This is a genomic window from Streptomyces sp. GSL17-111, assembly GCF_037911585.1.
Lineage (GTDB): Bacteria > Actinomycetota > Actinomycetes > Streptomycetales > Streptomycetaceae > Streptomyces.
This window is the reverse complement of sequence record NZ_JBAJNS010000001.1, coordinates 3,965,902-4,022,170: the sequence shown is the minus strand read 5'-3', so window position 1 is coordinate 4,022,170 and position 56,269 is coordinate 3,965,902. Positions and strand designations below refer to the sequence as shown.

The window sequence follows — 56,269 nt, the reverse complement described above, 5'->3', positions numbered from 1 at the left end:
CGCCGTGTGATGCCGACCAGCCACCCGCCCAGCGGGCCCTGCTCCGGCCGGTAGCCGTGCCGGCCGCGCCAGGCCGCGAGGAACACCTGCTGCGTGACGTCCTCCGCCTCCGAGGCGTCACCGAGGGCCCGCACGGCGAGGGTGTGGACGAGCGCCGCCCAGCGCCCGTAGACGGCGGCGAGCTCGGGTTCACCCCCCTGGGTGAACCGAGCGGCCAGCTCCTCGTCGCCGAGCAGCTCCTCCACCGGGGCGCGCAGCGCCCGCTCGTGCCCGGGAGGGGCGGTGCGTGTGGGACTGACCTGCATGGAGGGCTCCTCCCGCCGACGGCCGGACCCGGTGTGCGGGCTCCGGGGCCGACCCGACGCACTGCCGGTCCGGCCGGTCTCGTTGTCTGTGAGCATCGTGAATCGATGCAGCGGGAGCAACTTGCATTGATTGTGCGTCGTATCCTGACCGTATGGACCGCATGGACACTCCACACGCCACCGCGGGGCTCACCACCGGAGCCGTCTCCCGGCGGCTCGGCGTCTCCCCGACGACGCTGCGCTCCTGGGACCGGCGGTACGGCGTCGGGCCCACCGCACGCGCCGAGGGCCGGCACCGGCGCTGGACGCCGGACGACGTCCGGGTGCTGGAGGAGATGTGCCGGCTGACGGCCACGGGCCTGGCCCCCGCCGAGGCGGCCGCGACCGCGCTGCGCGGCGCCCGGGGGCGGGCGGGCCCGGAGCCGTCGTCCGAGCCGTCCGGGCAGGCCGGGGAGTCCGGGCGGGCCGAGCCGTCCGGGCTGGCCGGGGGGACGGAGGGCACCGAGGGCGCGCGGACCCCGGCAGGTCCGGCGGGCGGCGCTCCCGACGTGGCCGCCGACGACGGGCCGTGGCGCGGTGCGGCCCGCCCGGGAGCCGGGAGCGGGCTGCCGCTGGGCGGCGGGGTCCGGCCGGAGTGCCGTGGCCTGGCACGGGCCGCGATGCGGCTCGACGCCGGGGCGGTCGAACAGGCGCTGAGCGCCGCCGTCGCCACCTACGGCCTGGTGGAGGCGTGGGACGAGGTGATGATGCCCGCGCTGCGGGCCGTGGGGCGGAAGTGGGCGTCCGAGGGCGACCGGTACGTGGAGGTCGAGCACCTGCTGTCCTGGCACGTCTCCGCGAGACTGCGGGCCGCCTCCGTCGCCGGCGGCCCGGCCGGGCGTCCGGTGAGCCGCGCCGACGCGCCCCCCGTCGTGCTGGCCTGCATGCCCGGCGAGCTGCACGCGCTGCCGCTGGAGGCGCTCGCCGCCGCCTGCGGTCCGCTCGGCGTCCCGCTGCTCATGCTCGGGGCGGCCGTCCCGGCGCCCGCCGTGGAGGAGGCCGTCCGGCGGACCGGGCCCGCGGCGGTCGTGCTCTGGTCCCAGTCACGCTCGACGTCGAGCCGGGGGTTCGCGGAGCATCTGGCCCGGACGGCCTGGGGCGTGCGGGGGGCGCGCGTCCGGCCGGCCGTCCTCACCGTCGGCCCCGGCTGGGCCGGGGCTCCGGCGGCTCACACACACCGGCCGAGCGGCCTCGCGGAGGCCCTCGCCCTCCTGCGGAGCCTGACCTCGGCGTCGTGACGCGGGCAGGCCAGCCCGCCGGGGACCGGCCCAGGCGGGGAGGCTCAGGGCTGGGCCAGCTCGGCCCAGACGGTCTTCCCGTGGCCGTCGGGAGCGTGCGCGACGCCCCAGTCGGCGCACAGGCGCTGCACGATGAACATGCCGTGCCCGCCCGGACGGCCCGCCCGGTGCGGGGTGCGCGGCGCCGGCTGCCCGTCGCCGCCGTCCAGGACCTCCACGCGCACCGACTTCTGGCCTCGGGTGATGCGGACCTCCTGCGGGCCGCCGGCGTGCAGGCAGGCGTTCGTGACCAGTTCGGAGACGACCAGCAGCACGTCCTCGGCCGCGGCCCGGTCGTCCTGGCCCGTGGCCGGCAGCCACTCCCAGTCGTGCAGGGCCTCGCGGCAGAAGTCACGGGCACGCTGAACGGCGCCGCTCACGCCGAGGAGGCGGAGCCTGCGGACCTGGCGCAGCTCGCGCACCTGCCCGGCCGACGTGGGGTGGGGTCCCGCAGCACTTTCGGGCTCCGGGCCGACTTCGCCCGCCGGAGAGGGCCGGGTGGTGCTCATGAGTCCTTCACCTCACCGGTTCCCGTGTTGGACTTTGCCGCCAGCAGATACAGAGGGTCTCCTGCCCGGCCACTCCGAGGGAACACCCACGGATTCGGCCAGGCTCGTGTGACGCGGATTACGCCGCACACGACGCACCGCGCGTGATCATGTGTCGGGCAGCCCCCGCAGGGCGTCCCCGAGCGTCTCGTGCACGGTGAAGACGGCGCCCGCACCGGTGATCTCGAAGACTCGGGCGACGACGGGGCGCATCGCCGCGAGGTGGACGGACCCGCCGACGGCCTCGGCCTCCAGCCGGGCGGCCAGCAGCACGTTGAGTCCGGTGGAGTCCAGGAACTCCAGCCGGGAACAGTCGACGAGGAGACGGGTGCAGCCGTCCTCGACCGAGGAATGGAGTGGCGCACGCAACACATCGGCCGTGTGGTGGTCAAGCTCACCTTCGGGCGCGATGACCGCGGTCTCGCCCTCCCGGCGCACCTCGACCGTCAGCCGTCCGCGATTGCTCGTACTCCCGGGCGTTCCCCGGTCCATGCACACCTCACCTGCTCTTCACGGCCGGTCACACCCGACGCCGCTCTCCACTCGACCCCCGCGTTCGCACGTTCGAACCTTACGCCTTGACGCCCGCGACCGGTACCCGAGCAAAAGGGACATAAACCCCTCACTCGGCATACCGCACTTGCCATGCCTCCGCACCACCCGATACCCCTAAGAGGGAACGAGCCAACACGTCAGCCATGGAGGCGCCGCACCTCGCAGTGCACGTCACGGCCCCGGCAGCCGGATGCCGGTCAATGAGGAGGACAAGTCATGTCACCCCAGCTCGACGAGGTCAACGCCGAGCGCACCCTTCGCGAGGGCTCCGACGGCGCCGACCCCGACGCCGCCTTCACCGGCCTTCCCGAGATGCCCCCGTTCGACGAGGTCGCCCCGCACGACGCGCGGGCCCTGTCCAGGACGCTCTTCGAGCGTCTGGCGGCGGCGGAGGAGGGAACGCACGAGCACGCCTACGTCCGCAACACCCTGGTCGAGCTGAACCTGGCCCTGGTCAAGTTCGCCGCCTCCCGCTTCCGCTCCCGCAGCGAGCCGATGGAGGACATCGTCCAGGTGGGGACGATCGGCCTCATCAAGGCCATCGACCGGTTCGAGAGCGACCGGGGCGTGGAGTTCCCCACCTTCGCGATGCCGACGATCATCGGCGAGATCAAGCGCTTCTTCCGTGACACCTCCTGGTCCGTCCGGGTGCCGCGCCGGCTCCAGGAGCTGCGCCTGGACCTGGCCAAGGCGAGCGACGAGCTGGCCCAGTCCCTCGACCGCGCCCCGACCGTCACCGAGCTGGCCCAGCGGCTGAACATCTCCCGCGAGGAGGTCGTGGAGGGCATGGCGGCGAGCAACGCCTACACCGCCAGCTCCCTCGACGCCCAGCCGGAGGAGGACGACTCCGAGGGCGCCCTCGCCGACCGCATCGGCTACGAGGACCACGGGCTGGAGGGCATCGAGTACGTCGAGTCCCTCAAGCCGCTCATCGCCGAGCTGCCGGCCCGTGACCGGCACATCCTCTCCCTGCGCTTCGTGGCGAACATGACGCAGTCCGAGATCGGCGAGGAGCTGGGTATCTCCCAGATGCACGTCTCGCGCCTGCTCTCCCGCACGCTGGGCAAGCTGCGCAAGGGGCTCCTCGTCGAGGAGTGAGCCGCCCCGCCCGACGACGAGGGCCCGTCCGGACGACAGCACCGTCCGGACGGGCCCTCGCTTCGTGCCCGTGTGCGCGCCGACTTGCGGAGCGTGACCGCGCCTGCCGCACAATAAGCAGGATTCGCTCTTATCGGACAGGCATCGGCATCCATGCCCCACTCCTCGGGAGGTCTCCGGTGGCACGCAGGCATTCGGCCGGCAGGACGGGCGGCGCCCCGGGCAGCTCTCCGGTCCGCTCTCCGGGGGCCGGACCGACGGCGCGCACCGTCGTGGCGGCGCTGGCCCTCGCCCTGACGGCCGGCGTGTCCGGCAGCGCCACAGCCCGGCCGGACGTCCCGGCCGAGCCGTCGCACCCGCCCGGCGGAGCGGCCGCACGGGACGCGCTCCCGGCGCCCGGGCCGCAGGCGGCCCCCGCACCGCCCGCACCGCCGCAGGACCTCTCGGTACGCGCGGTGGGCTCCGACACCGTACGGCTGCGCTGGGAGCCGCCCCCCGGCGCGGGCGGCGGATCGGCCGTCGCGACGTACCAGGTCTTCCAGCAGGGGACGGCCACCCCGGTCGCCGAGGTCGGGGCGGACACCCTGGAGGCGGAGATCACCGGGCTGGAGCCGGGGATCAGCTACACGTTCACGGTGCGGGCCGTCAACGCGGCGGGCCACGCGTCACCGGACTCCCCCCGGGCGGACGTCATCCTCCCCGATCCCGGCGGCCGGTCGGGCACGCGCCGCCCCGCAGCCGGTCCGACGCCCACCGACGCCCCGGGCCCGCACGCCTAACCACCCGGGGGTGGGGCGTGCGGGTCGCGGCCGAGGTAGGCGACCAGGCGCTCGCCCGGGGAGGCCGAGGACGGCACCGCGCGGGCGGCGGCGAACAGGGGCGCGCGACCGGACGCGGGCGGCACCAGCAGCGGCGCGACCCGCAGCAGCTCGGCGGCCAGCGCCTCGGGCACCGGCCGGTCGAGGCGGCCCCGGGCCCGGTGGACGTCCCAGCCGTGCACGGCGATCTCCAGCGCTCCGGCGCTCGTCACCGCCCCGAGGGCGAGCGGACGGGCGCCCGCGGTTCCGGCGGGCGGCGGGCCGCCCGCCGACCGGTCCGCCGTCGTCGCGGCCGCCAGCAGCCGCGCCGCGCGTTCCCGCACGGCCGGCACCGGGTCGGCGGCGTCCCCGGACGCTTCGCACGTCGGCTCCGGCGCGACGCGGCCGCACTCCACTCCTTCCCGGAGGGCGTCGAGCGAGGCGTCCAGGTGACGCAGGAGCGTGCGCAGGTCCCAGCCCCGGCACGGGGTGGGACGGGTGAGCGCGGGGGCCGCCACGTCCCCGAGGGCGCCCAGGGCGTAGCCGATCGCGCGCTCCAGCAGTTCCGTGCCGTCCGGCCAGGGCGTCACCGGGCACCCTCCTCGTGGTCCGTGTCGGTCTCTCGGCCTTCGGCCTCGTCGGCCCGCCGCCGGGAGCCGATGCTCCGTCAGCGATACCGACGACCCGGGGGCCGGGAAGTCATCGGTGCACGACGCGTGCGCCCCGCTGCCAGACGTCGGTCACCAGCGGCACGCCGGGACGGTAGGCGAGGTGGACGTGGCTGGGGGCGTCCAGCAGCATCAGGTCCGCGCGGGCGCCGGGGCGCAGCCGGCCGACGTCCTCGCGGCGCAGGGCGGCGGCCCCGCCGACGGTGGCGGACCACAGCGCCTCGTCCGGCGTCATGCCCATCTCACGGACGGCGACGGCGATGCAGAAGGGCATGGAGCTGGTGAAGGAGGAGCCGGGGTTGCAGTCCGTGGACAGGGCGACCGTCACCCCCGCGTCCAGCAGCCGCCGGGCGTCGGGGTACTCCGCGCGGGTGGAGAACTCGCAGCCGGGCAGCAGCGTGGCGACGGTGTCGCCGTCCGCCAGGGCCTCGACGTCGGCGTCGGTGAGGTGGGTGCAGTGGTCGGCGGAGGCGGCGCCGAGCTCCACGGCGAGCTGGACGCCGGGGCCGTGGGAGAGCTGGTTGGCGTGGACGCGGGGCAGCAGGCCGCGCGCCATACCGGCGGTGAGGACGGCGCGGGCCTGGTCGCCGTCGAAGGCGCCGCGTTCGCAGAAGACGTCCACCCAGCGGGCGTGCGGCGCGCAGGCGTCGAGCATGGGCCCGGTGACGAGGTCGACGTAGCGGGCCACGTCCGCGTCGGTGCCCGCGTACTCGGGGGCGACGACGTGAGCGCCGAGGTAGGTGACCTCCTCCAGGCGCTCGGCGGCGATGCGCAGGGCCCGGGCCTCCTCCTGCGGGGTGAGCCCGTAGCCGGACTTGGTCTCCAGCGTGGTGGTGCCCTGACGCAGCGCCTCGCGCACGTAGCGGTCGAGCGTGGCGGCCAGTTCCGCGTCGCTCGCGGCGCGGGTGGCGGCGACGGTGGTGCGGATGCCGCCCGCCGTGTACGCGCGGCCCGACATCCGGGCGTTGAACTCCTCGGTGCGGTCCCCGGCGAAGACGAGGTGGGAGTGGGAGTCGACGAAGCCGGGGAGGCAGGCGCGGCCCCCGGCGTCGTGGGCGGTGTCGGCGGCGGGGGCCCGCGCGGCGGGCCCGGCCCAGGCGACGTGGTCGTCCTCGATGAGGAGGGCCGCCTGCCGGATGACGCCGAGGGGGCCCTCCCCCAGCTCCGGGTCGCCGGTGACCAGCGTCCCGATGTCGCGGATGAGGGTGGTCGCGGCGGCCATGGGGCTCCTTGCGTCGGGGGCTCGGGTTCTCGGGCTTCGCGGGCGGGGCTCGGACGGGCCGGGCGTCAGGCGGGGTCGGTGACGGCCGTGATCGCCGAGGCCAGGGCGGCGGCGGGGTCGGGCACGGTGGTGTGGACGCCGTCCCGCACGACGTACCGCCCGGCCACGACCGTGTGCCGGACGTCCGCCGCCGTCGCCGCGTGGACGGCCGTCTCGGCGGCGAGCGACGGCGGGGGCCCGGCGGTGCGGACGGTGTCCAGCGCGACGGTGGTGAGGTCGGCGGGTGCTCCGACGACGATCCGGCCCGCCTCCGGCCAGCCGAGGGCGGCGTGCCCGGCCGCCGTCGCCGCGTGCAGCAGCCCGGCGGCGCTCCAGTGGCCGCGCCGCCGGGTGCGCAGCCGCTCGTCGAGCTCCATTGCGCGGGCCTCCTCGAACAGGTCGATCACGGCGTGGCTGTCGCTGCCGAGGGACAGCGGGCTGCCGGCGCGCTGGAGGGCGACGGCCGGGCCGATGCCGTCGGCGAGGTCACGTTCGGTGGTGGGGCACATGCACACGCCGGTGGCCGCGGTGCCGAGGGCGGCGACGTCGGCGTCCGTCAGGTGCGTGGCGTGGACGGCGACGGTGCGCGGGCCGAGCACCCCGTGGTCGGCGAGGAGCCGGGTGGGGGTGCGGCCGTGGGCGTCCTGGCAGGCCGCGTTCTCGGCGGGCTGCTCGGAGAGGTGGACGTGCAGGGGCGCGCGGCGTTCCTCCGCCCACCGGGCGACGGTCTCCAGCTGGTCGGCGGGCACGGCGCGCACGGAGTGGACGGCGGCGCCGATCCGCGTGTTGGCGTCCTCCGGGAGGGCGCCCGCCCGTTCGGCCCACGCCTCGGCGGTGCCGTCGGAGAACCGCAGCTGCGGCCGGGTGGGCGGCTGCCCGAAGCCGGCGGACAGGTAGCAGGTGTCGAGCAGGGTGATGCGGACGCCCGCCTCGGCGGCGGCGGCGACGAGTGCCCGGCCCATGGCGTTCGGATCGGCATAGGGCCGCCCGCCGGGGGTGTGGTGCAGGTAGTGGAACTCACCGACGCAGGTGATCCCGGCGAGCGCCATCTCGGCGTACACGGCCCGCGCCAGCGCGTGGTACGTGTCGGGGGTGAGGCGGTCGGCGACGCGGTACATCTGGTCGCGCCAGGTCCAGAAGTCGCCGCTGCCCGCCTGGACGTGGCCGCGCAGGGCCCGGTGGAAGGCGTGGCTGTGCGCGTTGGCCGTGCCCGGGAGGGTGAAGCCGCGCAGCACCTCGGCGCCGGGCGGCGGGGCGGGCACGTCCCGGCGGACGGCGGCGACGCGGCCGTCCGCGACGTCCAGGGCCACGCCGGGGACCACGCGGTCCTCCAGCCAGAGGTGTTCGGCCCAGTAGGTCACCGGCACGCGAGGTCCTCCAGTACGTCGGCGAGCGCCCCGACCCCGGCGAGGCAGTCGTCCTCGGTGGCCCGTTCGGCGGGCGAGTGGGAGACGCCGGTCGGGTTGCGCACGAACAGCATGGCGGTCGGAACGGCGTCGGCCAGGATGCCGGCGTCGTGTCCCGCGCCGGTGGGCAGCACGGGGGCGCCGTCGAGCCGGTCGGCGATGCGGTCGCGCAGGTCGTGCGCGAAGTCCACCACCGGGGTGAACGACTCGCGGGTGACCTCGACGCGCACCCCCTCGCCGCTCGCGTGCTCCGCCGCCGCGTCCCGGACGGCGGTGACCAGGGCGTCGAGCGTCTTCTCGTCGGGGGCGCGGGAGTCCAGCCAGGCGCGGACGCGGGAGGCGATGGCGTTGACGCCGCCCGGGTCCACGGCGATCTTGCCGAAGGTCGCCAGGGCCCCGGCCGCCGCCGCCTCGGTGCGGGCGGCGAGGACCGTGCGGGCGTAGGTGAGCATCGGGTCGTGCCGGTCGGCGAGCCGGGTGGTGCCCGCGTGGTTGGCCTCGCCGTGGAAGTCGAACCGCCAGCGGCCGTGCGGCCAGATCGCGGAGGCGACGCCGACGGGGTGCGGGGTCTCGGCCAGCGCGCGGCCCTGTTCGACGTGCAGCTCGACGAAGGCGCCGATGCGGGCCAGCCTCCCGGGGTCGGGCCCGAGGGCCTCCGGGTCGTACCCGGCGTGCTCCATGGCGTGCGCCAGGCTGACGCCGTCGGCGTCCCGCAGCCGCCGGGCGGCCTCGGGCGTGAGCTTGCCCGCGCTCAGCCGGGAGCCGGTGCAGGCCACCCCGAAGCGGGCACCCTCCTCGTCTCCGAAGTTGACGACGGCGAGCGGGCGCGTCGGTTCGGCGCCCCGGGCGCGCAGCTCGTCGAGCGCGGCGAAGGCGGAGACGACGCCGAGCGGGCCGTCGAAGGCGCCGCCGTCGGGGACGGAGTCCAGGTGGGAGCCGGTGACGACGGCGTCACCGGCGGACGGGTCGCCCTGCCAGGCCCACTGGTTGCCGTTGCGGTCGGTCTCGCAGACCAGGCCACGGGCCGTCGCCTGGTCCCGGAACCAGGCGCGGCAGTCGGTGTCGGCGGGCGTCCAGGCGTAGCGGCGGTAGCCGCCGGTGCCGGCGTCGCGGCCGATGGCCGCCAGGTCCCGCCACATCTCCAGGAAGCTCACGCCGCGCCCTCGCCCCGCTCGTCCGCGCCGTCGCCCTCGCCGTCCGGCGCGGGCCCTTCGCGCATCGGCACCCGCACCCCGCGCTCGGCGGCGACGGCTTCGGCCTGTTCGTAGCCCGCGTCGACGTGCCGGATGACGCCCATGCCCGGGTCGTTGGTGAGGACGCGGCGGATCTTCTCCCCGGCCAGCGGGGTGCCGTCGGCCACCGTGACCTGGCCGGCGTGCAGCGAGCGGCCCATGCCGACGCCGCCGCCGTGGTGGACGGAGACCCAGGAGGCGCCGGAGGCGACGTTGACCATGGCGTTCAGCAGCGGCCAGTCGGCGATGGCGTCCGAGCCGTCGAGCATGGCCTCCGTCTCCCGGTAGGGGGAGGCGACCGAGCCGCAGTCCAGGTGGTCGCGGCCGATGACGACGGGCGCGGACAGCTCGCCGCTCGCCACCATGTCGTTGAACCGCTCCCCGGCGCGGTCGCGTTCGCCCTGACCGAGCCAGCAGATGCGGGCGGGCAGCCCCTGGAAGTGGACGCGCTCCCCGGCCAGCCTGATCCAGCGGGCCAGCGACTCGTTCTCGGGGAAGAGGTCGAGGATCGCGCGGTCGGTGGCGTGGATGTCCTTCGGGTCGCCGCTGAGGGCCGCCCAGCGGAACGGGCCCTTCCCCTCGCAGAACAGCGGCCGGATGTAGGCGGGGACGAAGCCGGGGAAGGCGAACGCCCGGCCGTACCCGGCGAGCTGCGCCTCGCCCCGAATGGAGTTGCCGTAGTCGAAGACCTCGGCGCCCGCGTCCTGGAAGCCGACCATCGCCTCCACGTGCCGCGCCATCGACTCGCGGGCGCGGGCGGTGAAGTCGGCGGGCTTTTCGGCGGCGTAGGCGGCCATGTCGGCGAAGTCGACGCCGAGGGGCAGGTAGGCCAGCGGGTCGTGGGCGCTGGTCTGGTCGGTGACGATGTCGATCGGGGCGCCCATGGCCAGCAGCCGGGGCAGCAGCTCGGCCGCGTTGCCGAGCACGCCGATCGACAGCGGCCGGCGCTGGTCCCGGGCGGCGGTGGCCAGCTCCAGGGCGTGTTCCAGGGAGTCGGCGCGCTCGTCGAGGTAGCGGTGCTCGATGCGGCGGTCGATGGCGCGCGGGTCGCAGTCGACGCACAGCGCGACGCCGTCGTTCATGGTGATCGCGAGCGGCTGGGCGCCGCCCATGCCGCCGAGGCCCGCGGTGAGGGTGATCGTCCCGGCCAGCGAGCCGCCGAAGCGCTTGGCGGCGACGGCGGCGAACGTCTCGTAGGTGCCCTGGAGGATGCCCTGGGTGCCGATGTAGATCCAGGAACCCGCCGTCATCTGGCCGTACATCGTCAGGCCCAGCTGCTCCAGGCGGCGGAACTCCTCCCAGTTGGCCCAGTCGCCGACGAGGTTGGAGTTGGCCAGCAGGACGCGCGGCGCCCACTCGTGCGTCGTCATGACGCCGACCGGCCGGCCGGACTGGACGAGCATCGTCTCGTCGTCCTTGAGGGTGCGCAGGGTGCGGACCATGGCGTCGAAGGAGCGCCAGTCGCGGGCGGCCTTGCCGGTGCCGCCGTAGACGACGAGCCGGTCGGGGTGTTCGGCGACCTCGGGGTCGAGGTTGTTCTGCAGCATCCGGAGGGCGGCCTCCTGCTGCCACCCCTGAGCGCTGAGGTCGCTGCCGCGCGGGGACCGCACGGTACGCGGTCCGCTGTGCCCTGCCTGTGCCATGAGCCCTGCCTCCCGTACGGATCGGATCGATCTATTCACACACTCTACGAGCTGAATAGAACTAGTCAACAGGGCCCGCTGCCGTCCGGCCCGCGCCCTCCTCGTCCCCTTCAGCCGTCCCGCCTCCTCCCCGGCGGCGCCCCGCGTGTTTGGCTGGGGCGCATGAACGCCGAGACGCCCGACCCCACCCCGCCCGCACCGGCCGGTGATCCGGCCGCCCGCCGCGACGCCGCCGTCCGGGCGGCGGTCGAACAGCGGCTCCTCACCGAGGAGGAGCCGGTCGCCGCCCTGCTCGACGTGGACACCGTCCGCGAGGCCGTCACCTCCCTGGACGACGCCTTCCGCGCGGTGACGGCCCCCGGCACCCCGGTACTGCACACCTTCGCCGTGAAGGCGGCCTCCCTCGTCCCCGTCCTCGCCCTGCTGGCCGCCGAGGGGCTCGGCTGCGAGGTGGCCAGCCCCGGCGAGCTGGCCCTGGCCCGCGCGGCCGGGGTCGATCCGGAGCGCATCGTGCTCGACTCCCCGGCCAAGACGCCCGCCGAGCTGCGCCGCGCCCTCGCCCTCGGCGTCGCCCTCAACGCCGACAACCCCGAGGAGCTGGCCCGCATCGACGCCCTGACCGGCCCGGACGGCCCCCGCTCCCCCGTCGGCCTGCGCCTCAACCCGCAGACCGGCGCGGGCTCCATCGACGCCATGAGCACCGCCACCGCCACGTCCAAGTTCGGCGTGGCGCTGCGGGACGACGGCGCGCGCGCCTGGGTGCTGCGGGCCTACGCGGAGCGGCCGTGGCTCACCTCCGTGCACGTCCACACCGGCTCGCAGGGCATGCCGCTCGACCAGCTCGCCGACGGCGTGGCGGTGGCCTGGGAACTGGCCGAGGAGGTCAACGCCGCAGCGGGGCGGCAGCAGGTGCGGACCGTCAACCTCGGCGGCGGGCTGCCCGTCAACTTCGGCTCCGACCAGACCGACCCGACGTTCACCGACTACGCCCGGCTGCTGCGGGCCCACGTGCCCGGGCTGTTCGACGGCCGCTACCGGCTCGTCACAGAGTTCGGCCGCTCGTTGCTGGCCAAGGCCGGCACGACGGTGGCCCGCGTGGAGTACGCGAAATCGGCCGGCGGGCGGCGCATCGCGGTGACGCACGCGGGCGCCCAGGTGGCGGTGCGCACGGTCTTCGCGCCGACGTCCTGGCCGCTGCGGGTCGCCGCCTACGACGCCTCCGGCCGCCCACGGCGGGGGCCGCACGTCACGCAGGACGTCGCCGGGCCGTGCTGCTTCGCCGGGGACCTCGTGGCCACCGGCCGGGAACTGCCGGAGCTGCGCTCGGGGGACGTCGTCGGGCTGCTCGACACCGGCGCCTACTACGCCTCCACCCCGTTCGGCTACAACGCGCTGCCCCGACCCGGCGTCTACGGCTACCGGGTGGGGCGGGACGGCGTGCGGTTCGCGACCGTGCGGGCGCCGCAGACGCCCGCCGAACTGCTCGCGGAGTACGGCGGGGCGACGCCCGAGGCCCTGCTGAACGTGGCCGTCCGGCCGGCGGGCCGCTGAGGGCGGACGCCGGGCGTCAGAGGGAGGCGATGACGCGGTCGGCCAGGACGTAGACCGTCTCGTCCCCGTAGGCGAACGTCAGCGCGTAGCCGCCGGAGACCCCGGAGCCGCCGAGCAGCACCGGCGCCGACCCGGCGCGCAGGGCGCCGGAGAGCCGGTGGGCGGTGTCCTGGTGCCCGGGCGAGAGGCAGAGCGTGGTGCCGTCGGCGAAGACGTACACGTCCAGCGTGCCGAGCGGGCCGGGCCGGACGTCGGTCAGCTCGGTGCCCGCCGAGGCCACGGCGGCCAGCCGCTCGACGGTGAGCTGCGCCTCGTCCTCCACGCCCCCGCTCTGCGCCGGCACCACCGGTTCACCGGAAAGAGTGTGGTGCGGGTTGGATGGGTGACGGCGCCGGGCCGCGGCCCGTCCGGCGGCCTCCGCGTCGGCACGAGCGGCCTCCGCCGCGTCGGCGTGCGCCGCCTCGACGTGGGCGGGCTCGGCGTGGGCGGAGTCGACGTCCGTGGGACCGGCGTCCGTGGGGCCGACCTCCACCGACCCGGCGTCCGCAGACCCGGTACGGGTGGGCTCCCCGCGCGTCGGCTCGACGGACCCGGCCTCCGGCAGGGCGGCCCCCGGCAGGCTCTCCGGATACGGGAAGACCTCCGGAAGCGGCTCCGGGAAGGGCGGCAGCGGCGAGAAGCCACCGTCCGGGCGCGGACCGCCGGAACGGTCACCCGCCTCCCGGTCGGGCTGACGCGGCAGCAGCGGGCCCGCCTCCGGCCCGTCGGCCACCTCGTCGAGCAGGGCGTCCAGCAGGGCGGCGTCCACGGCGCTCACGCCGTAGTCCTGATGGCTCCCGTAGGGGCCGTCGCCGAAACCGACGCCGTCCTCGGTGGCGCGGGCCTCCTGCGCGGCCCAGAAGGCCCGCGCCTCCGCCAGCTCGCGCTCCCGCTCGGCGGCGAGTGCCTCCGCCACGGCCGCCCTCACCTCGTCGCCGACGGGCGCGGTGTGGGCGGTGGACAGCGCGGTCGCCGGGGCGTCGGTCCGGGTCCGCACCACCAGGTCACGGCGGAGCCCGGCCACCTCGCGACGCAGCCCGCGCACGGCGTGCAGGGCGGCTCCGCTCAGCACCGCGACGACCACGGCGGCCAGCAGCAGGATGAGGGATATGGCGATCACTGGACGTACTCCCGACTCGGCTTCAGCCCCGAATTCCTACCTCACCTTTACCGCGCTCCGGGCTCAAGCACAGCGGAAAACATCACAAACAGTGCATGCACCCCCGAGCAGACCTCTGGCCAAAGCCTCACTGAGCTGCGAAAAGGCTACGCCCGTGGGACGGACATCACATCCCGGTACCGGTTTTCCCAGGTTGCGGGGGTGCCGGAGGCGGGTCAGCCGCGCGGCCCCGGCGGGTCAGCCTCCGCCGGGGCGCCTCCGGACACGCCCGGAGCCCCGGCGGAGGCCGGGGCTCCGGGGCGGGGGCCGGGCGGCCCCGGCGGGTCAGCTGAGCCGTTCGAGGACCATGGCCATGCCCTGTCCGCCGCCGACGCACATCGTCTCCAGGGCGAACTGCTTGTCGTGCCACTGGAGCGAGTTGATCAGCGTCGTGGTGATGCGCGCACCGGTCATGCCGAAGGGGTGACCGACGGCGATCGCACCGCCGTTGACGTTCAGCCGGTCCAGGTCGATGCCCAGGTCCCGGTAGGAGGGGATCACCTGTGCTGCGAACGCCTCGTTGATCTCGACGAGGTCGATGTCACCGATCGTCAGACCGGCCCGCGCGAGGGCCTGCTTGCTGGCCTCGACGGGGCCGTAGCCCATGATCTCGGGCGACAGCCCCGACACACCGGTGGAGACCACGCGGGCCAACGGCGTGATGCCCAGCTCGTGGGCCTTCGTGTCGGACATGACGACCAGCGCGGCAGCGCCGTCGTTGAGCGGGCAGCAGTTGCCCGCCGTCACCAGTCCGTCGGGGCGGAAGACGGGCTTGAGGCCCTCGACGCCCTCCAGGGTGACGCCGGCGCGCGGGCCGTCGTCCTTGCTGACGACCGTGCCGTCCGGCGTGGTCACCGGGGTGATCTCGCGCTCCCAGAAGCCGTCCGCGATGGCCTTCTCGGCGAGGTTCTGCGAGCGGACGCCGAACTCGTCCATGTCCCGACGGGTCACGCCCTTCAGCCGGGCCAGGTTCTCCGCCGTCTGCCCCATCGCGAGGTACACGTCGGGCAGCTCGCCGTTCTCGCGCGGGTCGGTCCAGCCCTCGCCGCCCTGCTCGGCGCGGGCGGCGGTGCGGGCCTCGGCGTCGGCGAAGATCGGGTTGTGCGTGCCGGGCATCCCGTCCGAGGTGCCGTTCACACTGCGGGAGACGGTCTCGACACCGGCCGAGATGAAGACGTCGCCCTCCCCGGCCTTGATGGCGTGCAGGGCCATCCGCGTCGTCTGGAGCGAGGAGGAGCAGTACCGGGTGATGGTGCAGCCGGGCAGGTGGTCCATGCCGAGCTGCACGGCGACCACCCGGCCGAGGTTGTGGCCCTGCTCGCCACCGGGCAGGCCGCAGCCGAGCATGAGGTCGTCGATGTCGCGCGGGTCGAGCTGCGGGACCTTGGCCAGGGCGGTGCGCACGATCTCCGTGGTGAGGTCGTCAGGACGGACGTCCTTGAGCGACCCCTTGAAGGCACGTCCGATGGGTGAGCGGGCGGCAGAAACGATCACTGCTTCGGGCATGACGGCTCCAGGAAGACGGACGGGCCAGGACTGTCTGGGAAGCTACCCGTGCGTAGCGCCGAGGTCACGGCTCCCGCCGTGTGACACGGCTCGCAGCGACGCCCGGACGGCCGAGGGTACCGGTTCGGACCGAACAGACGTCACCGAAACGGTGAGATCCAGACAGAATCGGATGAATCACCCCGGGAAGGGACAGGGCTGGTCAAGGCGGCCCGACGACCGGTCCAGACCCGCTGGAACCACGTCACGCGCACGGAACAATTTCCCTTCTTTCCCTCGTTCCCCTGGTGGACTACCGTGCGGTCTTTGCTTAAGCATTACCCTGGTCCAAGAAGCCGTGCCGTGCGGCCATGGAGGAGTGAGATGAGGAGCAGCAACCCGGTCTTCTCGCGTCGGGGGTTCAGTCGGGACGGGCACGCCGGCTTCCAGGCCGGTCAGCCGCAGGCCGGGAACCCCTACGCGGCGGCCCCCACGGGCAACCCGTACGCGCAGCCCCAGGCAGGCAACCCCTACGCCCAGCCGCAGCAGGGAACGGGCTTCCCGCCCGCCGCCCCGCCGCAGACCGACCGCATGACGATGGACGACGTCGTCTCGCGCACCGCGATGACGCTCGGCACCGTCGTGCTGGCCGCCACCGGCGCCTGGGTGCTGAACGTCGGCCTGGGCATCGCCCTGGTCGCGGCGTTCGTCGCATTCGGCCTCGGGATGTGGCAGGCGTTCAAGCGCCAGGCGTCGCCGGCCCTGATCATGGCCTACGCCGTGTTCGAGGGCGTCTTCCTCGGCGCGATGAGCAACTTCATCAACCAGTACGCACCGGGTGCCGCCATGCAGGCGGTGATCGGCACCATGGCCGTCTTCGGCGCGGTGCTGTTCCTGTACAAGTCCCGGATCATCCGGGTCAACGCCCGCTTCGCCCGCTTCGCCATCGCGGCGGGCATCGGCTACGGGCTGCTGTGCCTGGTGAACCTCGGCTTCGCGCTGTTCGGCGCGGGTGACGGCTGGGGCTTCCGCACCGGGGGCATCGGCATCCTGATGGGCATCGCCGGCGTCGTCATCGCCTCGCTGTTCCTCGCTCTGGACTTCAAGCAGGTCGAGGACGGCATCGCCTACGGCGCGCCGCGCGAGGAGGCATGGCTGGCCGCCTTCGGTCTGACCATGACCCTGGCCTGGATCTACTTCGAGTTCCTGCGCCTGGCGTTCATCCTCAACAGCGGTGACTGACGCCCCGCCCCCGAGGGGGCGGTGAGCGGTTCGTCATGACGACGGCCCCCCGAGGCGCTTCGCCTCGGGGGGCCGTTCGTCTGTGCCGTGCCCCGCCCGGCCGGGGTCGGCTCGGCGGGTGTGTCACGGGTACCGGCCCGGTGCGGGTCCCGGGCGCGGTGCGGGTCAGCGGGGGTGTGCGGGTTCGGACGCCGGCGCTCGCGGACCTCAGTGCTCGCGGAACGTCAGTGCTTGCGGGCGGCACGGCCGCGGCGGAGGTCGTGCTCGTGGATGATGGCCTTGGCGTGGCCGTAGGCGAGCTGATGCTCCCCGCGCAGCCAGTTCACCTTGTCCTCGAAGCGGAAGAAGGACGGGCCGTCGTCGACGGTCCGCATCCAGTCGCAGACCTCCCGGCCCGTGCACGCGGGGATGCGGGACAGCAGGTTCTGATGGGTCTCGTCGGAGAAGAGTTGGGACATCGGCGCCTCCGGACGCTCTCGCTGAGTCCTTCCCGACACCGTGCCCGAGAGCGCACCCGTTGGCAACAGGCCCTCACCGGCCGGGCACACCCCCGAGCGCCCCGCATAGGCTGGCGGACGTGCTCGATGTGACGCCCCTGATGACCGCCGTCGACGCGCTGGCCGACCGGCTGCGCTCCATGCCCCAGAGCGCGCTGCGGCGCGGCGCCTCGGCGCGCGCCCTGGAGTTGGCCCGCGACCTCGCCGTCCGTGCGCAGCGGCTGGAGGAGCCGGGGCGGCCGCCGCGCGAGCTGCCGGACGCCGGACTGTTCGCCGTCGGCGACCAGGTCGCCGTCGCCGGGCACGACCTGGCCGAGGCGCTGCGCGCCGACGGGACGCCGCAGGCCCTGGCCGACGCCGTCGAGCGGGTGAGCGCCACCACCCGCGCCCTGCCCTGACGCGGCGGCCCCGCGACGGGCTCAGGGCAGGAACAGCCCCCGCTCGGCGGCCCGCGCGTCGAACTCCTCCAGCCGGGCCTGCGCCTCCGGGAGTTCGTCGCACATCGCCTCCAGCAGTACCCTGCCCAGCAGCATCGGCGCGCAGGCGGTGTCGAAGACGAGCCCGGTGCCGACGGCTGCGGGCAGCAGGATGTCCTCCGGCCGCGCCACCGGCGCGAACGCGCTGTCGGCGACCAGGACGACGCGCAGGCCCACCGCGCGGGCCTGCTCAAGGGCGTCCAGCACCTCGCGCGGGTGCCGGGGCAGCGCGAAGCACAGCAGCGCGCTGGCCCCGGCCCGGGCTGCGGTGTCGATGCGGTCGGCCAGCATCGTGCCGCCCTCGTCGAGCAGCCGGACGTCGGGGTGGACCTTGGCGGCGAAGTACGCGAACCCGCGCGCCTGCGCCGACGCCGCGCGCAGTCCGAGGACGGGCAGCGGCCGGGAGGCCGCCAGGACGCGCGCGGCCTCGGCGACGGGGGCGGGGTCGGCGAGCTGGGCCGCCAGCAGGCGCAGGTTCTCGATCTCCGCCCGGACGGCCTGCTGGTAGGCGTTCGCCGTCGCGTCGACGTCCGCCTCCGCCCCGCCGTCGCCGGGCGCCTCCCGCAGGTGGCGGCGGAGCGCCGGATAGCCGTCGAAGCCCAGCGCGACCGCGAAACGGGTGACCGAGGGCTGGCTCACACCGGCCAGCTCGGCCAGCTCCACGCTGGAGAGGAACGGCGCGTCGTCGGCCCGCCGCACCATGCAGTGCGCGATCCGCCGCTGCGTCGGGGTCAGCCGGTGTCCCTCGAACAGCTTGTGCAGCCGCGCCGCCGCGCCGGCCATGGCCTCCACCGCCCTCCGTGTGCATTCATCCGTCAACGTCGTTGCATGACTCTATGCAACGACGGGCGGTCCCGTGGTCCGAGAGGGGGGTTAGCCCCCGTGCCACAGGCCCCCGGCGAGGGCTAGCGTCACCGGTATGAGTGGAGCAGACCCCGAGCTGAGGCGGGAACTGGACGCGACGTTGCGGACCCGCGAGGACCTGGGCCCCGACTACGACGACGCCCTCCTCGACGCGTTCCTGGAGAAGGTCGACCAGCGGCTGGACGAGGTCGTCGACACCCGGGTCCGCCGACGGCTGGCCGAGCAGCGTATGACCGCCGTGCGCGAGGAGTCCGGGCGGCGGCCGTTCGACGGGCCCACGGGCCCGGGCGCCGCCTTCGCGCTGGCCCTGACCTCCCTGGTGCTGGCGATCCCGTTGACGGCGATCGCCGGTGACCAGGCGGGCCTGCCCGGCCTGCTCATCGTGTGGGCCGGCGTGGTCGGCGTCAACGCGGTGAACGCCGCAGGACGGCTGACCCGCACGCAGCGGGAGGACCGCCGCGCGGACGACTGACCGCACGCGAAGGGGGGGGACCGTCGCACCCCGGTCGAGCCGACCGGGGACGGGACCGCGACGGTCCCCCTGGGCGCGTGGAACGGGCCCTGACGGCACTGCTCCGGGAGCCGCTCCGGAGTGCCGCCGCGCATCGGCGCCGTTGCCGACGTCGATCATCCTGCCCGGCGCCCGTTAACCGGCCGTTGCACGCCTGTGACACCTGGGGCACGTCCCGCCCGGCGGCGCTTCTCGGCATGGGAGGGCCGGCGCGCTCCCGCAGGCCGGAGGGTGCGTCACGCCATCGCCAGCCATGCGCTCAGGCACACGAAGCAGGCGGCGAACACCCCGCGAATGCCGGTCATCACCCTCGGACGACCCAGCACGCGGTGGCGCACGGCGGCGGCGCACAGCCCGTAGGCGGTGAAGACGAGGAAGGTCACCGCCATGAAGACGGCGCTGAGCCGCAGCATCACGCCGAGGGAACCGGACTCGTCCGCAGGCACGAACTGCGGCAGGAACGCGACGAAGAACATCGTGAGCTTCGGGTTGAGAAGGTTGATCAACGCCCCGGAAGCGATCACACGAGCCGTCGACCGCGACTCGACCTCCCCCTCGACGGCCAGCGCCTCCTTGTCGCGAAACGTCGCCCACGCCATGTAGAGGAGGTAGCCGACACCGAGGTACTTCACCGCCTCGTAGACGAGGACGCTGGTGTGCAGCAGCGCGGCGAGCCCGGTGATCGTCGCCATCAGATGCGGCACGATGCCAAGGGTGCAGCCGAGCGCGGCGACCACACTCGCCCGGCGGCCGTGGGACAACCCGGCGGCCAGGGTGTACACCACGCCGGTGCCGGGGGTGACCACCACGACCAAGGTGGTCAGCAGGAACGCGATGCTCAAGGGGACCTCCGCCCTGTGTCAGGTCCCCCCACCCTGGTCCCGGCGACGGTCCGGCGGACAGAGCCAAAGCACGCCCGGATTGGTGGTCCATATCGCGTCGCCGCACCGGACCCGAGTGCGGAGGCCGAGCCCCACCCGCCATGGGTGGGGCCCGGCCTCCGCAGGGGTGGTGTGGCGCGTCACTTCGCCACCCGTGACCTGGTCACCGTCAGGGAATGGCCCGCACGTTGCCGTGGTCGGCGAGAAAGGCCAGGACGTCCTGACGGGTGACGATGCCCGTGGGCTTGCCGTCCACCAGGACCACCGCGGCGTCCCGTCCCTCCAGCGCGGCCGCCACCTTGGCCACCGGCTCGCCCGAGCCGACGACCGGGAGCGGCGGACTCATGTGCGTGTCCAGCGGATCGTTCGGCCCGGCGTGGTCGGCGTACAGGGCGTGGAGCAGTACGCGCTCCTCCACGGCCCCGATCACCTCACCGGCCATCACGTCCGGGTGCCCGGCTCCCGGTGCGACCACCGGCATCTGCGAAACCCCGTACTCCCGCAGCACCTTGATCGCCTCGCCCACGGTCTCGGTCGGGTGCATGTGCACGAAGTTCGGGATGCCCTCCGCCTTCAGCCCGAGCACGTCACCGGCCGTCGGCTCCGAGACCGGCTGGTCGCTGAACCCGTGCTGGCTGATCCAGTCGTCGTTGAAGATCTTGGAGAGGTAGCCGCGTCCGCTGTCGGGGAGGATCACCACGACGACGTCCTCCGGCGTCAGCCGCTCCGCGACGCGCAGTGCGGCCACGACCGCCATCCCGCAGGAGCCGCCGACCAGCAGGCCCTCCTCCTTGGCGAGGCGGCGCGTCATCTGGAAGGAGTCCTTGTCGGACACGGCGATGATCTCGTCGGTGACCTCGCGGTCGTAGGCGGAGGGCCAGAAGTCCTCGCCGACGCCCTCCACGAGGTAGGGGCGCCCGGAGCCGCCGGAGTAGACCGAGCCCTCCGGGTCGGCGCCGACGATCCGGACGCGGCCGTCCGACACCTCCTTGAGGTAGCGGCCGGTCCCCGAGATCGTCCCACCGGTGCCGATGCCCGCGACGAAGTGCGTGATGCGGCCCTCGGTCTGCTCCCACAGCTCGGGGCCGGTCGTCTCGTAGTGCGAGCGCGGGTTGTTGACGTTGCTGTACTGGTCCGGCTTCCAGGCGTTCGGAGTCTCCCGGACCAGCCGGTCGGACACGTTGTAATAGGAGTCGGGGTGCTCCGGGGCGACCGCCGTGGGGCAGACGACGACCTCGGCGCCGTACGCGCGCAGCACGTTGATCTTGTCCGTGGACACCTTGTCCGGGCAGACGAAGATGCAGCGGTAGCCCTTCTGCTGGGCGACGATCGCCAGCCCGACACCGGTGTTCCCCGACGTGGGCTCCACGATCACTCCGCCCGGCCGCAGCTCGCCCGACCGCTCGGCCGCCTCGATCATGCGGACGGCGATGCGGTCCTTCACCGAGCCGCCCGGGTTGAAGTACTCCACCTTGGCCAGGACGGTGGCCCCGGAGGTGGACGTCACGTTGTTCAGCTTGACCAGCGGGGTGTTGCCGACCAGCTCGATCATCGACTCGTGATACTGCAATGTGGTCTCCGCATTGGAAGGGGCGACCGCGGTCGCGGTCCCGTGACAGCAGCCTATTCCGCACACCGGGGTCACGGGGCGTTGCAGCAGGTACGCATCGGGGCAACAACCGAGTAGGCACACGACGGCGACGGGGGGCGCAGCGGCCGTCCACGGCGGACGGCGGTGGGCACGGGCCGGGCACGGAGCGGCCACGGAGCGGGCCACGCGGACACGGGAAGGCGGGGAAGCGGATGTCGAGAGCGAGGGTGGCACGGCGCATCGCGGCGGCCGCGGCGTACGGCGGGGGCGGGATCGGCCTGCTGAGCGGCGCGGCGGTGGGGCTGCTGGTGGCGGAGGTCCAGCTGACCCGGCGGAAGGTCGGCGTCCCGCTGGACGACCCGCCCGGGGCCGACGGGCTGTACGGCGGCGGCTTCGGGGAGCGCGGGGTGCCGCCGCTGCGGCTGGCGTTCCTCGGCGATTCGACGGCCGCCGGGCAGGGCGTCCACCGGGCCCGGCAGACCCCGGCCGCGCTCGTGGCCTCGGGACTGTCGGCCGTCGCCGAGCGACCGGTGCGGCTGCGCAACGTCGCCGTCACCGGCGCCTGCTCCGACGATCTCGACCACCAGGTCTCCCGCGTCCTGGCCGACCTCGACCGGGTGCCCGACGTCTGCGTCATCATGGTCGGGGCCAACGACGTCACCGAGCGGGTGCCGCTGAGCCAGTCCGTGCGGTACCTGTCGGACGCGGTGACGCGGCTGTGTTCGGCCGGCTGCGAGGTCGTCGTCGGCACCTGTCCCGACCTGGGGTCGGTGGAGCCGATGGGGCAGCCTCTGCGGTGGCTCGCCCGGCGGCTGAGCCGGCAGCTGGCCGCCGCGCAGACGATCGCGGTCGTCGCCCGGGGCGCGCGGACGGTCTCGCTGGGCGACCTGCTGGGCCCCGAGTTCGCCGCCAACCCCCGCGAGCTGTTCGGGCCCGACCACTACCACCCCTCCGCCGAGGGTTACGCGACGGCCGCCATGGCCGTCCTGCCGTCGGTGTGCGGCGCCCTCGGACTGTGGCCGGAGGCGGAGGAGCGGCCGGACGCGGCCAGGCGCGAGGGCCTGCTGCCCGTCGCCCACGCGGCGGTGCGGGCAGCCGCCGAGGGCGGCACGGAGGTCAGCGACGCGCGGGGCCCCTGGGCCCTCCTGCGCCACCGCCGACGCCGTCGCCCCGCCGCGCAGGACCCGTCCCCGACGGACCGGGCTCCGGACGGCCAGGGTTCCGACGTGGCGGCGCGCGCCGACCGCCCCACCACCTGACCGTCGGCCCCGGCTCGCTCAGATCGCGTCAACTCCTGCCTGCCGGACGCATATTCGCGGCGCGGTGTCAGACCGGGGCCGTACGGTGGTCCCCATGACTTCCTCCCCGCTCGCCGACGCCCCGCGCCCCGCGGCGGCCGCCGACGTGAACGACGCCATCCGGCGCCTGATGGAGCAGCCGGCCGACACCCGGCGGGCCGAGGAGTACGTCCGCCTGCTGTCCCTGTGGGCCGACACCACCACCGACTGGACCACCGCCGCCTGACCCCGTCCGTCGGCCCGGACGGCGGGCTGGCCGGTGTGCGGGATGGTGTGCGGGCTCCGTTCCGGGAGGCGGTTCGAGCCCCTCGTGTCTCCTGGCGCGCCGGCTGCGGGCGCCGGCGTGCCCGGAGCCGGACTCGAACCGGCACGGCCCACGAGGCCAACGAGGTTTAAGCTCGTCGTGTCTGCATTCCACCATCCGGGCACCGGCCTCCGGGGCGCGCCGTGGAACGGCGACCCGTTCCGGGGTGCGGAACGAGAGTAACCGGATCTGTGCATCGAACGTCGCGTTCGGTGAGCGATGTTGTCTTATTTTATTGGCGCCTGACGGAGCGTCAGGCGCAGAAGCAGGGGGCGGGGGTCCGCCGCTGGCATATGCCGACGAGCGAGGATTGTCGCAAAGTCGCCCTGTTGACGGACTGGGCGGCTCAGGGTCCGGGTCGGGGTCGGTCGGGGGGTCCGTCATCCCCAGGGAGGACCGCCGCCGCCCCGGACGTCCGCCGGAAGGCGGCCCCAAGACGGGCAGTGCGGGGGATCCGCGGGGCGGATCGGGGGCCGAGGATGGAGGTGTTCCCTTGACCTCCGTCCGACAGGAGCCCGTTCCCGTGACCACCAGCATCCAGCCCGTCCCGGCCACCCTCAGCGGCGGCCTGGCCGCCGCGAGCGCCACCGACCTGTCGAAGGTCTACGGCGCGGGTGAGACCAAGGTGACCGCTCTGGACCGGGTCTCCGTCGACTTCCGGCAGGGCGAGTTCACCGCGATCATGGGGCCCTCCGGTTCCGGCAAGTCCACCCTCATGCACTGCATGGCCGGTCTGGACTCCGTCTCCAGCGGCTCGGCCCGCATCGGCGACACGGAGTTGACCACGCTGAAGGAGAAGAAGCTCACCCAGCTGCGGCGGGACAAGATCGGCTTCATCTTCCAGGCGTTCAACCTCCTGCCCACGCTGAACGCGCTGGAGAACATCACCCTGCCGCTGGACATCGCGGGGCGGAAGGTGGACCGGGCCTGGCTGAACCAGGTGGTCGACACCGTCGGGCTGAGCGGGCGGCTGGGACACCGGCCGAGCCAGCTCTCGGGCGGTCAGCAGCAGCGGGTGGCCGTCGCCCGCGCCCTGGCGTCCCGACCCGAGATCATCTTCGGCGACGAGCCCACCGGCAACCTGGACTCCCGGGCGGGCAGCGAGGTGCTGGGCTTCCTGCGCAACTCCGTGCGCGAACTGGGCCAGACGGTCGTGATCGTCACCCACGACCCGGTGGCGGCCTCCTACGCGGACCGGGTCGTCTTCCTGGCCGACGGCCGCATCGTGGACGACATGGCGGCGCCCACGGCCGAGAAGGTCCTGGAGCGCATGAAGGGCTTCGACGCCAAGGGCAGGACGAGCTGAGGCCGCCGGCCCGGCCCTCCGTCCCCCCATCCACCCCCGCTGTGTGACACAGCCCGTGACCTGTCTGTAGGACTTCCCATGCTCCGTACCGCTGTGCGCAACGTGCTCGCGCACAAGGCCCGGCTGCTGATGACCATGCTCGCCGTACTGCTCGGCGTGGCCTTCGTGTCCGGCACCCTGGTGTTCACCTCCACGCTCTCGACGGCGTTCCAGAAAAGCTCCGAGAAGGGCTTCGACCACGTCGACGTCGCCGTCCGTCCCGACTCCTCGCAGTCCTCGACCCCCGGTGACGCACCGGCGCTGAGCCAGGACCTGCTGGCGGAGACCGCCGCGCTGCCGGGCGTGGCGGAGGCGACGGGCTCGGTGTCCGGGTTCGCCGCCCTGGCCGACAAGGACGGCAAGCTCGTCGGCCAGGGCTGGTCGACGAGGGGCGCCAACCACTACGCCGGTGAGGACGGCCGCGACGACCGCTACACGATGCGGGAGGGCCGTGCGCCGGAGCGGGCCGGCGAGGTCGCGCTGGACGCGAAGACCGCCGAGCGCACGGGCTACGAGGTCGGTGACACCGTGCGGATGTCCGTGGACGGTCCCGTCCGCAGCGAGAAGGTCACCGGTGTCTTCACCACGGACGACGGCAACGTCGCCGCCGGCGGCACCCTCGTCCTCTTCGACACCGCCACCGCCCAGCGGCTCTACGCCGCCCCGGGCGAGTTCTCCGAGATCACGCTGACCGCCGCCCCGGGCACCTCGCAGGCCGAACTGCGCGGCGCCGTCGAGGAGATCCTGCCGAAGACGGCCGAGGCCGTCACCGGCGAGAAGCTCGCCGCCGACCAGTCGAAGGGGATCGAGGCGGAGTTGAGCGGGATGCGGACGGGCATGCTCGTCTTCGCGGGCATCGCCCTGTTCGTGGGCGTGTTCATCATCGCCAACACCTTCACGATGCTGGTCGCGCAGCGGACGAAGGAGCTGGCACTGATGCGGGCGGTGGGCGCGAGCCGCCGTCAGGTGACGCGCTCGGTGCTGATCGAGGCGTTCGTCGTCGGCGCGGTCGCGGGGGTCACCGGTCTGGCCGCCGGCGTGGGCATCGCGGCCGGTCTGCGCGCTCTGATGGGATCCCTCGGCGTCACCGTGCCGGACGGTCCGCTGAGCGTGACCGGTAGCACCGTTCTCGTCTCCCTGGCCGTGGGCACGGTGATCACCGTGCTGGCCGCGTGGCTGCCGGCGCGCCGGGCCGCGAAGATCCCTCCGGTGGCCGCGATGAGCAGCCTCCACGCCGCTCCCACGACGCGCGGCCTCGTGGTGCGCAACACCATCGGCTCGGTCCTGGTGGCCGCCGGTGCGGGGCTGGTGCTGCTGGGCACGGGCATGGACGCGGACTCCGCGAAGGGTCCGATGGGCCTGGGCGCCGCCGTCATGGTGATCGGCGTGTTCGTGCTGACGCCGCTGCTGTCCCGTCCGCTCATCGCCACCGCCGGGCCGCTGCTGCGGGTGTTCGGCGTCTCGGGGAAGCTGGCGCGGCAGAACGCCGTCCGCAACCCCCGCCGCACGGCGGCCACCGCTTCGGCGCTGATGATCGGTCTGACGCTGATCACCGGACTGACCGTCCTGGCCGGGGGTGCGCAGAAGGGCATCGAGAAGATGGCCGCGGACGCGCTGAAGGCCGACTACGTGGTCAGCATGGCGAACTTCAAACCACTCTCCCCCGAGGTCGAGGAGACGCTCGCGGCCGACGAGCGGCTGACCGCCGTCAGCCCGCTGCGCAGCTCGCCCGCCGAGATCGACGGCGACACCGAGTGGCTGACGGGCGTCAACGGGGAGCACATCGACGACCTGCTCTCGCTGGACTTCACCGACGGCTCCCTGGCCGCCCTCGGCGGCACGAAGGCCGTCGTCGACCGGGAGACGGCCGAGCGGTACGACTGGGAGGTCGGCTCGACGTTCCCGGCGACCTTCGAGGACGGCGAGCGCGGGGAGCTCACGGTCGCGGGCGTGTACGAGGGCAACGAGATGGTGCAGGGCATCATGCTCGACACCGCCGTCCTGGACCCGCACCTGCAGCGGGTGGACAGCATGCAGGTCCTCGTGAAGGCGGAGGACGGCACGAGCGGGGCGACGCAGTCGGCGTTGGAGGCCGCCCTGGGCGACAACCCGGCCGTGCTGGTGCAGGACAAGGAGGCCATGTCCGAGGAGATCGCCTCCATGTTCACGTTCATGCTGAACATGCTCTACGGGCTGCTGGCCATGGCCGTCATCGTGGCGGTGCTGGGGGTGATCAACACTCTGGCGATGTCGGTGTTCGAGCGGTCCTCGGAGATCGGGATGCTGCGGGCGATCGGTCTGGACCGCCGGGCGGTGAAGCGGATGGTGCGGCTGGAGTCCGTGGTGATCTCGCTCTTCGGCGGCGTCATGGGCATCGGGCTGGGCGTCTTCTTCGGCTGGGCCGCCGGGGAGATCGTCGGCAGCGAGCTGTCGACGTACGAACTCGTGCTGCCGTGGGGCCGGATGGCGGTGTTCCTGGCCCTGGCCGCCGTGGTGGGCGTGCTGGCGGCCCTGTGGCCGGCGCGCCGGGCCTCCCGCCTGAACATGCTGGCGGCGATCAAGGCCGAGTAGGCCACCGGTGGAGGGCGAGCGGTCGGACGGTCGCCCTCCACCGGAGCGGACGTCCCACGGTCCCGGTGCGCACCCGCGCGCCGGGACCGCGCGCGTTCCGGGCAGGGTGGTGTCTCCCGTCGGCGGTGAGCCTCTGACCGGCCGCGACGGGCGCGGCGCCGGGCGACGGCCGGCCGGAGACCCGGCGGGAACGGCCTGCGGGAACGGCCGACGGGAACCGGGTGGGAGCGAAAGAGGACGCCGCCGGGGCACCGTTTGACCTCAGCAACGGCAAGCGCGGTCCGAGGAGGAATTCGGTGGCTACTCTGCTCGACTCCCACGACGCCCGGAAGTCCGCCGCCACGGCGGCGGGGCAGGCCCCGGAGAACTCCACCGGCTGGTCGCGCCTGCTGGGTCTGGCGGCCTGCCGAGGGGCACGCTTCCGCTTCGGCCCGACGGCCGGCGAGGCCGCCGCCCGCTGCGTCCTGCTGCGCGTCAAGCGCGGCCGGCGCACGCTGCGGCACGTGATCGCCGTCGTTCCGGAGCAGCGCACCCTGGATCTGATCGCCGTCGCCCGGCTCTACGGCGGGGCCTCGGCCGGGTTCGTCACGCCGGAGACGGCCGACGCCCTCACCGGGTGCACGGACCGTCAGGTGCCGCCCTACTCGCCGGATCCGGGCCTTGAGGTGGTGCTGGACCAGAGCCTGCGGGACGCGCCGGAGATCGGCTTCAACGACGTCCGTCCCGAGGTGGCGGTCACGTTCGCCACCGAGGACTACACGACCCTCGCCACGCCGCGCGTCGCGGCGATCACCGCGACGGCCTGAACCGCCCGGCCCACCGGGCACCGCCGGGTCCGTCCCGGCACCACGGCTCCGGGCTGTGGTACGGCGTCTCCCCCGTTGACCCGTGCCACAGTCCGGTTCAGGGCTGCCCGCGCACGGGACGCGTGCGGTATCGGACCGGGAACAGGGCGGCGCATCATCGAGAGCACACGTTGCCTCCGAGGAGCCACAGCATGCCCAAGATCGCACTCCTGTCCGGCAGTCTGCGCCGGGAATCGTCCAACACGGCCGTCATCGCCACGATGCGTCGCATCCTCGAGCAGCAGGAGGGCTGCGAGGCGGTCGACATCGCGCTCCGGTCCTTCCCGCCGTTCGACGAGGACGTCGAACGTTCGGGCGGCACCCAGGAGTTGCGGGCCGTCTCGGCGCTGGTGGCCGGGTCGGACGCGCTCGTCATCAGCTCGCCCGCCTACAACGGCTACCCCCCGGGGATGCTCAAGAACGCCCTCGACTGGTTGTCCCGGCCGCCGGGCGGCGGCGTCATCAAGGGCATGCCCGTCGGGATCGCCAGCGCCTCGCCCGGTCGCGCGGGCGGGGCGAACGTACAGCCCCGGCTGGCCGAGATCCTGACCAACTCCGGTGCGTCGGTGGTCGAGTGCGCCACGCCCGTCGCCGTGGGCAACGCGGTCGCGCTGCGCACCCCGGAGGGGATCATCACGGACGCCGCCGTACTCGCCGACCTGGAACGGCTCGTCGCGGACGTGCTGGCCGCCGTCGGCGCGCCGGCCACCGCGCCCGTGACCGGGTAGGTCCGGGGCGCCCGCCGCGCTCCCCGCCGCCGTCTCCCCGCCGTCTCCGCCGCCGTCCGGCCCCTGCCGGACGGCGGCTTTCGCGTGCTCCCGGGCGACCACATGCGATACGCATATGCCCACTCTAAGCACTCCTTCAACCCCTGGTGAATTAAGTGTTCCGCTTCGCTTGATTTCACACTTCCGCTTGACAGGAATGCGGTAGTAACCTGCCAGTGGCCAAGGAGGAACGGCCCGGGAAGAGATGCTGCGACTCTCGACACATCGAAAGGCGAACACCAGTCGAGAGGGCAAGAGAATGCGCGTGAAGCTGAGCGGCATGGTCGGAATCCTCGCAGCAGCAGCGTTCTCGTGGGGGGTTGTCATGGGGACACCTGGGGACGACGACAACGGGCTCGTGGTCAGAGCCGACGGCACGGGCGAGATGGTGATCCTGGAGGACAAGGGCAACCCGTGACCGGGCGGCACGACCGGACGCGCGTCGGATCTTCTGAGGGACGGTATCCCGACTCAGAAGATCCGTCGCGCGTTTTCGGGTACGCCCATGCGCTGGAACAACTCGTCCGCCTGCCGCAGGAAATCCTCGGCGGCGGCATGATCGCCCAGACTCCTACTCGCTTCGGCGAGACTGTCAAGGGCCTGCGCCATCTCGAATCGGAAATTGATGGTCGCGGCCAGGTCATATGCACGGCGACTGCGGATCATCGATTCCTCGGCCTCGCCGAGTGCGAGGAACACCCGGCCCGCCATGCTCTCCACCGCGGCCTGCCGCACGGCGACGTCCTTCTTCGCCGGAATGTCCAGGGCCTGCTCGATGTACCGCCGGGCCTCCTGGGGCCGGGCCAGCATGATGTGCGCCCCCGCGTGCTGCGCGAGGATGAGCGCCGTGGCCGACGGGCCGTGCCAGTCCTCGCACAGGCGCAGTGCCTCACCCAGCTCCTCCAGCGCCCGGTCGGGGCGGCGCAGGCCGATCAGCGCGAAGCCGAGGCTGGAGCGGGCGACGATGGTGTGGCCGAGGTCCCCGATGTTCTGCCAGATGGCGATGGCCCGCTCGGCCGCGTCGGCCGCCTCCTCGAACTTGCCCAGCCGCACGGTGACGGAGCTGAGCACGTTGAGCGTGCCGGCCAGTTCGCGCGGCGCGCCGAGCTCCTGCTCCAGCAGGCTCGCGCCCTCCAGGAAGCCGAGCGCCTGGTGGAAGTCGCCGAGGCTGTTGTAGATCTGGCCCAGTCGGCCCATGCAGCCGGCCTCGCTCTCCCGGTCGCCCAGTGAGCGGGCGAGTCCCAGGGCCTCCTCCAGACAGGTGATTCCCTCCTCGAACGCCCCCACCCGCCAGTGCTCCATGGCGAGCGTGGCCAGCATGAGGAGCAGCAGTTCACCGTCCTTCAGCCGGCGGGCGGCGTCCACCGCCAGCACGCAGGCCCGGCGCGAGTCCCGGGTGTGGTTGCGGATGGAGGAGTGGAAGGACAGCGTGCGCGGGAGGTAGGCGGCGTGGCGTAAGTGGTTCTGCCGGTAGGCCAGTTCGACGGCGGCGATCAGGTTGTCCCGGTGCCCGTCGAGCCAGTCGAGCGCGCGGGAGCGGCAGGTGAACTGCGCGGGCGAGGGCCCGGCCGCCGGGATCAGGTCCGTGTGCCGGGAACGCTCCGGGAACAGCATGTCGCACGCGCCTTCCGAGGTCAGCACGTAGTGGTCGAGCAGCCGCCGCACCGCCTCCTCCTCCTGCGTCGCCGTGGCCGCGCCGCGCAGCCCGAGCGCGAAGCTGCGCACGAGGTCGTGGAAGGTGTAGGCGCCCGGCTCCGGCTCCTCCAGCAGATGGGCGTCGAGCAGCGCCTCCAGGGCGTTCTCGGCCTCGACGCCGTCCCGGCCGAGCAGCGCGCCCGCCTCCTCGACGCCGATGCTCTTGCCCGGGTGCAGCCCGAGCAGCAGGAAGTCGCCCCGCTGGCCGTCGTTCATGGCCTGGTAGGACATCCGCAGGGCGGCGGCGACGCTGCGGCCCGCCGAGTTGAGTTCGCTCAGCCGTCGGGTCTCGTCGCTGAGCCGGTCGGCGAGCCGCTGGATCGTCCAGTGGGAGCGGTTGCGCAGCCGGGCGGCGGCGATCCGCAGGGCCAGGGGCAGTCGGCCGCAGAGCCGGATCAGCTCGGCGCCCGCCTCCGGTTCGCGGGCGACGCGTTCGTCGCCGAGGGTGCGGCGCAGCAGGTCGAGGCCGTCCTCCTCGGACAGCGTGCCGAGCGAGAGCCAGTCGGCGCCGTCCAGGTCCACCAGACGGGGCCGGCTGGTGACGAGGGTCAGGCACTCGGGGGAGGCGGGGACCAGCGGACTGACGTGCTCGGCTTCGGCGGCGTTGTCCAGCACGACGAGCAGCCGCCGCTGCTTGGTGATGGAGCGCCACAGCGCCGTGCGGCCGGCCACGGTCGTGGGCATCTCCTCGCTGGGCACCCCGGACGCCGCGAGCAGGGCCTCCTGGGCCACGGCCGCGCTGAGCGGCTCCTGGCCCGGCGTGTAGCCGCGCAGGTCGACGAAGAGCTGGCCGTCCGGGTAGTCCTCCACGAGGCGGTGCGCGGCGCGGATGGCGAGAGCCGTCTTGCCGCTGCCGCCCATGCCGTCGATGGCGATGATGCGGGCGCACTCGCCGGAGGCGCGGCCCACGGAGTCGGTGATCCAGCGCAGCTCGGACTCGCGCCCGGAGAAGTCCCGCAGGTCGTACGGGAGGGCGCTGGGGACGGAGGTCGCCGGGGCCGGGCTGCGCGGTACCGGTACAGCCGCCGGTTCCGGGGAGGAACTCGGCGGCTGCTGGGACGCGGTGGGGGCCTCGCCGTCCGGATCCGGCTCCGGACCGGCGGGCTGCGGAGCCACGGCGTCCGGGGCGGGCTCGCGCGGCGGTGCGAGCTCGGGGCTGTGCCGCAGGATGCGCTCGTAGAGCCGCGCCAGCTCCACGCTCGGGTCGATGCCCAGCTCGTCGGCGAGCAGGGCGCGGACGCGGTTGTACTCCTCCAGTGCCTCGGCCTGCCGCCCGGTGCGGTACAGGGCCAGCATGAGGTGGCCGCGCAGGGTCTCCCGCAACGGGTGCTGGTTGACGAGCGTGCGCAGTTCCCCGATGACGGCGCCGGCCTGCCCGGCCTCCAGTTGCAGGTCGATGAGTTGCTCCGCCGCGCTGAGGCGCTGCTCCTCCAGGGCGGCGGACGCGGCGTCGATGACGGGGCCGCCGAAGCCCGCCATCACCGGGCCGCGCCACAGCTCCAGGGCGGACTGCAGCGCCTCGACGGCGGCGGGGCGGTCACCGGCGGCCACGGCCTGCCGGGCGCGCGCCACCCCGGCGCGGTACTGGGCGAGGTCGAGCTGCGCCTCGGTGAGGACGGCGCGGTAGCCGGGCCCGTCGGTCAGGATGAACGAGGCGCCGTCGGGAATGCGCTGGCGCAACTCGGCCACGGCCTTGCGGATCTGGTGGAAGGCGCTGCTGGGCGGCGCGTTGTCCCACGCGGCCTCGACGAGCCGGGCCACCGGGACGACCCGGTTGGCCTCCAACAGCAGCATCACGAGGGTCCGTTCGCGCAGGGCCCCGCCCAGGCGCAGCGGGACGTCGCCGTACCAGCCCTCCAGTGCGCCGAGAATGCGAAAACTGGGAACGCCCGTTCTCGTAGCACCCACCATCATGGCTCGCCAGCCCCCCGTCGCTGTACAACGCCGTGCGTGAGTATCAGCGCCCGATTCTATGCACTGGGCGGTGCGGCAGCAACGAATGTCGCACGGAGCGCGATCACGCGGTCACCACCGTTCGGGGGCCGACGGTATCCGAACGGAACCCGCTCGGTAAGCGAGTAGGACAGGAGCGAGACACCCTCCGGACAACCGTGGATGCGTGGCATCCGGCAGGGCTTCGGTTAGGGGGAACGATGGAAACCGGCCATGACCTGGTGGGCAGTCTCTGCGAAGGTCTCTTCGCCTCTCTCCTGCGGCGCGATCAGCGGGTGAAGGCGGAGAGCTACGTACGGGCGCTCCTGGCCGCCGAGGGGCGGAAGACGCTGCGGAACATCGCCGAGCAGATGGGCGGCGAGTCGGCGCAGCAGAGCGTGCACCACTTCATCAGCAGCTCCTCGTGGGACTGGTCGGCGGTGCGCCGGTCGCTGGTCCAGCGGGTCGAGCGGGAGATCGCGCCGCACGCGTGGGTGGTGCGCCCGCTCGTGATCCCGAAGGCCGGACCGCACTCGGTGGGGGTGGGGCAGCAGTTCGTGCCGCATCTGGGCCAGACGGTCAACGCCCAGCAGGCGTTCGGCGCGTGGCTGGCCACCGAGGGGGCGAGCGTGCCCTGCAACTGGCGGCTCGTGCTGCCCGACAGCTGGCTCGAGGACCCCTTGCGGCGGTCCCGGGCCTGCATCCCGGCGACCAGCCGCACGGCGGGGCTGGAGGAGTGCGCCGGCGACGCCGTGCGGCAGGTGGCCGGTGACGCGGCCCCGCGCCGGCCCGTCGTCGTGGACGCGAAGGGGCTCGACGCGGCCCGCACCCTGCGTCACTTCGGGGCGGGCCGGGCCCCGTTCCTCCTGCGGATCGGTCCGCAGACGCGGGTGCGCGTGGACAGCTCCCGGCTGCACGCGTACTGCGACGCGCCGGTCGCGGCGGAGCAACTCGTCACCACCATGAAGCAGTTCCGCCGCCAGGCCGAGGTGCACTTCCGCGGCGGCGTCACGCACACCGGGGTGACGGCGGCCATCCCCGTCGTCGTGGACGCCGTGCGGGGCCGGCTGCCGATGCTGCTGCTCGCCGACTGGCCCGTCGCGGGGCACGGCCCGGCGGCGCTGTGGCTGGCCCGGCCCGGCGGGATGCCCCTGCCCGGGTTGCTGCGGCTGGCCCGGCTCGCGGACACCGTCGAGCGCGACTCCGCGCAGATCTCCGAGGGCATCGGCATCCGCGACTTCGCGGGCCGCTCCTTCCAGGGGTGGCACCGGCACATCACCCTGGCCTCGGTGGCCCACCTGGCGGTCGTCCTGTCGGGGGCGCGGCACGAGGCCCGCCCGCGCCGCCTCACGCCCGCCGCCTGACCGCCGCCGCCCGACGCCCGACCGCCGCCCACCCGCCGCGCCGGGCCGGGGCCTTCCGCAGGCGGGTCCCGCCTTCAAGCACTGTGCGAGCGGTGTTCCAGGCCGGGCGGGGACCGTGGACGCATGATGCGACTCCCGCCCACCGAAGACCGGGTGGCCGCGCTGGAACGGCTGCTCGGAGACCCGCGCGACCGGACGAAGCCGCTCTCCAACGCGGCGGTGCTGGCCGCGGACCGGCGTGGCGAGCTGCCGCTCGGCGGTGAACCGACCCTCGCCTCCTACGGACTGCACGAGGAGTTCGTCCCCCGCGAGCTGGGGGGCCGACTCACCGGTCTGGACGCCGTCGCCCGGCTGTTGCGGGCCGTCTGCCGCCGGGACTCGGCGCTCGGCCGGGGCTACGGTGCCGCGTCCCTGCTGCCCGCCCTGTGCGGGTGGCACTACGGGAACGAGGAGCAGCGCCGCGCGCTCGCCGCGATCCTGCGGGAGGGCGGCCGGCTGACCGCCGCGCCCCGCGAGGCTCCGACGGGCGGCGCGGGGGTCCGGGCCACGCCCGGCCCCGACGGGCTGACGCTGGACGGCCGGACGTCGGCCCGGCTGAACATCCCGCGCGCCGACGCCTACGTCGTCCTGGCCCAGCACACCGACGGCTCCGGGGACACGTTGCTGCTCCTCCCCCGCGAGGTCCTGCCGACCGACTGCGTGCGCGAGGTGCCGGGACAGGACCTGCCGGCCATGCGGCGGCTGTCGGTCGGCGAGCTGCACTTCGACGGCTGGCCGGTGCCGCCGGGGCGGGTGCTGGGCACGGCCGGGCAGGGGTCGGCCGCCGTGGTGCGCGCCCAGCAGATGGCCCGCCCCCTCGTCCCGGCCATGGCGATCGGCTCCGCCGACACGGCGCTGCGTTCGGTGGTCTGCGTGGCCCTGGGCGGGGGCGAGGCCGGGCAGGCGCTCAGTTCCCGCTACGCCCAGGAGGTCATCGCCTCCGCCTTCGTCGACCTGCTGATCGCCGACTGTCTGACGCTGGCCACGATCCGTTCCCTCCACCTGCTCCCCGACCGGTCGAGCCTGTGGTCGGCCGCGAGCACCTACCTCGGGCACCGGCTGCTCCAGCAGAGCACCGGGGACCTGCTGCCCGTGCTCGCCCACGCCCGGCACGACGGGGTGGGGTACGGCACGTTCCGCAAGCACCTCATCGACCTGGCGGAGCTGCCGCCCGGCCCGACGGGCGCGGCGGCGGCCCTGTCCTCGCTGGTGCCCCAACTGGCCACCCTGGCCCGGCGGTCGTGGACGCCGCGTGCGGGGGGCGGGGCCGAGGTCGCGGAACTGTTCCACCTGCACGACGCGCTGCCGCCGCTGGACGCGGAGCGGCTGAAGGTCGCCGCCGCCGACGACCCGCTCACCTCCCTGCTGGCCGACCCGGAGGCGCTGCTCGACGCGGCCCCCGCCCTCGGCCCGCACGCGGAGGCCGTCCGCGCCCGGACGGCGGCGCTCTCCGGACAGCTGCGGGAGCTGGCGGCGGAGTGCCGGGAACTGCCCGAGCGCGACCCGTCGGTGCTGGCCAACCCGCGCGGCTACGCCCTGGCCGAGCGGTACACGCTGCTCGCCGCCGCGGCGGCGTGCCTGGGCGTGTGGCGGCACGGGGTGACGCGCACCGGCTGCCCGTTCCTGACCGAACCGGCGTGGCTGACGGCCGCGCTCGGCCGCATCTGCCTGCGCCTCGGGCTGCCCGGCGCCGAGCCGGGCGGTGAGGACACCGACGCGCTGGTGGCCCACGTGGTGGCCCGGTACCACCAGGGCCGCTCCCTGGATCTGTACGGAACGGTGCTGGGCGATGTGACGCCGAACGCCGAGGTTCCCGGGCAACCGCCCGCCCCGCAGCCGCAGCAGGCCGGCGGGCGGGTCTGAGCGGCGGGACGCACGCACGCCCCCCCTGGACAGCGACAGCGACAGCTATATGAAGGAGACACGTCATGGCGGCACGCAGCGGCCTGGCAGGACCGCCCCCCGTTCGGGTGAGCGGACACGAGGAGGCGTGGGACGGCCTGGACACCGGCCTGCGCGACAGTGACTACGTCCTCGCCTACGGGTTCCTGGCCGACTGGGCACCACGGGACCTGGCCTGCCCGGAGCTGATCCGGCTGCTCGGTACCGAGGCCGAACGCTTCGAGCAGCTGAGCCACGACGAGTCCAAGCGCCGGTTCGCGGCCTCCCGCGTGCTGCTCAAGCGGGTCGCGGCGGCGGCGCTCGGCGCCCACCCGGGCCAGCTGGAGCTGGCCCGGAACCCCAACGGCCGCCCCTACATCCGCGGGTGCGGACAGCTGGAGATGTCACTGAGCCACACGGCCGAGGTGATGGTCGTCGGGCTGAGCAGACGTGGGGCGATCGGGGTGGACGTCGAGTCGGCGAAGCGTTCGGTGTACGGGCGCGGCCTGGAGGACGACGTCTGCACCCAGCACGAGCGGGACGCGCTGGAGTGGCTGCCCGAGGAGGACCGCAACGCCGCCGTGATCCGGCTGTGGACGCTGAAGGAGGCGTACAGCAAGGCGCTGGGGCACGGGCTGCGGCTGCCGTTCCACTCCTTCGGCTTCACCACGCCGCTCGCCGCGACCGGCGTGCCCCGGCTGCTGCGGGTGGACGGCTCCCCGGGGAACGACGCCGGGTGGCAGTTCGAGACGCACCCGCTGCCGGAGGGCTACACCGTCAGCGTGGCGGTGGAGCCGGCGCCCGCGGGCAGCCGTCCGCAGGCACACGCCGGGGCCCTCATCGACGGCCGGGTGACGTCCGCCGTGCTGGGCTGCTACCTCAAGGACGAGGCGAAGGCGAACGCCGCGGCGAAGGCCACCGCCGCGGAGGGTGCGCGGGGGCAGGGGTGAAGCCGACCCTGACGGAGGTGGCGGACGGTGTGTTCGCCTACCTCCAGCCGGACGGCGGCCGGTGTCTGAACGACGGGGCGCCGCCCCGGGCGCGTGGCTGGACGTCGAGTTGCCCTTCGCGGAAATGATCGCATTCCACGGTCGGTCACCCGTCTGTCATGCCTGAGATCTCTGTGCAGGCCGGAAAGGGGCATGCGTGAGCATCACCGAGGAGAATCCGGTACGGGAGGAATCGGCGCCCGTCGATGCGGCGCCGCCCTCCGACGGATCACGGGCCCGCGCGGCGGGACTCCGTGCGCTCCGCGAGCGCGTTCAGGCCGGGCCGGGCGAGCAGGCGACGGCCGCCCAGCACGCGAAGGGAAAACTCACCGCACGGGAACGGCTCGCCCTGCTGTTCGACCCCGGGACGTTCGTGGAGACCGAACCCTTCCGCCGGCACCGCGCCACCGGATTCGGGCTGGAGACGAAGAGGCCGCACACGGACGGGGTGCTCACCGGCTGGGGACGGGTGAACGGGCGCACGGTGTTCGCCTACGCCCACGACTTCCGCATCTTCGGCGGCGCGCTCGGCGAGGCCCACGCCCAGAAGATCCACAAGGTGATGGACCTGGCCGAGAAGGCCGGGGCCCCCGTCGTCGGGCTGTGCGACGGCGCCGGGGCGCGCATCCAGGAGGGCGTCACCGCGCTCGCCGGGTACGGCGGCATCTTCCAGCGCAACGTGCGCAACTCCGGGGTGATCCCGCAGATCAGCGTCATCATGGGGCCCTGCGCGGGCGGCGCGGCCTACTCACCGGCGCTGACCGACTTCGTCTTCATGGTCAAGGGCACCTCGCAGATGTTCATCACCGGGCCGGACGTCGTCCAGGCGGTGACGGGCGAGGAGATCACCCACGAGGCCCTGGGCGGTGCCGACGTGCACGCCACGACCTCGGGCGTCGCGGGGTTCACCTACGACAACGAGGAGTGCTGCCTGCGGGACGTGCGGCACCTGCTCGGGTACCTCCCCGCCAACAACCGCGAGCTGCCGCCCGCCGAGCCGACCTGCGACGCCGCCGACCGGCGTACGGAGGCGCTGCTGGACATCGTGCCCGCCGACCCGAACCGCTCCTACGACGTCACGCGGGTCATCGAGGAGATCGTGGACCACGGCGAGTACTTCGAGGTGCACGAGCGCTGGGCGCCGAACGTCGTGTGCGCGCTGGCCCGGATGGACGGGCGCGTCGTCGGGATCGTGGCCAACCAGCCCGCTCGGCTGGCCGGGGTGCTCGACATCGAGTCCTCGGAGAAGGCCGCGCGCTTCGTCCAGATGTGCGACTCCTTCAACATCCCGCTCGTCACGCTGGTCGACGTGCCCGGGTTCCTGCCGGGCGTCGGGCAGGAGCACGGCGGCGTCATCCGGCACGGGGCGAAGCTGCTGTACGCCTACTGCAACGCGACCGTGCCGCGCGTCCAGCTCATCCTGCGCAAGGCATACGGCGGCGCGTACATCGTGATGGACTCCCGCTCCATCGGCACCGACGTGTCGCTGGCCTGGCCGGTCAACGAGATCGCCGTGATGGGCGCGGAGGCCGCGGCGGGGGTGGTCTTCCGCCGGGAGATCGCCGCCTCACCCGACCCGGAGGCCACCCGCGCGGAGCGCATCAAGGAGTACCGCGACGAGCTGATGCACCCCTACTACGCCGCCGAACGCGGCCTGGTGGACGACGTCATCGACCCGGCCGAGACCCGCGCCGTCCTCATCCGCACGCTCGCCATGCTGCGGGACAAGCACGCCCCGCTGCCCAGCCGCAAACACGGCAACCAGCCGCAGTGAGCCCTGCCGGCCACGCGGCCGGGAGAGGACCGACCGGGGAGGAAGACCCATGGCCGACACACCCGGAACGACCGGATCCACCGCACCGGAGCCCGCGACCCGGCTGCTGGGCGCGGCGAGCTGGCGCATCACCCGGGGGTCGCCCACGGCCGAGGAGGTGGCCGCCCTGGCCGTGGTGCTGAGCGCCCGACTTCGCGAGCGGGACGCCCTCCACGGCGGCGCGACGCCCGGCCACGACGGCGTCCACTGGGGCTTCGTGAGCAGGCCGGACCATCCGGCCGCCCGCTCCTGGGTCCACCGGCCGCTGCCGGGCTGGCGCAGTGCAGCATGAGCCGGTTTGGCTCGATGTGACACTCTCGCCCGTCCGCGATGGGGGATAGCACCGCACACGCCTACCGTTTGGATGCCAACCTCTCGGAACTCGGAGCAGCACAACGCGGCATCGCATTCTTCACTCATGAAGAGGAGCATGTGCAGTGCGATTCAACCTCATCGGCCCCTTTGAAATCGTCAGCGACGACGGCAGAACCCATCTGCCGAGCACCCCCAAGGTCTGCCAGACCCTGGCTCTGTTGCTGACCCGGCCCAACGAAATCGTGACGTCGGACTGCCTCGTTCAGGAATTGTGGGGCGAACGGCCGCCGCGCAGTGCCATAACGACGCTCCAGACGTACATCTACCACGCCCGGCGGATGTTCGAGAGCGAGCAGCTGATCCCGTCGGAACGCGCCCTGCTGGTCACCCACGCCCCCGGCTACCTGATCGCGGTGAACGACGACGAGGTCGACATCCGCGTCTTCGAACGTCTGGTGTCGCGCGCCCAGACGGAGCTGAGCCAGGGCCAGCCGGCCGCCGCGGCGGGTCACCTGAACCGGGCGCTGGAGCTGTGGCGCGGCCCGGCGCTGTCCAACATCCCGGCGGGCGACATGCTGAGCGGCCACATCGTCCACCTGGAGGAGGTCCGCATCCGCGCGCTGGAGCTGCGGATCGAGGCCGACAACCAGCTCGGCAGACAGCGGGAGTCGATCCCGCAGCTGCGCAAGCTGGTGAACGACTACCCGCTCAACGAGTGGTTCCACGGCCAGCTCATCGCTGCCCTGGGCTGCTCGGGCCGGCGCGCGGAGGCGCTCCAGGCCTACCAGAACCTGCGCCGCATCCTGCACGACGAGCTCGGTCTGGAGCCCTCGCCCGAGTTGCAGCGGCTTCAGCTCCAGGTGCTCAACCCGCCGGCGTCGGGTTCCACGTCCCGGCCCCTGCCCCCCACCGAGCCGGTCCGCGACCAGCTGCGCGTCCCCACCTTCGCCTGAGCGCAGCGCCGCCGCCCCGACACGTCTCCGCCCCGCTGAACAGGCCCAGCGGGGCGGAGACGTGTCGGGAAAGAAGAAGCAGAACACGATGAAGGCCACCCTGCTCGCCAACAGTCCGGGCCGCACGCCGTGGACCGATGTCCTGCGGTGTGTCCGGGCCGGGTCGACCGAGACCCGCGAAACCAGCACCCAGGCCGGCCTGATGACGGACATCGCCCCCACCGGGCCGACCCGGGACACCGAGGCCTGAGCTGTTCTGGGTTGCGTAGCGGCCGGGTTGGCTGGTTTCAGGCGGCTGCCTGAGGGGGCAGGTTTCGGTTGTGGCGGACCTCGTACTCCTCCGGCGGGAGGTGGTCGAGGACGGAGTACCGTCGTTCGCTGCAGTACCAGCCGACCCACTTTACGAGGGCGTGTTCGACCTGAACCGCGTCTTGCCGGGGGCCTTGGTGCTCGATCAGTCCGGCGTTGAAGGTGCCGTTGAGGGCTTGCGGAGGTGGTTGATCACCGCGTCGGCCTCGTGCGGGGCTGGTCGAGCTCCTTGGCGAAGGACACCGAGGCGGCCTTGAGGATCTCGTTCGCCCGCCGCAGTTCGGCTGTCTCTTTGCGCAGTCGTGTCAGCTCTTCACATTCGGAGCTGGACAGCAGGTCAGGGCGGGTGCCCTGGTCGGCTTCGGCCTGACGGACCCATCCGCGCAGGGCTTCTTCGTGGATGCCCAGATCCTTCGCGACGTGCGCGATCGGGCGGCCTGAGGTCTGGACTTCGCGAACGGCTCGCTCACGCAGTTCGTCGCGGTACTTCCGTGGTGCAGCCGTCGGATGCGATGTCTCCCCTCTGCCGAGGCGGTGATGCCCGGCTTCAGGGCCACTACGAAACCCGGTTCAGCTCACACCGGCTCGGGGAAGCGCAGCAGCTGCGCCCCGTACGCGGCCCCCGGGCCGTCGAAGCGGAGGGCGACGTGGCTGGCCAGGCTGTGCACGTCGCGCCAGATCCGCTGGAGCGGGTGCGGCGCGAGCTGGGCGGTGCTGCCGGAGGAGCGGAACAGCCGCTCGACGACGTCGACGAGCTGCTCGACCGCCAGGGCGCACTCGGCCGGGTTGCGGGCCGCCTCCAGGGCGTCCGCCGTCGGCGCGTCGGCCACCGCCGCCGCCCGCGCCAGCAGCAGTCCGGCGGCGTCCACGGCCGTGGCCGCGCGGGCGGCGGCCCGTCGGCTCTCCTCGTCGGCCTCGGGGCCGACGGCGTCGACGATGCGCTGGTCGGACCAGATCCGCAGCGCCGACCGGGCCGCGCCGAGGGCCGGGGCGGCGAACAGCAGCCCGCTCAGCAGCCGCAGGGGCGCGGTGTGGCAGCGGGCGGCCGACGCGACGGCCCTGCCCGCCAGCATCTCGGCGCGCGGGAAGGCCCGGTGGCGCGGCACGAAGACGTTGTCCGTGACGAGCGTGTTGCTGCCCGTCCCCCGCAGCCCGACCGACGTCCAGGTGTCCGCCACCCGGTAGTCCTCGCGCGGCAGGGCGAAGAACCACGAGGAGTGCCCGTCCCCGTCGGGCATCAGCGCGCAGACCAGGGCCCAGTCGGAGAAGTCGACGGCGCCGGTGAAGTCCCACTCCCCCGTGACCCGCCAGCCGTCGCTCATCTCCGTGGCGCTGCCGTGCGGCATCAGCGCGCCCGCGACGACGGTGTCCGGGCCGCGCGCCCACAGCTCCCGCTGGCCCTGTTCCGGCAGGTAGGCGCCCATCCGGGCGGCTCCGGCGACGACGGAGGCGCACCAGGCGGCGGCGGTGCAGCCCTCACCGAGCGCGGCCACGGCCGCCAGCAGTTCCCGGCAGGTCCCGGCGCCGCCGCCGCGCCGCGCGGGCACGAAGTGGCGGGCGAACCCGGCGCGGACGACGGCGTCGGCGACGCGCGGGTCCAGGAGCCGGTCGGCGTCCGCGTCGGCGGCGTGGCGGGCCGCGACGACGGCGGCTTCCCGTGCCCCCGCCAGCAGGTCGGTCCTCGTGCGTGGCTGGCCTGGCATGCGCCCCACTTCCTCGCGCGGTCGGACAACGGCGGCGTCGTCCTCCACGGTGCGCGGAGCAGGTCCAGGGCGGGTGGAACGCCGCTCAAGCCCCCGCGGACGCGGGCCGGTCGACGGCCGGGACCGGCCCGTCGCCGTCCCCGGCGTCCTCGGCGGGTGGGCGGCGCGGCATCAGGAGGGCGGGCACGAACATGGCGAGGACGAGGACGAGGAACCACCAGAACGTGTCACCGTACGCGGCCGGGCTCTCCAACCCGGCCGGCCCGCGCGCGGAGCCGCTCAGGTGGGCGGACAGCCACGGCGGTTGCGTGCTGCCCGACTGGCGGGCCGAGCCCGAGCGGCGCCGGCAACTGGAGCGACGCCGAGATCATCACCGACGCGGGCATCGGCCTCGACCTCCAGGCGGAGGAGGTCGACAGCGGCGTGCTGAACCGGCTCCTCGACGACGAGGCCCTGCGCAGGACGGCGGGCGCACCGGCCGCCGCACTCGCCGCCCAGCCAGGGCCGGACTCCGTCGTTCCGCACCTCGCCGAGCTCGTCGGCTGAACCCAAGACGGGTTCGAGCGGGCCTGGACGGCAGGCCGTGACGGTGAGCCGTTCAGGCCGAGGGACCGCGCGGGGAGGTGCGGACCCACGCGGCGGGGCGAGGAAGGGAACTCGACGTGGGCAACGGCAGAGCGAGACGGTCGCGGACGGCGGGACTGGCGGCGGGCGTCGCCCTGCTGACGGCGCTCACCGCGCTGCCCGCCCAGGCCGGGCAGGCCACCCGGGCCGGGGAGGACCTGCGGACGGCCGCCGGCACCGGCGTCCGGGTCACCGACCTGGTAACGCTGCCCGGCGGCAGCACCAGCCACTCCCACGACGTCGACGACCGCGGCGTCGCCGTCGGCCATGTGCCCACCGAGGACGTCAGCCGGCGGGCGGACCGCCGGCACCCGTCCGTCACGAGGGGCTGAGGTATGGCAACGGCGAAAGCCGTCAACGTGGAGCACCGTGCGCGGGTCCGGGCGGACGCGGAGTCGGTCTTCCGGCTTCTGGTCGACCTCGACAACTGGCCGCGCGTCTTCCCCCCGTTCGTCCACCTGGAGAGCCTGGGGACGGACGCGCGGGGCCGGGAACGCGTCGGCATGTGGTCGACGTCCGGCGAGCGGGTCGAGCACTGGGTCGCGCTGCGCACCGTGGACGCGGCGGGCCTGCGCGTCGGCTTCGTCCCGGAACGGATCGAGGCCCCCATGACGTCGATGAGCCGCGACTGGGTGGTCGAACCCGACGGGGACGCGGCGTGCGTCGTCCGGCTGGAACAGGCGTTCACCGTGTCGCCCGGACACACGGACGCCCTCGCCCCGCTGCGGCGGACCGTGGCGGAGCTCGCCCCGGCGGAGCTCTCGGCGGTGCAGACCGCCGCCGAACTGGAGGCCGCCTTCCCCGAGCTGCTCGTCGTCGTGGAGGACGAGGTCGTCATCCCCGGCGGCTCGGCCCCGGACGTCTATGCGTTCCTCTTCGACGCCGCCCGCTGGCCGCAGCGGCTCGACCACGTCGAGCGGGCCACGGTCCGGGAGGAGAACGGGCCGGCGCACCTGCTGGAGCTCGTCACCCGCGAGCCGCGCGGCGGGACCATGACCACGAAAGCCACCCGCGTCGGCCTCGGCCCTCATAAGATCGCGTACAAGCACCTGCTGCTGCCCCCGCTCGGCAGTTCCCACCACGTCCAGTGGCGCATCGCGGAGACCCCCGGCGGCACGACGGTGGCCTCGCGGCAGACGGTGGTCCTCGACGAGTCCGGGGTGGCGGCGGTCCTGGGCGACGGGACGGGGCTGGCGGAGGCCCGTGCGTTCGTGCGGAGCGAACTGAGCACGCAGGTCCTGCGCGTCCTGGACCAGGCCCGAGACCACTTCGACCCCGTGGAGAGTTCCCGATGATGCGAGCGGCGGCCCTGTCCGCGTTCGGCCCGCCCGACGTCCTGCGGGAGGCGTCCCTCGACGTCCCGCACGCGTCCGGCGGCCAGGTGCGGGTCCGCGTCCGCGCCGCCGGGGTGATGCCCTTCGACGTCCGGGTGCGCGGCGGGTGGACGCCCCCGTTCATCAGGCCGGAGTTCCCGATGGTCCTCGGCAACGAGTTCGCGGGCGTCGTCGACGAGGTCGGCGAGGACGTCACCGGCTTCGCCGCCGGTGACGAGGTGCTCGGCTACACCGTCCTCGGCGGCTACGCCGAGTACCTGACCGTGCCCGCCGACCAGATCGTCCGCAAGCCGGCCGCGATGCCCTGGGAGGTCGCGGCCGGCTTCCCCGGCAACGGCCAGGGCGCCCACATGGCCCTGTCCACCGTCGGCGTGCACAAGGGCGACACCGTCCTCATCAACGCGGCGGCGGGCGGTCTCGGCACCTTCTCCACCCAACTCGCCCTCGCCTGGGGCGCGTCGCGGGTCATCGGCACGGCGAGCGAACGCAACCACGACCACCTGCGCGCGCTGGGCGCCCTCCCCGTCATCTACGGGGACGGACTCGTCGACCGGGTGCGGGAACTGGCCCCGGGCGGCGTCGACGCCGCCCTCGACGCGGCCGGACCCGACGCGCTGCGTGCCTCCGTCGAACTCGTCAAGGACCGCGACCGCGTCGTCACGATGGTCGCCATGGAGGAGGCCGAGAGACTCGGACTGCGTGACGTGGAGGGCGCCCGCTCCGCCGAACGGCTCGCCGAACTCGTCGCCCTGTACGAGCAGGGCAAGGTGACCGTCCACATCCGCGAGGCGTACCCCCTGGCCCGCGCCGCCGACGCCCACCGCGACGTCGAAACCGGCCACGGCCGCGGCAAAGCCGTCCTCGTCATGGACTGACCGCGCCCTCCGGCACGGTCCGGTGGGGGACGGCGGCAACGTTGAAGCCGTCGAGGTCAGGTGGCGAGTCGGTGCACGGACGTTTTGTCACGAAGCGATTCCGGCTGCTCAGCCAACCCGGCCGACGAGCGCCACGACCTCGACATGTTCGGTGAACAGTTCACCCGGGGGCAGCGCTTCCCGGACACGCTCCGCGAACGCGGACCGCTCCCCGCCGCCCGGTAGCTGATGTGCCGGCACCGCCGAGTAGAGCCCACCGATGAGCTGCTCGAAGGTCAGCTCATCGGTGTAGGCGACCGAGGTGGTGCGCACGTCGGTGAAGCCGGCGTCCTCGAGGGCCAGGGCGTACCGCAGCCGGTCCTCCTCAGCGGTGCCGCACGACGCGCTCAACCGGGTGTCGAAGTGACGTTCCAAACAACGGCGCAGAGCCTGGGACCACTCCGTGTCCTGCAGCCACAGCGGCGTCCCGTTCGACACCACGGCGACGCCACCTCCAGCACGACAGAGCGGCAACAACTCGGAGAACAGGGCCTCGTGCCTCATCCAATGGAGAGCTTGGCCCACCACCGTCATCGCGAGCAGCGGCCGTCGCTCCAGCAGTGCGCCCAGGGCGGGGACGTCCGTGTCCGCGCCCAGGACCCAGGTCGCGTTGGTGACTCCCTGTCCGGCGGCGGACGCGCGAGCGAGGCGCAGCATGTCGGGCTCGGGGTCCATGCCGATGACCGACCGGACCCGGGAGGCCAGTGGAACGGCAAGCTGCCCTGTGCCGCATCCGAGGTCAAGGGCGGTGTCGTCCGGCGTGAGCGCGAAGAACTCCTGCAAGATGTCGAGGACTTCCTCCGGGTAGCCCCGCCTGAACTTCGCGTAGTAGTCCGCCACGTCACCGCTGAAACCCAACGTCATACCTGCACTGTGCCGGAGTCGGCAGGAAAGCACAGCGCGAAGCCCGGCGTATCGCTGAGGGCAGAAGCCCGACGATCGGCCCCGGCGCGCACTGGGGCGACGCGGCGTCCAGCAGCGGATTGCGGTACGCACCCCGCACTCGTTCACCGCATCGGAGAAGGCCGGGCAGGCGACGGCCCGCTGGGCCCCGCTCAGCCTGGACTGCCACTACCACCTGTACGAACTCGGGCCCACATACGGTCAGGTACAGGCATGGCGGGCCGAGGTCGATGTGCTCGCCCGAGAATTCTCCCACCGATCAAGTCAATGACCGTTGGTCACCTCACCACTTCTGATACTTGTCTGAGTGGGCACGGACGCCGGGCCCGTGGCGGTGTCCCCGACACCGCGGGGAGAGGCGCAGGTGAGCACCACCACTCATAACGAGACCCGCCCCGGCGGACGCCGGACGGGTGGTGCAGGCAAGATCCAGTCGAGATGGAGAACGTCAATGAGCACGTGCGCCGACCCTTTGGCCGACGGTGTGATCCCGATGACCGCGTACGAGCAGCAAGTGTGGGACGCGCTCAACGAGCACTGGCAGCGTCGCAAGGAACGCCGTGGCCTGCCGAACTGGGCCAGCTCCGCACTCGACCGTAGCGGTGAGGTGGCGGGAAACGCCCTGCGTCGAGCCAAGGAAGCCGTACCGGAGGCGGTCGCGGAACCGATGCGTCGCGCAGGCGACCTGGTCTCCGACACGGCCATGCGACCGGCGCTTGCCGGCGCGGCGGCACTACTCGAGTTGGTCAACGACTGGGCCTTGGATCTCAACGACCCGAAGAACGTCGAGAAGCTCGCCCGCAAGCGCGGCCTCGAAGTGGACTGTTTCACCGAGTTGCGGCAGCAGGACCTTCAGGTCTGTGACCGGCTGCTGACCCGCAACACCCTCAAGTGGCGGACCACCGGAGCGTTCGAAGGAGGCGCCATGGGCCTGCTGGCCCTGGTCCCCGTCGCCGGGATACCCGCTGCGATGACGGCGGACATCCTCGTCATCCAGGTTCTGAGCACGTCGATAGCGGCGCGCGTCGCGTACTCCTACGGCTACGACGCCAAGGACCCCAAGGAACAGGACTTCATCGAACGCCTGGTGCAGCGATCCTTCATGGCTCAGGCGGCCAAAGCCAAACCGTTGCGGGACGTCGCTCGGGCAGCGGACGCGGTCAAGGGACGCGTGAACTGGTCGCAGAAGCTCCGCCAGGATCACCGTCTCCTGGCCGCTCTTGAGAAGTTGATGCAGCAACTGGGCCCGGCCGGCGCCAGGGTGCCTGTCAAAAACGTCGCCAAGGTCGTCCCGTTCGTGGGCATCCTCGTCGGTGCCGGCATGAACTCCGCGGTTCTCGGCCGGGTGGCCGCCGACGCTCAGCGGTACTGCCAGACCCGGTTCCTGTGCGAGAAGTACGGGTTGCCGCTGCCTGCGGCACTGGCGGTCGACGGGCCCGACGCCCCGCAGACCAGCAGCACGTGAGGTAAGGCCATCCGCCCATGCCCCCAGCGGACTGCCGAGGAGTCGCGGCGACACCGCAGACGGCCCTCCTGGCCTGTGGCTCAGGAGGGCCGCGTTGCTGCCTACGCCATGAGGTCAGACACTGTGCACGGCCGCGAACGCCGCGAAGGCCGCGAACGCGTCCTGCGGGACCACGAACGCGGGCCGGGACAGGTCCTTGCTGTCTCGGACACCAACGGTGGCGCCGAGGTGGGCGACCTCGATGCAGTTGCCGCCACCCTGGTCACTGTACGACGACTTGAACCAGGAGCTAGGGGACACAGAAGCCTGGTGCGGAAGGGGGATCGAGTGAGTATTCATCTCCACAGTTTCTCTTCGAGGTTCTTCAGAAACTGCGGCGTCTGGGAGGGCCCGGGCGCCGCCTTCACCATGGCATCGAACTGCCTCTGGTACTGCCCGACGTCAGAGGGCTTCGACCACAGCGTGGTCGCTCTGTAGCTGTCGCTTTGCACGACAGGGTCCAACTCAACGAAGTCCAAGATCGTGAAGCTGAATCCTGCGCGGTACATGTCGGACAGGTTCTCTGGAATGATCTGCACCTCCACGTTGTCCCGCTGACAGAGGCGGATGATCTCCCCGTACTGAGTACGCATCACCTCAGGACTTCCGTAGGCGGTACGCAGGGCTGACTCCGTCAGGATGATGTGGACCTCGCGGTCACCGTCGAGGAGTTCCTTGCGCTCCAGGCGTGCCCTCACACTGCTTTCCACCGCATCGGTCGTGCGCTCCTCGACAATCTTGGCTGAGCCCATCAGCGCCCGTGCGTACGCCTCGTGCTGGAGAAGGCCGTGCACGACGTTGTTCTCGTAGCCCCGGACGCGGACCGATTCCCGTTCCAGCCCCAGGTATCGCGGCAACCCTGACGGCAGGACATGGCGGTACGAGGTGACCGGCTCGCTCTTCAGCGAATCCCGCTGCATCTGGAGCAGCTGGTCGCGGTCTGCGTCATGTATCACGCCATAGTGATCCATCAGAGCTTCGAGGTCCGCCAGCTTCGGGAGCGGGATCTCACCGGCCTCTACTCGGCTCAGCTTGGAGCGAGAGAAGCCCAGAGCGAGGGAGACGGCCTCGGCCGTGTACCCGCCGTCTCTCTCGCGGCTCTTCTGCTCGCGGAGCGCGCGGAGCTCCTTGCCCAACATGACCCGCAGGTACGTCGGTCCTCTACGTGCGGCCACCTGTCTCCTTGATTCGGTTCGCTGTCCGCCCGGTTGGGGCCCCTGCCTGGCGGACGGGGCATGACGTCGCCCAGTCGGAGAGTGCAGTCCGGAGTCTTGCACGCACAGCCCTCACGGCAACACCCCATGCACGTTAATTGGCAATTGCCAATTCATGCTCTTTCGTGTGTTCGATTGAACGTTAACCATGGCGTGCATCAACGTGGTCGCATCAGAGCCGATGGCGACAGCCCGTACCCACAAAACCCGCCTGCAGCGGGGGTACTGCCGTGGGCCCCCGTCACCTGAGCCGTGGAGGAAATCCCTGTGACGCTCGCACGACCTCACCTCCCGCGAGAGTTGGGCACGCCTGTACCGCACACCCAGCACGTGGACCACGTCGCAGTGTCCTTCGCCCCACACCCCGAGAGAGCCGGACAGATGCGCGAGGTGGTCGGGGCGCACCTTCGCCTCTGGGACTGCGCGGGACTCGTCGCCGTCGCACAGCTCGTGACCAGCGAGTTGGTCACCAACGCCGTCCTTCACGGCAGCGGGCGAAGCGTGCACTCAGGCTCGCCCGCAACGATGCCGAACTGTGCATCGAAGTGGACGACGGTTCGCCCGGGCGTCCGCGAGTCAAGAACCCGGGACCCGATGACGAGAGCGGGCGCGGCATGTTGCTGGTCGACGCCCTGGGCCACCGGTGGGGCACCAGCGAGGACGGCACGAGCACCTGGTGCGTGTTGCTCCTCCCGGCGGTGGACCGGTGAACGAGGCGGACTCCGGCTTGGTGCTCGGGGTGGCCCTACTCGCCTCACTGGTCGGGAGCGGCGTCCGCTGTCTGAGACCTCCGCCCCCGGCGAGGCCGATGGAGCGACTGTGCGCGGGCGAAACCGAGCGGTTCGCCGACCTGTGCCGCGACGTAGCGGTGGCGCACCCCTGGCAATCCCCGATGCAAGGGAGGAGCCGGGATGCGCGCTCAGTACAGGGGTCGGAAGCGGCCGATACCGTGTGAACATGCCTGACGATCACCTCCATGTGGCCGTGGACCGCGGTGTCGAGATCCCGGTTCCCGCAGTCGGCGAGGTCTGGGCGGTGGGGGCGGTCGTCCTCAATCCGGCGGGCCAAGCCTTCGCCCAGAAGCGCAGCACTGACCAGCGACTCTTCCCCGACTGCTGGGACATCGTCGGGGGGCACGTCGAGCCCGGCGAACATCTGCTGGACACGCTCGCCCGCGAGGTGGCGGAGGAGACCGGCTGGCGCCTGCTCAGCGTCCGACGGCTGCTCGGCATCAGCACCTGGACCGGCGACGACGGGAACGGGACCCGGCACGAGGCCGACTACCTCGTCACCGTCGACGGCGATCTGGACCGCCCCGCCCTGGAGTGGTCCAAGCACAGCACCTACGACTGGTTCGGACCCGACGACCTACCTCGCCTCAAGGAGAACCGGGCCCCCGGCGAACACCTCATCCATGACCTCATCGCCAAGGCCCTGCACGATCGTCCGGGCGCCGCCTGAGAACGTGTCGCGTCCGGCTTCGGACAGTGAGGTCGGATGTCACGCCTCGGACGGCGAAAACTGTGCCGTGCCCCGGGGGGAAGCAGCGACCGCGTAGGGCGACTCCGGTTCGTCCAGCCAGACGGCCTGGCCGTCGGCGGTGACGGTGAGACCGAAGCGGTCCCGGGAGGGGCGGCCGGCCGAGGCCCACCGCTGGTGTGCTGCCTCGATCTCGTCCCACAGCCGCCGGGGGCCGCCCTGTTCCACGCAGAAGGTCTCGTGGCCGGGCACGTAGTCCACCGAGGCCCAGGACCGGGCGTCGTCGGTGAGCAGCCACAGGGTGGACTCGTCGCTGCCGTCGTCGGCTTCCACGAGCAGCGGCCAGATGCCTCCCGACAGGCCGACGGAGACGGCGAACCGCTGGTCGAGGTCCCCGTACAGCGTCTCGGGGTTGATGCCGGTGGTGGTCTCGGACGCCTTCGGCGCGTCGAGGTGGTCGGAGAGGAAGCCCCGCCCGGGACGTTGCTGGCGTGCCCACATGAAAGCCGGGCGGCCGGTGAAGCGACCGTGCGCGACACCGTCGGCGACGTCGAGCACGGCGAAGCTCGCGGAGAAGAAGCCGTTGCCCCACGGCGTGACGATCCGTCCGGCCGGGGTCTGCTCGATCCAGGCGTACGGCACGGACTGCACCGAGCAGGTGCAGATCAACCGGTCGAACGGAGCGTGCTGGAGGATCCCGGCGAGGCCGTCGCCGCAGACGATGGTGGGACGGCGTCCGGCCGCCGCGAGGTTGGCGCGAGCGCGTTCGGCGAGCGTGGGGTCGGTCTCGATCGTGACGACGCTGTCGTCGCCCAGCCGGTGAGCGAGCCAGGCCGCGTTGTAGCCCGTGCCGGTGCCGATCTCAGCGACGCGGTGTCCCTCGGAGACCTCCAGCAGCTTCAGCATGTCCAGCATGAGCGAAGGCATCGACGTGGAGGAGGTGGGGATCTGCGGCCCGTCCTCGTGCGTGTCGGCGCCGTCGTTGAGTTGGGTGGTCAGAGCGAGGTCGCCGTAGACGTAGCGGGCCCACGTCGCGGGGGTGTCGGACCGGTCGACGACCCGATCGCCCTGGCGGAAGGTGTCCGGTACGAACAGGGCACGGTCGATCGCGGACACAGCGGCCGTCCACTGCGGGGTGAGGGCCTTGAGGTTGGTGAGGATCTCCACCAGCCGCTGCGGATCGCTCACGCGGTCACTTCTTCTTCGGGGGCCACTGGCCGTCGGACTCCTGGGGCGACTGCTTCTTGTCGCCCTCCTCGCCGCCCTTGCCGTCACCGTGCCTGCCCATGGGGGACCTCCCGTCCTCCGTACCGACCGAAGGGGCTATGCCCGAATCCGTCCTACCTTACGCACCGTCACCGGTAGTCGGCCGAGAAGCGCGGGCAGTCGGGAGCCGGGGTCGGAGGAACGATGCGGAGCTCCACCTCAGGGGACCGGTCGCTCGGGGGTGTCGAGCCAGACCTGGGGGGCGCCGTCCGGACCGACGGTGAGGCCGAAGCGGTCGCGTGGGGGGCGGCCCAGGCGTTCCCACTCCCGGTAGGCGGCCTCCACCTCGTCCCACAGGCGGCGCGGCCCGTACTGGTCGGTCTCGAACTCCTCGGTGCGGGGGACGTACTCGGCGGTGGCCCACGACGTGCCGTCGTCGGCGAACAGCCACAGTGTGGCCTCCCCGGTGTCGTCCTCCGCGTCGCACCACCGGTACCAGGCGTCCGTGACGTGCAGCGACACGAAGAACGCGGGATCGGTCTGCAGCACGTTCTGCGGGGGGACGCGGGTGCTGCTCTGGACGCCGGTCTCGCCGTGGTAGTAGTCCCGGATGTGACCTGCTCCGGCGCGCCGGACGCGGTCCCACATGAAGCCCGGGTCACCGGTGAGGCTGCCCTGTGCGATGCCGTCGCGCACGTCGAGGGTGGCGAAGGAGCCGTGGAAGAAGCTGCTGCCCCACGGGGCGATGATCCGCCCGCTCGGGCACTGCTCCACCAGGTGCCCGAAGTCGCGCAGGGTGCAGGTGGCGATGACCCGGTCGTAGGGGGCGCCCGGTGCGTGGCCCGCCAGGCCGTCACCGACGACGACGGTCGGCCGGTAGCCGGCGGCGGCCAGGTTGGCGCGGGCCCGCGCGGCGACCTCCCGGTCGTACTCCACCGTGGTGACCCGGTCCTCACCGAGACGGTGGCACAGCCAGGCCGCGTTGTAGCCGGTGCCCGTCCCGATCTCCAGCACGCGGTCGCCGTCCCGCACGTCGAGCAGGTCGAGCATCTCCAGCATGAGGGACGGCATGGAGGACGAGGACGTCGGCCGTTCGAACGCCCCGGCGCCGAGGTCCAGCCCGTCGTTGACCTGGGTGATGACCGGGGCGTCGCTGTAGACGACCGACCGCCACGTCTCCGGGTCGGCCTCGGCGTCGAACGTGCCGAACCGCGCGGGGATGAACAGCGCCCGGTCCACCGCGGCGACGGCGTTGCGCCACGCGGGAGGCACGGCACCGGCCCTCTCCAGGGTGCGGACGAGGTCGTGCCGTGCCGTCGTCAACGCGGACTCATTTCGGTGGCTCGTACGGCTTCGTGGGGCCCGGAGGCTTCTCCCGGTGGCCGTCGCCTCCTGCGGTGTCCGGTTTCCCGGAATGGTCCCCGCCCTTTTTACCCATCCCGCGCCTCCCGTGCTCGGTGGGGGTCGTTGGTAGACATCCCCGCAGACAGAACATTCCATACCCGGACATGACAGTTCGACCGGGATACGCCGCTGCTCGGCGGTTCTCATGGCTTGGTGCGGCCCCTCTCCCGGGGTGGCGGAGGGTGCTCGGGACTGCGCATGACCCACCTCCCGCACCCGTCACTCAGACGTCATCAGCCGCGCACGGGTTCGAGGAAGTACAGCCTGTTGCCCAGGTTGTCGGACGCGCGCCAACGTGCGTACCGGAGGGAATCAGCCGTTCATGGCATATCCGAGCGCTTCCTGAGCCATGTCTTCTCCCCCGCGAGAAATCTTGACATCAAGATAGTGAGGGCTCAGCGGCTATCGCAAGGGCGGAGCCTTGAGAGATCCTCCACCGGGGCGGCGGAGGTTGGGCGGGAGAGCGGTATGGCCTGCCCAGATCCGAATCATGGAGGACCCGGTGAAGGGAATCATCCTGGCCGGGGGCAACGGGACGCGGCTTCACCCGATCACGCGAGGTGTCTCGAAGCAGCTGCTCCCTGTGTACGACAAGCCGATGATCTACTACCCGATGTCCGTGCTCATGCTGGCAGGCGTCCGGGACATCCTGATCATCTCGACCCCCGACGACCTGACCCAGTTCCAGCGGCTGCTGGGCGACGGCAGCGCGCTCGGGCTGCGCGTCGACTACGCCGAGCAGGCCGAACCCCGGGGGCTGGCGGAGGCGTTCGTCATCGGGGCCGACCACATCGGGGACGACTCCGTGGCCCTCGTCCTCGGTGACAACATCTTCCACCGCACCGGCTTCGCCCAGGTGCTGCGCCGGCACCTGCCGCAACCGACGGCTGCCTGCTGTTCGGCTATCCCGTGAAGGACCCCGAGCGCTACGGCGTCGGGGAGGCGGACGCGGACGGTCGGCTCCTGTCCATCGAGGAGAAGCCCGCCCGGCCCCGGTCCAACCGGGTCATCACGGGGCTGTACTTCCACGACAACGACGCCGTGGACATCGCGCGGGGGCTCCAACCCTCCGCGCGGGCCGAGTTGGAGATCACGGACGTCAACCGGCACTACCTGGAGCGCGGGAAGGGCGTCGCTGGTGGATCTGGGTCGGGGCTTCGCGTGGCTGGACACCGGCACGCACGACAGCCTGCTCGACGCCTCGCACTACATCCAGACCCTGGAGAGCCGGCCGGGGCTGCGCGTGGCGTGTGTGGAGGAGGTGGCGGTGCGGATGGGGTTCATCACGCCCGAGGAGTGCCACCGGCTCGGTGCCGCGCTCGGCAAGTCCGGCTACGGCCGGTACGTGATGGACGTCGCCGCGTCCCTGCGCGGCCGGACGGTGGTGGCGGGGGCCGAGGACGCCCTGACCGGGTCCGCGCCGCGTCCCCTGCCCGCCCTGGCGCAGCAGTCCTGACGCGCCGCCGTACGACGACGTGGGCCGCCCGGCCGCGGAGGCCGGGCGGCCCACGTCGTTCCGCCCTCCCGGGCCGTGGGACGGTCAGCGGGCGCGGACGTCGATGCGGCCCATCTGGCCGCCGGAGGAGTGCCCGAGCTGGTGGCAGTGGAACAGGTACTCGCCCGCGTACTCGCCCCAGGTCATCGCGATCTTGACCTCCTCACCCGGGCCGAGCGTGACGGTGTCCTTGAGGCCGACGTCGGTCGGGCCCGCCGGGCCGCCGTTGCGCTCCAGCACCCGGAACATCACCAGGTGGGTGTGGAAGCTGTGCCAGACGTGGAAGTCGGGCGGTGCGACGGCGCTCTCGATGTTACGGATCGTCCAGACCTCGCTGCTGCCGACGGTCGTCACCACGTCCGCGCGGTTCGGGTCGTAGGTGAGGCCGTTGATCGTCATCTCGGGGAACGTCTGGAGGACGAACTCGCGCTCGACCGTGCCGTTCGGCACGGGCGGCAACTCGGAGAGGCGGTCCGGGACGCGGCTGCGGTCGTGGGCGTCGCGGACGACGTCGAAGCGCAGCACCTCGGGACGTTCGGTGGGCAGCGCGCCGGTGTTCTCCAGGACGACGGAGGAGCCGACCGGGTAGCGGGAGAAGTCCACGACGACGTCGATGCGTTCGCCGCCGAGCATGGTCAGCTCGGTCTGCTGGACGGGTTCGGCCAGCAGGCCGCCGTCCGAGCCGATCTGGGTGAACTCCGAGCCGTCGGCCAGGCGCAGCCGGAAGTAGCGGTTGGCGCAGGCGTTGTAGAGGCGCAGCCGGTACTTGCGGGCGGCCACCTGGAAGTACGGCCGTTCCTTGCCGTTGACGAGCATGTTCGGGCAGTCGGAGGGGCGGGTGTGCTTGAGCGTCCCGTCCGCCTCGACCCGGGCGTCCCGGATGACCAGCGGGACGTCGTAGCGTCCGCGCGGCAGCGGCAGCCGGCGCTCCTCGCGGTCGGTGAGGAGGTACTGGCCGTGCAGCCCCTTGAAGACGTTCTCGGCCTCCAGGTGGTGCGCGTGGTCGTGGTACCAGAGGGAGGAGGCGCGCTGGGTGTTCGGGTAGCGGTAGAGGCGGCTGCCGCCCGGCTCGATGGTGTCCATGGGCAGCCCGTCGTGCTCGGAGAGCACGTGCCCGCCGTGCAGGTGCACGGCGGTGGGGACGTCCAGGTCGTTGGTCTGCCGGATGACGACCTCGCGTCCGCTGCGCGCCCGGATCGTCGGGCCGGGGAAGGTGCCCTCGTAGGTGCGCACGCGTGAGGTGAGGCCCTTGACGATCTCGACGTCCGCCTCGCGCATGTGCATGCGGTAGTGGTCGGCCGCGTACGTGCGGTGGACCGGGCGCAGCACCCGGGGCACGGGCATGGCGTGGGCGAAGGGCCCGGCGGGGGCCGGGTCGGCCAGGGCCGCCGGGCCGACGGCCGGGTTGCCGAGGGCCGCGACGCGGTCCCACGGGAACAGGGCGGCGGCGCCTCCGGCGGCGGCGAACTTCAGCAGGTTTCTGCGGTTCAGCATCTCTCTTCCCGCTCTTTCGGGGTTCGGTCGGCTCGGCCCGCGGCCCGCGGCCCGCCGACGCAGGCGGCCAGCAGCAGGTTCGAGGCGAGGCAGTAACGCAGGACGGTGGCCGCTTCGCTCCAGGCGGCGGCCGCGAGGGCGGCGAGCACCACGAAGGCCAGCCGGTCGGCCAGATCGGAACCACCGGCCGTCCGGCGCGTCCGCCCGCCGACGCGCCGGGCGGACGCGCCGGCGGCCGTCAGCGCCAGCAGGTACAGCGCCACGGCCGCCAGGCCGAGGTAGGCGCCCACGCCGCCCTGGCCGCCGGCGGTCTGGCCGTGGGCCCCGCCGCCGTGCCACCACATGTGGTCACCGGTCTGGTCGCGCGTCACGGTGTATCCGTACGCCACGAGGGCCACCAGGGCCGCCTGGACGAAGGCGAACACGCCGAGTGCACCCGGACGCACGCACGTCAGCCACCCGGGCCCGCCCTCCCCCGGCCGCCGCCGGGGCGGACGGGAGGGGGACGGCGTCGGGTGCGGGACCCGTGTCGGCGCCGTGGTGGTGCTCACCGGTCGTGGTCCGTGGTGCGGGCCAGGGCGTCCCAGCGTTCCCGCTCCGCGAGCCGCTCGCGCAGCAGGCACGGGGCGAGGTCGGCGGCGCTCGTCCCGAGCAGGAGGCGCAGCGGCGGCTCGTCGGCGTCGACGAGCTTGAGCAGCGCCTCGCCCGCCTTGCGGCGGGTCGCCGGGCTGGAGGTGGGCGTAGGCGCCGGACATGCCGTGCCGACGTGCGGCCAGCACCTCGTCGTACTCCGGCATCGGGGTGGCCCGCACCATGGAGCCCGCGCTCCAGTCGGTGCGGAACTCCCCGGGCTCCACCAGCGTCACGCGGATGCCGAAGCCGGCGACCTCCTGGGCGAGGGCCTCGCTGAGCCCTTCCAGCGCCCACTTGCTCGCGCAGTACAGGCCGAGGTTGGGGCAGGTGGCGATGCCCGCGATGCTGGACATATGGAGGATGTGGCCGCCGCCCTGCCGCCGCATCACCGGCAGCACGGCCTCGGTGACCCACAGCGCGCCGAAGAGGTTGACGTCCAGCTGGTCGCGGGCCTGCTGCTCACCGAGCTCCTCGACGCCGCCGGAGAGGCCGTAGCCCGGGGTGTTGAGCAACGCGTCCACGCCGCCGGTGCGTTCGGCCGCCTCGGCGACCACCGTCCGGGCCGCCTCCCGATCGGTGACTCGGTGACGTCGAGCGCGAACAGCACGACGCGGTCGCCGAAGCGCTCGACCAGCTCCGCCGGGCCCGCGGTGTCCCGGGCCGTCGCCACGACGACGTCGCCGCCCTCCAGCACGACCTCGGTGACGGCGCGGCCGAGTCCGCGCGAGGCGCCGGTCACCAGCCGGGTGCGCCGCCGGGGGAGGTCACGGGCGGGCCTTCTCGGCGTACTCCCTGGCGTAGCCGAGGGTGGTGCGGC

The 56,269-nt window shown here is 73.1% G+C and carries 50 protein-coding genes, 1 tRNA gene and 3 pseudogenes (2 of these 54 running past the window's edge); 27 read left to right on the top strand and 27 right to left on the bottom strand.

Annotation, left to right across the window (positions count from 1 at the left end; translation table 11 throughout):
- Positions 1 to 305: the start of an RNA polymerase sigma factor gene (locus tag V6D49_RS17970; protein WP_340561027.1), read on the bottom strand. Its footprint begins 349 nt before the window's first position; 305 of the gene's 654 nt are visible here — the first part of the coding sequence; its start codon is at positions 303 to 305; the stop codon falls past the left edge of the window.
- 152 nt (positions 306 to 457) lie between these two features.
- Between V6D49_RS17970 and V6D49_RS17965 the strand changes: the two genes are divergently transcribed.
- Entirely contained in the window at positions 458 to 1,582 is a 1,125-nt protein-coding gene (locus tag V6D49_RS17965) for a MerR family transcriptional regulator (protein ID WP_340561026.1), read from the top strand.
- Between the two features lie 44 nt (positions 1,583 to 1,626).
- On the opposite strand, the gene V6D49_RS17960 is transcribed toward V6D49_RS17965, so the two are convergent.
- Together V6D49_RS17960 and V6D49_RS17955 are read right to left on the bottom strand one after the other, a co-directional pair.
- Complete coding sequence (locus V6D49_RS17960; RefSeq protein WP_340561025.1) at positions 1,627 to 2,130, bottom strand: ATP-binding protein; 504 nt, start codon at positions 2,128 to 2,130, stop codon at positions 1,627 to 1,629.
- 147 nt (positions 2,131 to 2,277) lie between these two features.
- Complete coding sequence (locus tag V6D49_RS17955; protein ID WP_340561023.1) at positions 2,278 to 2,661, bottom strand: STAS domain-containing protein; 384 nt, start codon at positions 2,659 to 2,661, stop codon at positions 2,278 to 2,280.
- Positions 2,662 to 3,036: 375 nt separating this feature from the next.
- Between V6D49_RS17955 and V6D49_RS17950 the strand changes: the two genes are divergently transcribed.
- Positions 3,037 to 3,822, top strand: coding sequence for an RNA polymerase sigma factor SigF (locus V6D49_RS17950; protein WP_340564110.1), 786 nt, complete (start codon positions 3,037 to 3,039; stop codon positions 3,820 to 3,822).
- Positions 3,823 to 4,001: 179 nt separating this feature from the next.
- Complete coding sequence (locus tag V6D49_RS17945; RefSeq protein ID WP_340561021.1) at positions 4,002 to 4,601, top strand: fibronectin type III domain-containing protein; 600 nt, start codon at positions 4,002 to 4,004, stop codon at positions 4,599 to 4,601.
- On the opposite strand, the gene V6D49_RS17940 is transcribed toward V6D49_RS17945, so the two are convergent.
- From V6D49_RS17940 to hutU, 5 genes are all read right to left on the bottom strand, one after another.
- A complete protein-coding gene (locus V6D49_RS17940; protein WP_340561020.1) occupies positions 4,598 to 5,209 on the bottom strand; it encodes a TIGR03086 family metal-binding protein in 612 nt (203 codons plus the stop codon). The genes V6D49_RS17945 and V6D49_RS17940 overlap by 4 nt on opposite strands.
- Positions 5,210 to 5,318: 109 nt before the next feature.
- Entirely contained in the window at positions 5,319 to 6,509 is a 1,191-nt protein-coding gene (hutI, locus tag V6D49_RS17935) for an imidazolonepropionase (protein ID WP_340561019.1), read from the bottom strand.
- Between the two features lie 65 nt (positions 6,510 to 6,574).
- Positions 6,575 to 7,915, bottom strand: coding sequence for a formimidoylglutamate deiminase (locus tag V6D49_RS17930; protein WP_340561017.1), 1,341 nt, complete (start codon positions 7,913 to 7,915; stop codon positions 6,575 to 6,577).
- A complete protein-coding gene (locus V6D49_RS17925; RefSeq protein WP_340564108.1) occupies positions 7,906 to 9,093 on the bottom strand; it encodes an allantoate amidohydrolase in 1,188 nt (395 codons plus the stop codon). Before V6D49_RS17925 ends, V6D49_RS17930 begins: the two co-directional genes overlap by 10 nt.
- A gap of 11 nt (positions 9,094 to 9,104) precedes the next feature.
- Positions 9,105 to 10,829, bottom strand: coding sequence for a urocanate hydratase (gene hutU, locus V6D49_RS17920; RefSeq protein WP_340561015.1), 1,725 nt, complete (start codon positions 10,827 to 10,829; stop codon positions 9,105 to 9,107).
- A 162-nt stretch (positions 10,830 to 10,991) separates the two neighbouring features.
- Between hutU and V6D49_RS17915 the strand changes: the two genes are divergently transcribed.
- On the top strand, positions 10,992 to 12,380 hold the full coding sequence (locus V6D49_RS17915; protein ID WP_340561013.1) for a diaminopimelate decarboxylase: 1,389 nt from the start codon (positions 10,992 to 10,994) through the stop codon (positions 12,378 to 12,380).
- Between the two features lie 16 nt (positions 12,381 to 12,396).
- Here V6D49_RS17915 and V6D49_RS17910 read toward each other — a convergent pair whose 3' ends face one another.
- Both V6D49_RS17910 and V6D49_RS17905 read right to left on the bottom strand, forming a co-directional pair.
- Complete coding sequence (locus V6D49_RS17910; protein ID WP_340561011.1) at positions 12,397 to 13,539, bottom strand: hypothetical protein; 1,143 nt, start codon at positions 13,537 to 13,539, stop codon at positions 12,397 to 12,399.
- A gap of 324 nt (positions 13,540 to 13,863) precedes the next feature.
- Positions 13,864 to 15,084 (bottom strand): acetyl-CoA C-acetyltransferase, encoded by a 1,221-nt coding sequence (locus V6D49_RS17905; RefSeq protein WP_340561009.1) that lies wholly within the window; start codon positions 15,082 to 15,084, stop codon positions 13,864 to 13,866.
- 363 nt (positions 15,085 to 15,447) lie between these two features.
- Here V6D49_RS17905 and V6D49_RS17900 point away from each other — a divergent pair, with 363 nt between their 5' ends.
- On the top strand, positions 15,448 to 16,305 hold the full coding sequence (locus V6D49_RS17900; RefSeq protein ID WP_340561007.1) for a Bax inhibitor-1/YccA family membrane protein: 858 nt from the start codon (positions 15,448 to 15,450) through the stop codon (positions 16,303 to 16,305).
- 224 nt (positions 16,306 to 16,529) lie between these two features.
- On the opposite strand, the gene V6D49_RS17895 is transcribed toward V6D49_RS17900, so the two are convergent.
- Positions 16,530 to 16,763 (bottom strand): DUF4287 domain-containing protein, encoded by a 234-nt coding sequence (locus V6D49_RS17895; protein WP_340561005.1) that lies wholly within the window; start codon positions 16,761 to 16,763, stop codon positions 16,530 to 16,532.
- Between the two features lie 119 nt (positions 16,764 to 16,882).
- On the opposite strand from V6D49_RS17895, the gene V6D49_RS17890 reads away from it, so the two are divergent.
- A complete protein-coding gene (locus V6D49_RS17890) occupies positions 16,883 to 17,200 on the top strand; it encodes a hypothetical protein (protein WP_340561003.1) in 318 nt (105 codons plus the stop codon).
- 21 nt (positions 17,201 to 17,221) lie between these two features.
- Here the strand turns inward: V6D49_RS17890 and V6D49_RS17885 are convergent, their stop codons facing one another.
- Positions 17,222 to 18,061 carry a MurR/RpiR family transcriptional regulator gene (locus tag V6D49_RS17885; protein ID WP_340564107.1) on the bottom strand — a complete coding sequence of 280 codons (840 nt, stop codon included), beginning with the start codon at positions 18,059 to 18,061 and terminating at the stop codon, positions 17,222 to 17,224.
- Between the two features lie 136 nt (positions 18,062 to 18,197).
- Between V6D49_RS17885 and V6D49_RS17880 the strand changes: the two genes are divergently transcribed.
- Positions 18,198 to 18,614, top strand: coding sequence for a hypothetical protein (locus V6D49_RS17880; protein WP_340561001.1), 417 nt, complete (start codon positions 18,198 to 18,200; stop codon positions 18,612 to 18,614).
- A gap of 275 nt (positions 18,615 to 18,889) precedes the next feature.
- Here the strand turns inward: V6D49_RS17880 and V6D49_RS17875 are convergent, their stop codons facing one another.
- A complete protein-coding gene (locus tag V6D49_RS17875; RefSeq protein ID WP_340561000.1) occupies positions 18,890 to 19,495 on the bottom strand; it encodes a LysE family translocator in 606 nt (201 codons plus the stop codon).
- 208 nt (positions 19,496 to 19,703) lie between these two features.
- Complete coding sequence (locus V6D49_RS17870; protein WP_340560999.1) at positions 19,704 to 21,104, bottom strand: cystathionine beta-synthase; 1,401 nt, start codon at positions 21,102 to 21,104, stop codon at positions 19,704 to 19,706.
- Positions 21,105 to 21,337: 233 nt separating this feature from the next.
- Between V6D49_RS17870 and V6D49_RS17865 the strand changes: the two genes are divergently transcribed.
- Positions 21,338 to 22,384, top strand: a complete 1,047-nt coding sequence (locus V6D49_RS17865) for an SGNH/GDSL hydrolase family protein (RefSeq protein ID WP_340560997.1) — start codon at positions 21,338 to 21,340, stop codon at positions 22,382 to 22,384.
- 94 nt (positions 22,385 to 22,478) lie between these two features.
- Complete coding sequence (locus tag V6D49_RS17860; RefSeq protein ID WP_340560995.1) at positions 22,479 to 22,649, top strand: hypothetical protein; 171 nt, start codon at positions 22,479 to 22,481, stop codon at positions 22,647 to 22,649.
- A gap of 118 nt (positions 22,650 to 22,767) precedes the next feature.
- Here the strand turns inward: V6D49_RS17860 and V6D49_RS17855 are convergent.
- Positions 22,768 to 22,850 (bottom strand) — tRNA-Leu (locus V6D49_RS17855).
- Between the two features lie 400 nt (positions 22,851 to 23,250).
- On the opposite strand from V6D49_RS17855, the gene V6D49_RS17850 reads away from it, so the two are divergent.
- From V6D49_RS17850 to V6D49_RS17835, 4 genes are all read left to right on the top strand, one after another.
- Positions 23,251 to 24,033: an ABC transporter ATP-binding protein gene (locus V6D49_RS17850; protein WP_340560992.1), complete on the top strand. Its 783-nt coding sequence runs from the start codon at positions 23,251 to 23,253 to the stop codon at positions 24,031 to 24,033.
- Between the two features lie 78 nt (positions 24,034 to 24,111).
- On the top strand, positions 24,112 to 26,643 hold the full coding sequence (locus V6D49_RS17845) for an ABC transporter permease (protein ID WP_340560989.1): 2,532 nt from the start codon (positions 24,112 to 24,114) through the stop codon (positions 26,641 to 26,643).
- A gap of 296 nt (positions 26,644 to 26,939) precedes the next feature.
- Positions 26,940 to 27,449 carry a YbaK/EbsC family protein gene (locus V6D49_RS17840; protein ID WP_340560987.1) on the top strand — a complete coding sequence of 170 codons (510 nt, stop codon included), beginning with the start codon at positions 26,940 to 26,942 and terminating at the stop codon, positions 27,447 to 27,449.
- 191 nt (positions 27,450 to 27,640) lie between these two features.
- Positions 27,641 to 28,216, top strand: coding sequence for an NADPH-dependent FMN reductase (locus tag V6D49_RS17835; RefSeq protein WP_340560985.1), 576 nt, complete (start codon positions 27,641 to 27,643; stop codon positions 28,214 to 28,216).
- A gap of 510 nt (positions 28,217 to 28,726) precedes the next feature.
- Here the strand turns inward: V6D49_RS17835 and V6D49_RS17830 are convergent.
- Positions 28,727 to 31,858, bottom strand: coding sequence for an AfsR/SARP family transcriptional regulator (locus V6D49_RS17830; RefSeq protein WP_340560983.1), 3,132 nt, complete (start codon positions 31,856 to 31,858; stop codon positions 28,727 to 28,729).
- A gap of 245 nt (positions 31,859 to 32,103) precedes the next feature.
- On the opposite strand from V6D49_RS17830, the gene V6D49_RS17825 reads away from it, so the two are divergent.
- From V6D49_RS17825 to V6D49_RS17795, 7 genes and pseudogenes are all read left to right on the top strand, one after another.
- Positions 32,104 to 33,246: an IS701 family transposase gene (locus V6D49_RS17825; protein ID WP_340560981.1), complete on the top strand. Its 1,143-nt coding sequence runs from the start codon at positions 32,104 to 32,106 to the stop codon at positions 33,244 to 33,246.
- Between the two features lie 123 nt (positions 33,247 to 33,369).
- On the top strand, positions 33,370 to 35,148 hold the full coding sequence (locus tag V6D49_RS17820; protein ID WP_340560979.1) for an acyl-CoA dehydrogenase: 1,779 nt from the start codon (positions 33,370 to 33,372) through the stop codon (positions 35,146 to 35,148).
- 65 nt (positions 35,149 to 35,213) lie between these two features.
- The gene (locus V6D49_RS17815; protein ID WP_340560977.1) at positions 35,214 to 36,116 is read left to right on the top strand and encodes a 4'-phosphopantetheinyl transferase family protein; all 903 of its coding nucleotides are present in this window, start codon (positions 35,214 to 35,216) and stop codon (positions 36,114 to 36,116) included.
- A gap of 196 nt (positions 36,117 to 36,312) precedes the next feature.
- On the top strand, positions 36,313 to 37,929 hold the full coding sequence (locus tag V6D49_RS17810; RefSeq protein ID WP_340560976.1) for an acyl-CoA carboxylase subunit beta: 1,617 nt from the start codon (positions 36,313 to 36,315) through the stop codon (positions 37,927 to 37,929).
- Between the two features lie 49 nt (positions 37,930 to 37,978).
- Positions 37,979 to 38,260 carry an acyl-CoA carboxylase epsilon subunit gene (locus tag V6D49_RS17805; protein WP_340560974.1) on the top strand — a complete coding sequence of 94 codons (282 nt, stop codon included), beginning with the start codon at positions 37,979 to 37,981 and terminating at the stop codon, positions 38,258 to 38,260.
- A gap of 145 nt (positions 38,261 to 38,405) precedes the next feature.
- Positions 38,406 to 39,236 carry an AfsR/SARP family transcriptional regulator gene (locus V6D49_RS17800; RefSeq protein ID WP_340560972.1) on the top strand — a complete coding sequence of 277 codons (831 nt, stop codon included), beginning with the start codon at positions 38,406 to 38,408 and terminating at the stop codon, positions 39,234 to 39,236.
- A 22-nt stretch (positions 39,237 to 39,258) separates the two neighbouring features.
- Positions 39,259 to 39,384: pseudogene (locus V6D49_RS17795) on the top strand (transposase family protein); the annotation flags it as partial.
- 353 nt (positions 39,385 to 39,737) lie between these two features.
- On the opposite strand, the pseudogene V6D49_RS17790 reads toward V6D49_RS17795, so the two are convergent.
- The 3 genes and pseudogenes from V6D49_RS17790 to V6D49_RS17780 all read right to left on the bottom strand — a co-directional run.
- Positions 39,738 to 40,028, bottom strand: a pseudogene (locus tag V6D49_RS17790) (transposase); the annotation flags it as partial.
- A 92-nt stretch (positions 40,029 to 40,120) separates the two neighbouring features.
- Positions 40,121 to 41,248 carry a hydrolase gene (locus V6D49_RS17785; protein ID WP_340560970.1) on the bottom strand — a complete coding sequence of 376 codons (1,128 nt, stop codon included), beginning with the start codon at positions 41,246 to 41,248 and terminating at the stop codon, positions 40,121 to 40,123.
- Positions 41,249 to 41,333: 85 nt separating this feature from the next.
- Complete coding sequence (locus V6D49_RS17780) at positions 41,334 to 41,501, bottom strand: hypothetical protein (protein WP_340560969.1); 168 nt, start codon at positions 41,499 to 41,501, stop codon at positions 41,334 to 41,336.
- 170 nt (positions 41,502 to 41,671) lie between these two features.
- Here V6D49_RS17780 and V6D49_RS17775 point away from each other — a divergent pair, with 170 nt between their 5' ends.
- The 4 genes from V6D49_RS17775 (at position 41,672) to V6D49_RS17760 (ending at position 44,081) form a co-directional block, all read left to right on the top strand.
- Positions 41,672 to 41,794 carry a hypothetical protein gene (locus tag V6D49_RS17775; protein WP_340560967.1) on the top strand — a complete coding sequence of 41 codons (123 nt, stop codon included), beginning with the start codon at positions 41,672 to 41,674 and terminating at the stop codon, positions 41,792 to 41,794.
- A 116-nt stretch (positions 41,795 to 41,910) separates the two neighbouring features.
- Positions 41,911 to 42,204 (top strand): hypothetical protein, encoded by a 294-nt coding sequence (locus V6D49_RS17770; RefSeq protein WP_340560966.1) that lies wholly within the window; start codon positions 41,911 to 41,913, stop codon positions 42,202 to 42,204.
- A 3-nt stretch (positions 42,205 to 42,207) separates the two neighbouring features.
- Positions 42,208 to 43,167, top strand: a complete 960-nt coding sequence (locus tag V6D49_RS17765) for an aromatase/cyclase (RefSeq protein WP_340560964.1) — start codon at positions 42,208 to 42,210, stop codon at positions 43,165 to 43,167.
- Complete coding sequence (locus tag V6D49_RS17760) at positions 43,164 to 44,081, top strand: NADP-dependent oxidoreductase (protein ID WP_340560963.1); 918 nt, start codon at positions 43,164 to 43,166, stop codon at positions 44,079 to 44,081. Before V6D49_RS17765 ends, V6D49_RS17760 begins: the two co-directional genes overlap by 4 nt.
- 108 nt (positions 44,082 to 44,189) lie before the next feature.
- Here the strand turns inward: V6D49_RS17760 and V6D49_RS17755 are convergent, their stop codons facing one another.
- The gene (locus tag V6D49_RS17755) at positions 44,190 to 44,984 is read right to left on the bottom strand and encodes a class I SAM-dependent methyltransferase (RefSeq protein WP_340560961.1); all 795 of its coding nucleotides are present in this window, start codon (positions 44,982 to 44,984) and stop codon (positions 44,190 to 44,192) included.
- Between the two features lie 490 nt (positions 44,985 to 45,474).
- Here V6D49_RS17755 and V6D49_RS17750 point away from each other — a divergent pair, with 490 nt between their 5' ends.
- Complete coding sequence (locus V6D49_RS17750) at positions 45,475 to 46,488, top strand: EcsC family protein (RefSeq protein WP_340560959.1); 1,014 nt, start codon at positions 45,475 to 45,477, stop codon at positions 46,486 to 46,488.
- Between the two features lie 114 nt (positions 46,489 to 46,602).
- Here V6D49_RS17750 and V6D49_RS17745 read toward each other — a convergent pair whose 3' ends face one another.
- The gene (locus tag V6D49_RS17745; RefSeq protein WP_340560957.1) at positions 46,603 to 46,788 is read right to left on the bottom strand and encodes a DUF397 domain-containing protein; all 186 of its coding nucleotides are present in this window, start codon (positions 46,786 to 46,788) and stop codon (positions 46,603 to 46,605) included.
- 35 nt (positions 46,789 to 46,823) lie between these two features.
- Positions 46,824 to 47,702 carry a helix-turn-helix domain-containing protein gene (locus tag V6D49_RS17740; RefSeq protein WP_340560955.1) on the bottom strand — a complete coding sequence of 293 codons (879 nt, stop codon included), beginning with the start codon at positions 47,700 to 47,702 and terminating at the stop codon, positions 46,824 to 46,826.
- Positions 47,703 to 48,698: 996 nt separating this feature from the next.
- Here V6D49_RS17740 and V6D49_RS17735 point away from each other — a divergent pair.
- A complete protein-coding gene (locus V6D49_RS17735) occupies positions 48,699 to 49,202 on the top strand; it encodes an NUDIX hydrolase (RefSeq protein ID WP_340560954.1) in 504 nt (167 codons plus the stop codon).
- A 39-nt stretch (positions 49,203 to 49,241) separates the two neighbouring features.
- Here the strand turns inward: V6D49_RS17735 and V6D49_RS17730 are convergent, their stop codons facing one another.
- On the bottom strand, positions 49,242 to 50,408 hold the full coding sequence (locus V6D49_RS17730) for a methyltransferase domain-containing protein (RefSeq protein ID WP_340560952.1): 1,167 nt from the start codon (positions 50,406 to 50,408) through the stop codon (positions 49,242 to 49,244).
- Positions 50,409 to 50,645: 237 nt separating this feature from the next.
- Positions 50,646 to 51,749 carry a methyltransferase domain-containing protein gene (locus V6D49_RS17725; RefSeq protein ID WP_340560950.1) on the bottom strand — a complete coding sequence of 368 codons (1,104 nt, stop codon included), beginning with the start codon at positions 51,747 to 51,749 and terminating at the stop codon, positions 50,646 to 50,648.
- Positions 51,750 to 52,332: 583 nt separating this feature from the next.
- Here V6D49_RS17725 and rfbA point away from each other — a divergent pair.
- Positions 52,333 to 53,286 (top strand): annotated as a pseudogene (gene rfbA, locus V6D49_RS17720) (glucose-1-phosphate thymidylyltransferase RfbA).
- A gap of 84 nt (positions 53,287 to 53,370) precedes the next feature.
- On the opposite strand, the gene V6D49_RS17715 reads toward rfbA, so the two are convergent.
- The 3 genes from V6D49_RS17715 to V6D49_RS17705 form a co-directional block, all read right to left on the bottom strand.
- Positions 53,371 to 54,819, bottom strand: a complete 1,449-nt coding sequence (locus tag V6D49_RS17715) for a multicopper oxidase family protein (protein WP_340560948.1) — start codon at positions 54,817 to 54,819, stop codon at positions 53,371 to 53,373.
- On the bottom strand, positions 54,813 to 56,006 hold the full coding sequence (locus tag V6D49_RS17710; protein WP_340560946.1) for an SDR family NAD(P)-dependent oxidoreductase: 1,194 nt from the start codon (positions 56,004 to 56,006) through the stop codon (positions 54,813 to 54,815). The genes V6D49_RS17715 and V6D49_RS17710 overlap by 7 nt, the downstream gene beginning before the upstream one ends.
- 210 nt (positions 56,007 to 56,216) lie before the next feature.
- On the bottom strand, positions 56,217 to 56,269 hold the 3' end of the coding sequence (locus tag V6D49_RS17705; RefSeq protein WP_340560944.1) for an aromatase/cyclase. It continues 889 nt past the right edge of the window; only the last 53 of its 942 coding nucleotides appear in the window; its start codon lies off the right edge, out of view; its stop codon occupies positions 56,217 to 56,219.

Excerpts from the sequence above, each read along its gene's own strand:
- V6D49_RS17715 (WP_340560948.1), bottom strand. The coding sequence starts at position 54,819 with ATGCTGAACCGCAGAAACCTGCTGAAGTTCGCCGCCGCCGGAGGCGCC.
- V6D49_RS17735 (WP_340560954.1), top strand. The coding sequence starts at position 48,699 with ATGCCTGACGATCACCTCCATGTGGCCGTGGACCGCGGTGTCGAGATC.
- V6D49_RS17785 (WP_340560970.1), bottom strand. The coding sequence starts at position 41,248 with ATGCCAGGCCAGCCACGCACGAGGACCGACCTGCTGGCGGGGGCACGG.
- V6D49_RS17925 (WP_340564108.1), bottom strand. The coding sequence starts at position 9,093 with ATGTGGCGGGACCTGGCGGCCATCGGCCGCGACGCCGGCACCGGCGGC.
- V6D49_RS17885 (WP_340564107.1), bottom strand. The coding sequence starts at position 18,061 with ATGGCCGGCGCGGCGGCGCGGCTGCACAAGCTGTTCGAGGGACACCGG.
- V6D49_RS17835 (WP_340560985.1), top strand. The coding sequence starts at position 27,641 with ATGCCCAAGATCGCACTCCTGTCCGGCAGTCTGCGCCGGGAATCGTCC.
- V6D49_RS17860 (WP_340560995.1), top strand. The coding sequence starts at position 22,479 with ATGACTTCCTCCCCGCTCGCCGACGCCCCGCGCCCCGCGGCGGCCGCC.
- V6D49_RS17820 (WP_340560979.1), top strand. The coding sequence starts at position 33,370 with ATGATGCGACTCCCGCCCACCGAAGACCGGGTGGCCGCGCTGGAACGG.
- V6D49_RS17815 (WP_340560977.1), top strand. The coding sequence starts at position 35,214 with ATGGCGGCACGCAGCGGCCTGGCAGGACCGCCCCCCGTTCGGGTGAGC.
- V6D49_RS17760 (WP_340560963.1), top strand. The coding sequence starts at position 43,164 with ATGATGCGAGCGGCGGCCCTGTCCGCGTTCGGCCCGCCCGACGTCCTG.
- V6D49_RS17955 (WP_340561023.1), bottom strand. The coding sequence starts at position 2,661 with ATGGACCGGGGAACGCCCGGGAGTACGAGCAATCGCGGACGGCTGACG.
- V6D49_RS17865 (WP_340560997.1), top strand. The coding sequence starts at position 21,338 with ATGTCGAGAGCGAGGGTGGCACGGCGCATCGCGGCGGCCGCGGCGTAC.
- V6D49_RS17915 (WP_340561013.1), top strand. The coding sequence starts at position 10,992 with ATGAACGCCGAGACGCCCGACCCCACCCCGCCCGCACCGGCCGGTGAT.
- V6D49_RS17900 (WP_340561007.1), top strand. The coding sequence starts at position 15,448 with ATGAGGAGCAGCAACCCGGTCTTCTCGCGTCGGGGGTTCAGTCGGGAC.
- V6D49_RS17965 (WP_340561026.1), top strand. The coding sequence starts at position 458 with ATGGACCGCATGGACACTCCACACGCCACCGCGGGGCTCACCACCGGA.
- V6D49_RS17825 (WP_340560981.1), top strand. The coding sequence starts at position 32,104 with ATGGAAACCGGCCATGACCTGGTGGGCAGTCTCTGCGAAGGTCTCTTC.
- V6D49_RS17845 (WP_340560989.1), top strand. The coding sequence starts at position 24,112 with ATGCTCCGTACCGCTGTGCGCAACGTGCTCGCGCACAAGGCCCGGCTG.
- hutI (WP_340561019.1), bottom strand. The coding sequence starts at position 6,509 with ATGGCCGCCGCGACCACCCTCATCCGCGACATCGGGACGCTGGTCACC.
- V6D49_RS17880 (WP_340561001.1), top strand. The coding sequence starts at position 18,198 with ATGAGTGGAGCAGACCCCGAGCTGAGGCGGGAACTGGACGCGACGTTG.
- V6D49_RS17805 (WP_340560974.1), top strand. The coding sequence starts at position 37,979 with ATGGCCGACACACCCGGAACGACCGGATCCACCGCACCGGAGCCCGCG.
- V6D49_RS17960 (WP_340561025.1), bottom strand. The coding sequence starts at position 2,130 with ATGAGCACCACCCGGCCCTCTCCGGCGGGCGAAGTCGGCCCGGAGCCC.
- V6D49_RS17895 (WP_340561005.1), bottom strand. The coding sequence starts at position 16,763 with ATGTCCCAACTCTTCTCCGACGAGACCCATCAGAACCTGCTGTCCCGC.
- V6D49_RS17905 (WP_340561009.1), bottom strand. The coding sequence starts at position 15,084 with ATGCCCGAAGCAGTGATCGTTTCTGCCGCCCGCTCACCCATCGGACGT.
- hutU (WP_340561015.1), bottom strand. The coding sequence starts at position 10,829 with ATGGCACAGGCAGGGCACAGCGGACCGCGTACCGTGCGGTCCCCGCGC.
- V6D49_RS17950 (WP_340564110.1), top strand. The coding sequence starts at position 3,037 with ATGCCCCCGTTCGACGAGGTCGCCCCGCACGACGCGCGGGCCCTGTCC.
- V6D49_RS17755 (WP_340560961.1), bottom strand. The coding sequence starts at position 44,984 with ATGACGTTGGGTTTCAGCGGTGACGTGGCGGACTACTACGCGAAGTTC.
- V6D49_RS17750 (WP_340560959.1), top strand. The coding sequence starts at position 45,475 with ATGAGCACGTGCGCCGACCCTTTGGCCGACGGTGTGATCCCGATGACC.
- V6D49_RS17765 (WP_340560964.1), top strand. The coding sequence starts at position 42,208 with ATGGCAACGGCGAAAGCCGTCAACGTGGAGCACCGTGCGCGGGTCCGG.